The organism is Brachyspira hampsonii 30446 (genome assembly GCF_000316195.1).
GTDB classification, from domain to species: domain Bacteria; phylum Spirochaetota; class Brachyspiria; order Brachyspirales; family Brachyspiraceae; genus Brachyspira; species Brachyspira hampsonii_C.
Genome location: NZ_JH994111.1, coordinates 303,276 through 360,946 on the forward strand (window position 1 = coordinate 303,276; position 57,671 = coordinate 360,946).

The 57,671-nt window shown below is 28.3% G+C and carries 53 protein-coding genes, 1 tRNA gene and 1 other RNA gene (1 of these 55 only partly in view); 31 read left to right on the plus strand and 24 right to left on the minus strand.

Annotated features, from left to right (window positions below):
• Window positions 1-34 precede the first annotated feature (34 nt).
• Window positions 35-373 (plus strand): hypothetical protein, encoded by a 339-nt coding sequence (locus A966_RS06215; protein WP_008723679.1) that lies wholly within the window; start codon window positions 35-37, stop codon window positions 371-373.
• 110 nt (window positions 374-483) lie between these two features.
• Here A966_RS06215 and A966_RS06220 read toward each other — a convergent pair whose 3' ends face one another.
• Both A966_RS06220 and A966_RS13435 read right to left on the minus strand, forming a co-directional pair.
• Window positions 484-927: a hypothetical protein gene (locus A966_RS06220; protein WP_008723681.1), complete on the minus strand. Its 444-nt coding sequence runs from the start codon at window positions 925-927 to the stop codon at window positions 484-486.
• A 166-nt stretch (window positions 928-1,093) separates the two neighbouring features.
• Window positions 1,094-1,243 (minus strand): hypothetical protein, encoded by a 150-nt coding sequence (locus A966_RS13435; RefSeq protein WP_008723683.1) that lies wholly within the window; start codon window positions 1,241-1,243, stop codon window positions 1,094-1,096.
• A 492-nt stretch (window positions 1,244-1,735) separates the two neighbouring features.
• On the opposite strand from A966_RS13435, the gene A966_RS06230 reads away from it, so the two are divergent.
• Both A966_RS06230 and A966_RS06235 read left to right on the plus strand, forming a co-directional pair.
• Window positions 1,736-2,422, plus strand: a complete 687-nt coding sequence (locus A966_RS06230; protein WP_008723685.1) for a potassium channel family protein — start codon at window positions 1,736-1,738, stop codon at window positions 2,420-2,422.
• A gap of 3 nt (window positions 2,423-2,425) precedes the next feature.
• The gene (locus A966_RS06235) at window positions 2,426-2,641 is read left to right on the plus strand and encodes a DUF2905 domain-containing protein (protein WP_008723687.1); all 216 of its coding nucleotides are present in this window, start codon (window positions 2,426-2,428) and stop codon (window positions 2,639-2,641) included.
• A 66-nt stretch (window positions 2,642-2,707) separates the two neighbouring features.
• On the opposite strand, the gene A966_RS06240 is transcribed toward A966_RS06235, so the two are convergent.
• Window positions 2,708-6,667, minus strand: coding sequence for an Eco57I restriction-modification methylase domain-containing protein (locus A966_RS06240; protein ID WP_008723689.1), 3,960 nt, complete (start codon window positions 6,665-6,667; stop codon window positions 2,708-2,710).
• Window positions 6,668-6,740: 73 nt separating this feature from the next.
• On the minus strand, window positions 6,741-8,156 hold the full coding sequence (gene nhaC, locus A966_RS06245; protein ID WP_008723692.1) for a Na+/H+ antiporter NhaC: 1,416 nt from the start codon (window positions 8,154-8,156) through the stop codon (window positions 6,741-6,743).
• A gap of 955 nt (window positions 8,157-9,111) precedes the next feature.
• Between nhaC and A966_RS06250 the strand changes: the two genes are divergently transcribed.
• Window positions 9,112-9,624 carry a chemotaxis protein CheW gene (locus A966_RS06250; protein WP_008723693.1) on the plus strand — a complete coding sequence of 171 codons (513 nt, stop codon included), beginning with the start codon at window positions 9,112-9,114 and terminating at the stop codon, window positions 9,622-9,624.
• Here A966_RS06250 and A966_RS06255 read toward each other — a convergent pair.
• Complete coding sequence (locus A966_RS06255; protein WP_008723695.1) at window positions 9,621-10,223, minus strand: 5-formyltetrahydrofolate cyclo-ligase; 603 nt, start codon at window positions 10,221-10,223, stop codon at window positions 9,621-9,623. The two genes, A966_RS06250 and A966_RS06255, sit on opposite strands and share 4 nt — an antisense overlap.
• A complete protein-coding gene (locus tag A966_RS06260; protein WP_008723697.1) occupies window positions 10,207-10,962 on the minus strand; it encodes a PilZ domain-containing protein in 756 nt (251 codons plus the stop codon). Before A966_RS06260 ends, A966_RS06255 begins: the two co-directional genes overlap by 17 nt.
• 637 nt (window positions 10,963-11,599) lie before the next feature.
• Between A966_RS06260 and A966_RS06265 the strand changes: the two genes are divergently transcribed.
• From A966_RS06265 to A966_RS06275, 3 genes are all read left to right on the plus strand, one after another.
• Entirely contained in the window at window positions 11,600-12,046 is a 447-nt protein-coding gene (locus A966_RS06265; RefSeq protein WP_008723699.1) for a YkvA family protein, read from the plus strand.
• Window positions 12,047-12,057: 11 nt separating this feature from the next.
• A complete protein-coding gene (gene recG, locus A966_RS06270; protein WP_008723700.1) occupies window positions 12,058-14,148 on the plus strand; it encodes an ATP-dependent DNA helicase RecG in 2,091 nt (696 codons plus the stop codon).
• 195 nt (window positions 14,149-14,343) lie between these two features.
• On the plus strand, window positions 14,344-15,234 hold the full coding sequence (locus A966_RS06275; protein ID WP_008723703.1) for an Abi family protein: 891 nt from the start codon (window positions 14,344-14,346) through the stop codon (window positions 15,232-15,234).
• A 432-nt stretch (window positions 15,235-15,666) separates the two neighbouring features.
• Here A966_RS06275 and A966_RS06280 read toward each other — a convergent pair whose 3' ends face one another.
• From A966_RS06280 to A966_RS06330, 11 genes are all read right to left on the minus strand, one after another.
• Window positions 15,667-16,341, minus strand: a complete 675-nt coding sequence (locus tag A966_RS06280) for a hypothetical protein (RefSeq protein WP_008723705.1) — start codon at window positions 16,339-16,341, stop codon at window positions 15,667-15,669.
• 464 nt (window positions 16,342-16,805) lie between these two features.
• On the minus strand, window positions 16,806-18,497 hold the full coding sequence (locus tag A966_RS06285; RefSeq protein ID WP_008723707.1) for a phospho-sugar mutase: 1,692 nt from the start codon (window positions 18,495-18,497) through the stop codon (window positions 16,806-16,808).
• A gap of 114 nt (window positions 18,498-18,611) precedes the next feature.
• Entirely contained in the window at window positions 18,612-19,307 is a 696-nt protein-coding gene (locus A966_RS06290; RefSeq protein ID WP_008723709.1) for a leucine-rich repeat protein, read from the minus strand.
• A gap of 28 nt (window positions 19,308-19,335) precedes the next feature.
• Window positions 19,336-20,337: a leucine-rich repeat domain-containing protein gene (locus A966_RS06295; protein WP_008723711.1), complete on the minus strand. Its 1,002-nt coding sequence runs from the start codon at window positions 20,335-20,337 to the stop codon at window positions 19,336-19,338.
• Between the two features lie 339 nt (window positions 20,338-20,676).
• Window positions 20,677-21,666, minus strand: coding sequence for a leucine-rich repeat domain-containing protein (locus A966_RS06300; protein WP_008723713.1), 990 nt, complete (start codon window positions 21,664-21,666; stop codon window positions 20,677-20,679).
• Between the two features lie 107 nt (window positions 21,667-21,773).
• On the minus strand, window positions 21,774-22,691 hold the full coding sequence (locus tag A966_RS06305) for a leucine-rich repeat domain-containing protein (RefSeq protein ID WP_008723715.1): 918 nt from the start codon (window positions 22,689-22,691) through the stop codon (window positions 21,774-21,776).
• A gap of 27 nt (window positions 22,692-22,718) precedes the next feature.
• Entirely contained in the window at window positions 22,719-23,357 is a 639-nt protein-coding gene (locus tag A966_RS06310; RefSeq protein ID WP_008723717.1) for an invasin, read from the minus strand.
• Window positions 23,358-23,368: 11 nt separating this feature from the next.
• Window positions 23,369-24,034: an outer membrane protein gene (locus A966_RS06315; protein WP_008723721.1), complete on the minus strand. Its 666-nt coding sequence runs from the start codon at window positions 24,032-24,034 to the stop codon at window positions 23,369-23,371.
• Between the two features lie 19 nt (window positions 24,035-24,053).
• Window positions 24,054-24,764: a hypothetical protein gene (locus A966_RS06320; RefSeq protein ID WP_008723723.1), complete on the minus strand. Its 711-nt coding sequence runs from the start codon at window positions 24,762-24,764 to the stop codon at window positions 24,054-24,056.
• A gap of 15 nt (window positions 24,765-24,779) precedes the next feature.
• Complete coding sequence (locus tag A966_RS06325; protein ID WP_008723726.1) at window positions 24,780-25,709, minus strand: hypothetical protein; 930 nt, start codon at window positions 25,707-25,709, stop codon at window positions 24,780-24,782.
• Window positions 25,710-25,729: 20 nt separating this feature from the next.
• Window positions 25,730-26,272, minus strand: coding sequence for a hypothetical protein (locus A966_RS06330; RefSeq protein ID WP_008723728.1), 543 nt, complete (start codon window positions 26,270-26,272; stop codon window positions 25,730-25,732).
• A gap of 455 nt (window positions 26,273-26,727) precedes the next feature.
• Between A966_RS06330 and A966_RS06335 the strand changes: the two genes are divergently transcribed.
• From A966_RS06335 to A966_RS06360, 6 genes are all read left to right on the plus strand, one after another.
• The gene (locus A966_RS06335; protein ID WP_008723730.1) at window positions 26,728-27,150 is read left to right on the plus strand and encodes an HIRAN domain-containing protein; all 423 of its coding nucleotides are present in this window, start codon (window positions 26,728-26,730) and stop codon (window positions 27,148-27,150) included.
• A 47-nt stretch (window positions 27,151-27,197) separates the two neighbouring features.
• Window positions 27,198-28,214, plus strand: a complete 1,017-nt coding sequence (gene holA, locus A966_RS06340; RefSeq protein ID WP_008723732.1) for a DNA polymerase III subunit delta — start codon at window positions 27,198-27,200, stop codon at window positions 28,212-28,214.
• Between the two features lie 394 nt (window positions 28,215-28,608).
• Entirely contained in the window at window positions 28,609-29,283 is a 675-nt protein-coding gene (locus tag A966_RS06345; protein WP_008723734.1) for a late competence development ComFB family protein, read from the plus strand.
• Window positions 29,284-29,343: 60 nt separating this feature from the next.
• On the plus strand, window positions 29,344-29,895 hold the full coding sequence (locus tag A966_RS06350) for a hypothetical protein (protein WP_008723737.1): 552 nt from the start codon (window positions 29,344-29,346) through the stop codon (window positions 29,893-29,895).
• 115 nt (window positions 29,896-30,010) lie between these two features.
• The gene (locus A966_RS06355) at window positions 30,011-30,397 is read left to right on the plus strand and encodes a Fur family transcriptional regulator (RefSeq protein WP_008723740.1); all 387 of its coding nucleotides are present in this window, start codon (window positions 30,011-30,013) and stop codon (window positions 30,395-30,397) included.
• Window positions 30,398-30,531: 134 nt separating this feature from the next.
• Entirely contained in the window at window positions 30,532-32,118 is a 1,587-nt protein-coding gene (locus tag A966_RS06360) for a glycoside hydrolase family 57 protein (protein ID WP_008723742.1), read from the plus strand.
• Between the two features lie 612 nt (window positions 32,119-32,730).
• Here the strand turns inward: A966_RS06360 and A966_RS06365 are convergent.
• The 4 genes from A966_RS06365 to A966_RS06375 form a co-directional block, all read right to left on the minus strand.
• A complete protein-coding gene (locus A966_RS06365; protein WP_008723744.1) occupies window positions 32,731-33,132 on the minus strand; it encodes a hypothetical protein in 402 nt (133 codons plus the stop codon).
• A 22-nt stretch (window positions 33,133-33,154) separates the two neighbouring features.
• Window positions 33,155-33,506, minus strand: a transfer-messenger RNA (tmRNA) gene (gene ssrA, locus A966_RS13275).
• A gap of 84 nt (window positions 33,507-33,590) precedes the next feature.
• On the minus strand, window positions 33,591-35,405 hold the full coding sequence (locus A966_RS06370; protein ID WP_008723746.1) for a LysM peptidoglycan-binding domain-containing protein: 1,815 nt from the start codon (window positions 35,403-35,405) through the stop codon (window positions 33,591-33,593).
• Window positions 35,406-35,435: 30 nt separating this feature from the next.
• Window positions 35,436-35,714, minus strand: coding sequence for an acylphosphatase (locus A966_RS06375; RefSeq protein ID WP_008723748.1), 279 nt, complete (start codon window positions 35,712-35,714; stop codon window positions 35,436-35,438).
• Between the two features lie 87 nt (window positions 35,715-35,801).
• Here A966_RS06375 and A966_RS06380 point away from each other — a divergent pair, with 87 nt between their 5' ends.
• Window positions 35,802-36,437: a class I SAM-dependent methyltransferase gene (locus A966_RS06380; protein WP_008723750.1), complete on the plus strand. Its 636-nt coding sequence runs from the start codon at window positions 35,802-35,804 to the stop codon at window positions 36,435-36,437.
• On the opposite strand, the gene A966_RS06385 is transcribed toward A966_RS06380, so the two are convergent.
• Window positions 36,428-37,105 (minus strand): phosphatase PAP2 family protein, encoded by a 678-nt coding sequence (locus A966_RS06385; RefSeq protein ID WP_008723752.1) that lies wholly within the window; start codon window positions 37,103-37,105, stop codon window positions 36,428-36,430. The two genes, A966_RS06380 and A966_RS06385, sit on opposite strands and share 10 nt — an antisense overlap.
• Before the next feature lie 169 nt (window positions 37,106-37,274).
• On the opposite strand from A966_RS06385, the gene A966_RS06390 reads away from it, so the two are divergent.
• The 6 genes from A966_RS06390 to A966_RS06415 all read left to right on the plus strand — a co-directional run bounded on the left by A966_RS06390 (window position 37,275) and on the right by A966_RS06415 (window position 44,106).
• Window positions 37,275-38,027: a hypothetical protein gene (locus A966_RS06390; protein ID WP_008723754.1), complete on the plus strand. Its 753-nt coding sequence runs from the start codon at window positions 37,275-37,277 to the stop codon at window positions 38,025-38,027.
• Entirely contained in the window at window positions 38,015-39,058 is a 1,044-nt protein-coding gene (locus tag A966_RS06395; RefSeq protein WP_008723756.1) for a hypothetical protein, read from the plus strand. The genes A966_RS06390 and A966_RS06395 overlap by 13 nt, the downstream gene beginning before the upstream one ends.
• 206 nt (window positions 39,059-39,264) lie before the next feature.
• A complete protein-coding gene (locus A966_RS06400) occupies window positions 39,265-42,405 on the plus strand; it encodes an efflux RND transporter permease subunit (RefSeq protein WP_008723759.1) in 3,141 nt (1,046 codons plus the stop codon).
• 25 nt (window positions 42,406-42,430) lie between these two features.
• Entirely contained in the window at window positions 42,431-43,303 is an 873-nt protein-coding gene (locus A966_RS06405; protein ID WP_008723761.1) for a ribokinase, read from the plus strand.
• 126 nt (window positions 43,304-43,429) lie between these two features.
• Window positions 43,430-43,657, plus strand: coding sequence for a hypothetical protein (locus A966_RS06410; protein ID WP_008723763.1), 228 nt, complete (start codon window positions 43,430-43,432; stop codon window positions 43,655-43,657).
• Between the two features lie 35 nt (window positions 43,658-43,692).
• Entirely contained in the window at window positions 43,693-44,106 is a 414-nt protein-coding gene (locus A966_RS06415; protein ID WP_008723765.1) for a hypothetical protein, read from the plus strand.
• Window positions 44,107-44,350: 244 nt separating this feature from the next.
• Here the strand turns inward: A966_RS06415 and A966_RS06420 are convergent, their stop codons facing one another.
• The gene (locus A966_RS06420; protein ID WP_008723766.1) at window positions 44,351-45,061 is read right to left on the minus strand and encodes an LrgB family protein; all 711 of its coding nucleotides are present in this window, start codon (window positions 45,059-45,061) and stop codon (window positions 44,351-44,353) included.
• A complete protein-coding gene (locus A966_RS06425; protein WP_008723768.1) occupies window positions 45,058-45,423 on the minus strand; it encodes a CidA/LrgA family protein in 366 nt (121 codons plus the stop codon). The genes A966_RS06420 and A966_RS06425 overlap by 4 nt, the downstream gene beginning before the upstream one ends.
• 214 nt (window positions 45,424-45,637) lie before the next feature.
• Here A966_RS06425 and rpmG point away from each other — a divergent pair, with 214 nt between their 5' ends.
• The 11 genes from rpmG to A966_RS06480 all read left to right on the plus strand — a co-directional run.
• Entirely contained in the window at window positions 45,638-45,814 is a 177-nt protein-coding gene (gene rpmG / locus A966_RS06430; protein WP_008723772.1) for a 50S ribosomal protein L33, read from the plus strand.
• A 32-nt stretch (window positions 45,815-45,846) separates the two neighbouring features.
• Window positions 45,847-45,919, plus strand: a tRNA-Trp gene (locus tag A966_RS06435).
• Window positions 45,920-45,960: 41 nt separating this feature from the next.
• The gene (gene secE / locus A966_RS06440; RefSeq protein ID WP_008723773.1) at window positions 45,961-46,281 is read left to right on the plus strand and encodes a preprotein translocase subunit SecE; all 321 of its coding nucleotides are present in this window, start codon (window positions 45,961-45,963) and stop codon (window positions 46,279-46,281) included.
• A gap of 5 nt (window positions 46,282-46,286) precedes the next feature.
• On the plus strand, window positions 46,287-46,874 hold the full coding sequence (gene nusG / locus A966_RS06445) for a transcription termination/antitermination protein NusG (protein ID WP_008723776.1): 588 nt from the start codon (window positions 46,287-46,289) through the stop codon (window positions 46,872-46,874).
• Window positions 46,875-46,919: 45 nt separating this feature from the next.
• Entirely contained in the window at window positions 46,920-47,342 is a 423-nt protein-coding gene (gene rplK / locus A966_RS06450; RefSeq protein ID WP_008723779.1) for a 50S ribosomal protein L11, read from the plus strand.
• Between the two features lie 74 nt (window positions 47,343-47,416).
• Entirely contained in the window at window positions 47,417-48,118 is a 702-nt protein-coding gene (gene rplA / locus A966_RS06455) for a 50S ribosomal protein L1 (RefSeq protein WP_008723781.1), read from the plus strand.
• Between the two features lie 105 nt (window positions 48,119-48,223).
• Window positions 48,224-48,748 (plus strand): 50S ribosomal protein L10, encoded by a 525-nt coding sequence (gene rplJ / locus A966_RS06460; RefSeq protein WP_008723783.1) that lies wholly within the window; start codon window positions 48,224-48,226, stop codon window positions 48,746-48,748.
• 60 nt (window positions 48,749-48,808) lie between these two features.
• Window positions 48,809-49,195 carry a 50S ribosomal protein L7/L12 gene (gene rplL / locus A966_RS06465; protein WP_008723784.1) on the plus strand — a complete coding sequence of 129 codons (387 nt, stop codon included), beginning with the start codon at window positions 48,809-48,811 and terminating at the stop codon, window positions 49,193-49,195.
• Window positions 49,196-49,327: 132 nt separating this feature from the next.
• A complete protein-coding gene (gene rpoB / locus A966_RS06470) occupies window positions 49,328-52,852 on the plus strand; it encodes a DNA-directed RNA polymerase subunit beta (RefSeq protein WP_008723787.1) in 3,525 nt (1,174 codons plus the stop codon).
• Window positions 52,853-52,871: 19 nt separating this feature from the next.
• Window positions 52,872-57,074, plus strand: a complete 4,203-nt coding sequence (rpoC, locus tag A966_RS06475) for a DNA-directed RNA polymerase subunit beta' (protein WP_008723789.1) — start codon at window positions 52,872-52,874, stop codon at window positions 57,072-57,074.
• A gap of 91 nt (window positions 57,075-57,165) precedes the next feature.
• Window positions 57,166-57,671: the 5' portion of a TDT family transporter gene (locus A966_RS06480; protein WP_008723790.1), read on the plus strand. 436 nt of this gene lie beyond the right edge of the window; only the first 506 of its 942 coding nucleotides appear in the window; it begins with the start codon at window positions 57,166-57,168; its stop codon lies beyond the right edge, outside the window.

Genomic DNA, 57,671 nt, shown 5'->3' on the forward strand with positions numbered 1-57,671 from the left:
AAAAATATATATATATTTTATTTGGAGTTTTATAATGTTTGATAACAATGTCCACTATATAAGAAAAGAGCTAGAATCTATTTATAAAATTATAGTAGAGAATTTAGGAAAAGAGTTATTAAATACTGAGATTAAGCGTCTTGAGTATGAACCTAAAATGGATAGAATTAATATTAATAATTTTATATTTATAAGGCTTACTTTTGAAAATGAATATGATCACAAAGAACTTTATTATGATATATACATTGAAGATGAAGACGGACATGATGTTGAAAGAGCTTTAATTAGTGTGGAAAAACCTTTTACTAAAGTTGTTGATAAAATAGATTATTTGGTTAAATTGAACTATCAAGCTAATAGAGATGATTAATAATTTTTTTATTAATTTTATCTATATGTATTTTATGCAATAAAAAACAAGGATTTTTTAATATCCTTGTTTTTTTATATTGCTTTAAAGTTAATTTAAATGTTTAAAAGTTAATTTAAATGTTTAGTAGAAAGTACAAATTTGTCTTCTGCATATCTTTGAGTATTTCCAGATATTATATCATTTAATTTTTCTTTTACTTCTGCTTCATCATCTCCATCAACTATATATAAAGTATCTCTATCAACTAAATAATATCCTTCATATTCCATATCTGTTTCATATTTTCCAAACTCCGTATTTCTTACTATACAAGCATTTTTGCTTTTTTTATTGTCTTGAACATTGAGAGTAATATCTTCAATCCATGTTAATGCAGCATAATCATCTCTTCCATCTACTATACCATTTTCATATTCTCTTTTTACCATTTCTGATTTGTCATTGAAAAACAAAAACTCTTCTTCTGTTTCTAATAGACTTGTTTCAAAACTAAATTTATAAATTTTTAATTTAATATTTTTAAATTTAGTTGGGGCTTTGCTGCGAAGCACACAGTCGTGCCAAACCCCAGTTCTTTTATTGGTATAAAAGAACCAAAAGAACTGCATTTTGTAGCTCAAATATACAATTTACACAACAAGTAAAACATTTAATTAAACTATAATTAATATTATTTAATTTAGCATAAAATAATAAACTTATTAAATTATTTGTCAACTACTTTTGAAACAAGTCTAATCTTCCGTCATCGTAATCTTCTTCAGACTGATACCAAGTAGTAGAATATAATCTTTGCAATAAGTAATATTCTTGAGCTGTAGTTCCTGCAGCAGCATTATTAACAGATACAGATGCATTTATCTTCATAACCTGAGAACTTCCATTCCAACTTGCTAATGGAGTACCGTCTCTAACTGTTTTATCATCACTTGGTCATTAGTTGTTAATGTTTTATTTCCTGATGAAGGAGCTGTTGTATCTTTATTACTGCATGTAGCTACTAATACTGATAGAATACTTAATATTATTTTTTTATAATGTAAATACCTTAACTTTAATTATTTATTATAAATAATAACATAAATTTTTATTTTAAGGTAAAAAAAATTTATATATAGTTATTTTTTTATATTACTCTATATATATTAAAATATAATTACATATTTTAATAAGATTTTATATTTTATATTACAAATAAAACATAATACATAGGAACTAATTTTATTAACAATATTTACCCTAACAAAGATATAAAAATAATTGAGTTTTAATTTTTTATGTAAAAATTGTATATAATATTTTTGACAATTTTTTATATTATTCTATAATAAAATCATTAAATAAGAATAGGGGATTAATATGCTTCAATATGCTGTTATAGGAGTTGGTACTTTAGGAAAGGCATTAATTAATAGGCTTATGACAAAACCTTCCATAGAAGTATTTGCTATAGATAATGATATAAATGAAATAGAGGCTATAAAAAATAGTGTTACTCAGGCTATGCGTTTAGACTCTACTCAAAAAGAGGCATTAGAAGCTATTGAGATTAATAAATTTGATGCGGTAATACTCACAATAGGCGAAGATATGATGACAAGTATATTAACTGCATTGCTTTTAAAAGAGCTTAATGTAAAAAATATTATAGCAAGATACTCTAATGAAAAGCATAAGGCAATACTTAGTATGATAGGAATAACACATTTAGTAAGCCCTGAGGAATCTATGGGAATACATATTGCTGAACAGCTTGAGGTGGGCGATACTGTTTTGCTTTATGATTTGACTGAATATCACTCTATAGTAGAATTTCCTGTTCATGGAGGACTTGCAGGTAAGAACTTCAAAGAGCTTGATTTGAGAAAGAAATACAAAATAAATGTTGTCGCTGTAAAGAAAGAAACGGTTGGAATATTAGGGGAGAAAAAAGTTATTGTAGATTGTACGCCTGATCCTGACGAGCCTATGGTTGAAGGGGATATACTTATCATTGCGGGTCATGACAAAGATATAGAAAAAATGTATAAAAAAATGGCTGAATAATAAATGAATATTCAATTTGCAAAAATTTTTATAGTTATTGGTATTATTTTAATAATTATAGGGATATTATTTTTATTTAATATTAAACTGCCTTTTGGAAAACTTCCCGGAGATATAGTCATAAAAAAAGAGAATTTTACTTTTGCTTTTCCTCTTATGAGCAGCATTATAGTTAGTATTGTACTTTCTATTATTATGTGGTTAATTTCTAAATTTTAATAATGTTACAACTATTAAAACATAATCTTTTTATGATATAAATAAAAAAAGAAAAATTTTATGCCGTCATTTTTTTAAAACATTTTCTGCTTTATGCAGTAAAGTTTTCACATAATGCGGTTTTTTATCATTAAGCACCTTAAAAGTTTTTAGCATATTACTTAGTTCATTAAATGTGATGCTGTAAAGTTTGGCAATTAAAATGTCATTTTGAATTTGGAGCATATCATAATCCTTACTATTTTGAGGCAAATCGAAACTATCAGGCAGAGAATAGAAGGCGGCAAGTTCTTTGTTGTTGTAAAGAGATAGAGCAAAGGCATTATTACAAATAGTCTTGTAAGTCTCAGTATCTAGCTCTTCATCGGAAGCATGTATTAAAGGTAATCTCATCAAATAAGTTTTATTAACATTCATATCTACTAAAAACCTCAAAACATAATCAAGAACTATACTATTGAATAAAGCATTAACCCATAAAAGCCTTTTGAATGAAATAGCTTTTATTTTTATATTTTTATCTTCCAAATAATATTTTTTTGAATATGATAAATACAAAGAATTTCCAGCAGTAGAATTTGAAGGTATAATTGAACTTATTAGTGTCCTTTCATTCGTATTACTTGCTATTCCTCTAAATGCAAGCCTTGGAAAAGTATAATCATAAACTATATATTTGATGAAGTCTTCTTTTTTTCCTATATTTATAAATCTCATTACTTTATTTTCTTTACTTGTTTTGTCATAACTGTTTTTATTTTTTATTTTTGTACTTTTCATCTTTTCTTCTGCTTCTTTTATACTAATATCATTATACAAATTATCCACCATTCTGTACACTTCTTTTGAAAAAAGCCTTTCTTTTAATTTCTCTTCATCTACAAAATACTGAGCTTCTTCAAATTTTGAATTAAATTGCCATACCATTTTCCCTTCATAAAGAGGCATTTCATCATTATTTCTTTTTTCCAAAAATATATCTTTATCATTAGTCATATGAAGTTCATTATAAAAATCTATATATTCTCTGTCTATTCTTTTTCCTATAGAATACATTTTTTCTAATATGTTTATATCAGAATTGCTTTCTATTTCAGGTATCATATAAGTATCTTCAAAGTATTTTCTTGAAAAATCAAGAGGATATAATATTTTATTTTTATTTTCTTCTTTATAAAGCCTTTCAGCATCATGCTCCATAAAAAAGCAAGGTACTTTATAATCTTTATTTATTATTTTTTCTTTTTTTAGAGACCATACAGCAAATTTATAGCTTCTATGCACATCATGAAATATAGCTTTTTTATTTTCAAATTGATAAAAATATCTGAAGTATAAATTATCAAATATATGTTTTCTTAAAATGATAGAACCTTCTTCATAGCTCCAAGCCGAAGGAGTAACATATATTAAAGAGCCGTTCATAGAAATTAAACTTATATTTCTTTCAATAAATAATCTGAATAAATTTGTGTCTCCTGCACCTTCATTTAAAGGATAATAATTACCATAATATGATAATATAGTATTTATTCTTTTATTAGTATCTTCATATTCTTCTTTTATCTCTTTATAATATTTAAGCAAATTATCCTGTGTCTGCTTTTTCTCATTATTTTTCATTGTTCTGTAATTGCTTCTGTACTGTGAGAAAAAGTCTTTATCGTCCAATTTTACTTTATCCCAAGGAGGATTTCCTATTATTATATCAAAGCCGTAATTATAGCTTTCTGGAAACTCTATATCATAATTAAAAAATTTATATTTTCTAGCAACTCTCGAAACTTCTTTAAAATCTTCAGAACCGCTGTTATAATGCTCTATATCTCTTAAATTAGTATAAGGATCTATACTCAAAACTTCGGCATCTTTTTTCTTCTTCAAACTCTCTTTTAATTTTTTATATGTAACCAAATCCAATATAGAAGATAATTTTCTCTGTTTAGGAAGTATTTCATTAATATATATTTCTTTTGATTTTTCTATCTCTTCGGTTGTGCTGTCTGGAAGAGATGATAACTGCTCGGATACATTTTTTAAATCTGCAAATACATCTCTGAAATCCTGAGAAAACAAATCTCTCTGATTATGTTCATTTTCATAATATTCGCTTAATGCCTTTTGTCCCTCTTCTATAGTGCTTCCTATTAATGAATTGCCCTCTTTTATATGATGTTCTATAAAACTTAAAGGTGTGCCGAATATAAAAGTTTTAAGCCATAAACTCAGTCTTGTAAGTTCTACAGAAAAGTAATTTATATCAACACCGTATATAACTTTTTTTAATAATATTCTTTTTAATATTTGAAGCTCATCAATTTCCATATCTTCAAGATTATAATTGCTTAAATTATCTTTTATTTTTTCTTTTTCGCTCATTATATAATCATACAAATAATAAAAATCACCGTTCTCATTTTCACTTTTAAATATTCTTGAATAAATATTTTCTGTAAGGGCATCTAAAAAATCAACCAAAAAATGTCCGCTTCCGCATGCATTATCAAGAACTTTTAAAGATAGTATATTATTTTTATATTTTTCATTTTGAAGTATTATATTAACCGCATCATGAACCATAAAATTTGATAATGATGCAGGAGTGTAGTAGCTTGCACTCATTTTTCTGCTGTTAGAACTATTAACTAAATATATGCTGTTAGGCTTTATCTCTCTTTCAACATCTACTGTTATATTTTTATTTTTCTTTATCTCTTCATAATCATATATTTCAAAGTAGCCTGATTTTTTTTCTTTATTTTCTCTGTACTCTAAATAATATTTTTTCTCTGCAGCATGTCTGAATGTGTATTGAAGAAGTCCCTCATAAATATTGCCTATATGTGTTACAGACATTATTGAAAAGTTTCTTATATTAATTTTATTTTTATCATCTCTTATCTGAAGAAGTTCTTTTAAGATATCATATACCTCATCATTACTGAATAAGGTTTTATTTCTTTTATATTCAAATAAAGGTGCTTTATTTACATCAAAAAGCCCGCCATTTAAAAGCGGTATATGAAAAGGTATGCTTCCTTTATCTAGTATATCAAATAATTCGCATAATTCCTGATATGCTTTTAATTTACTTTCTTTTTTTTCTGTGCTGTAATGCTCTTCTAATTTTTTATATAATGTAAATAATGCTTTTGATTTATAATGTTCATGCTCTGCGAATAATTGGCTTTCATATTTAGTTTCAAAGTATGCAATAAATAATAATCTATAAGCCATCATAATAGAATGATTAAACAGATTATCCAAACTTTCATCACTATATGATTTATATAATACCTGTCCTATTTTTTCTATTATAGAATTATCTCCGTAAATAACATTTTTTAAATCTTCTTCTATTTCATTAATAGTTTCTTCATTTAAAGCAGCTATTTTTTGTGCATTGCTTTGTTTTTCTTTATCTTCCAAAACAAAGAATTTTTTTCTGAATATATAATAAAAATATTCAAAAGCTTCATAATTATCATCATTAATAATATTTTCTAAATTTATTTCAAAAAATATTTTTTCAGATTTCTTATCTTTTAAATCATAAAGTCTCCATTCTTTACCATTTGATAATATTCCATATCTTATACCTAAAAATAAATTATATCTTACAAGCTGCCTGTGAGGAGATTCTTTTATTTTTTTACTGTCTAAACTTAATCCCCAGCTTTTAGCTTCAAATACAAGAAGTATATCATCTATATTTTCATTGTTAATATAATTATTCTTTATATCATCATCAGAAAATAATATATAATCAGGCTTCATTTCTTCGCCATGTATTATTATTACTTTTTGATTTATGTATTTATATTCAAATGCATTTGTTAATATAGGTTTTATAAATTCATCTTCCAATTGACTTTCATTTAACTTTTTTAAGTCATATTTTTTATATAATGATTTTATATAATCAAATGCTTTTTTGCAGTTATCATCATCATTAAAATATTTTTTTATATCAGAATTCAAAACTCTATCAGAAAAATAGTTATTTTTTATATAATCATATATCATAAATAAAAACCTATATTTAATTTAATATCTTTGTAAATACAATATAAATGAAATATATAAAAATGCAATTATTTTAATTCTTATTTATCTTTACAGCAAATTTAGGCAAAGTAAGCATGTATATAAAAGAAATACCTATACTAATAAGATTAAAAAATGAGTAAGGCATGTACTGTAAAGTATGCACCCCAAGTATAGAAGTCATATAAACTCCCGTAACAGTCCAAGGAAGCAGAACTTCTGTGAGTGTTCCTCCTTCTTCCATAGTTCTTGAGAGTACGCCTCTGTTTACATTATATTTATCATATACAGTTTTTAATACAGACCCCAATGTTAAAAATGTAAACTGCAAACTGCTTAATGCTGAATTAATAGTGAATGTTGTAAGCCAAGTTGTAAATATTAAACTTCTTGCCCCTTTTGTGATTTTTATCAATAGTTCTATTAGAGTATTGAAAGTGCCTATAAGTTCAAGCATAGCTCCGTAAGTAAGAGCAAGTATTAAAAATAATACGCTAGGCATAGTGCTTATCATACCACCTCTATTAAGTAAAAAATGTAAACTTTCTGGTATATTATCAGGATTAACTGTAGGAGACATTGATATATTAAATCCTGTTACAAAAGATTTCATAGAGTTTATTAGGCCGAAATCTTGAATTACAGCTCCAATTATTATAGCAATTAAACTTCCTATAAACATAGTAATTACAGGATTAACTCCTTTAACGCTTGCAATAAGTACGAATACAGGAGGCACTAATAAAAGTATATTAAAATTAAATATTTGTTCTAGAGAAGTCAATATCTCCTGAGCTTCTTTCAAATTTGATATATTAACATTTGGATCTGCGGCATTCAATCCCAATACTGTAAAAACTAAAGCGGCTAATATTGCAGCAGGTATAGTATTTGCGAGCATAGTTTTTATATGATTAGAAAGCGTAGTACCTGCCCCCATAGCAGCTAGAACTGTAGTATCTGATATAGGAGAGTTTTTATCTCCAAGGTAAGCACCGCTTATAACGGCACCTGCAACTAAAGGCAAAGGTGTATTTGTAGCCTGAGCAATACCTATGAATGCAACGCCTGCAGTAGAAGCAGATCCCCAAGAAGTTCCTGTAAATACAGAAAGAAATGAAGTTACAATAAAAGCCATTACAGGTATAAATGACGGATGTATTAATTTTATTCCATAGTATATAAGCATAGGTACTGTTCCAGAATATACCCAAGCTCCAACTACCACACCTATCAGTATAAATATCAATACTCCAATCCAAGTATCAACTACTTTTTTTATGAATGCATTTTCCATATCCTTCCATTTATATCCTGCAAAGTATGCTATTATACATGCGGATAAAGTTCCTAGTGTAAGTAAAAATTCTATAGGAACGCCGTATTGTACAGTAAATATTAAAACGGTTATAAGTATGAAGAGCAGCGGAAATAGTTTCCAGAAAGTATTAATTTTTTTTGTTTTCATAAAGATACCTCTATGCATTGTATACTATATTAGGGTATTATATATTCATACTCATAATAAATCAATCCTATTTAATTTTAATTATTAATTAGTATGTTTGTTTTAAAGTAAATTAATAAGTATTTGTAGTATTCTTTATAATAGTGATTACTAAGCACGCGTTAGATTCGCTGTAAAAATAAGTACAGTTAATAACTTCATATTTACCATATATTTAAATTCATTTACCGCGTGTTATTAAAGCTCTAAAATTTAAAAAACATTTGGGCGGGCATGCTTTTTCTTGATGAAGTAACAATGATTAATAAAATTTTTATTATAGTGTTAAGTTATAAATTTTATAGGGTGGGGATTAAAGTAAATTTTGTAATCTTAATTTGTTTTAATACTACAATAAGTAAAATATATACTATTTTATAAATGTTTTTTGAATAGTTATAATATTTATTAGACTTGTTTCAAAACTACTTGACAATATTAATTATAAAAATTATTTAATTTTAAAATTACAGAGATGATGTTTTACATGTTGTACAAATTATTATTTTAGTATATAAATATACATCCTTTCACCTGCCGTAGGCACACAAAGTGAGGCGTACTTCGTATGCTTCTCACCGCAGGCGGGCTGCCTGGGTCACCACCGAGTAGGTGCCTTGCAGAGCGGGCAGCAAAAGAAGTGGGGGGCCGAAGGCACGCAGAGCGTGGCAACGCAGTGTACTTCGTAGGGCTAGTCCCCACAAATTATAAATAAAATTACTTTTGAAACAAGTCTATTATAGGCTTTTTATTAAGTATATTAAATTAATATTAAACTATTTATATTATTGACTTTTAGCCAAAAATATAATAGAATAGTCTCTATAAATTTTATATACAATGTGTTTATATATATAAAATATAAGAAATCATTTCCGATAATATATTAACCTTTAAAATTATGGAGGCATAATAAATGGCAGAGCAGACAGAGCAACAACCTATTGAAAGTACTGAAAATAGAGTTGACCTCGAAGATAGTACCAACCTTGTTACTTTTAGATTAGGCAGCGGTGAGTATGCTATAGATATCATGCAGGCTAAAGAGATAATTAAAATGGAAAAGATTACACTTATTCCTAATGCCCCAGATTTTGTAGAAGGTGTAATAAATTTAAGAGGTAATATTATACCTATAATTGATTTAAAAAAGAGATTCAATTTAGAAGAAACCGAAGGCGATAAAAATACAGGTATTATCATAGTAAAAATAGAAGATGTTGATATGGGTATAATTATCGACTCTATTTCTAAGGTAGTATCCATTTCAAATTCTGATATTCAGCCTCCTCCTCCAATGCTTTCAGGTATAGGTCAGAAATATATTAAGGGTGTAGGTAAATTAGAAGATAAATTATTAGTTGTTTTAGACCTAGAAAAATTATTTACTACAGACGAAGAAGATGAAGAAGCATCAGCTGATAGTTAAAAAGTAGCAGTTATTACTTTACTTTCACTGATAATAATATCTAATATCTCATCATTATCATCTTTTGGTATTGACGGAAGTATCTGATAATCATAAGCCAATCCTATTCTTAAGGCACTTTTATTAATTCTTAATATATTGTCATAATATCCTCTTCCAAATCCTAGTCTATTACATTTTTCATCAAAAACCAAAGCAGGAATAATGAACATAGATACTTCATTTATATCACAGTCTTTACAATATTCAAAAGGTTCTCCGCATCCGAATTTTGTATTTCTGTTGATATCTTTATCATAATCATTTATATATTTTAATTTCATATTATGATTATCTATAAGGAACGGTACAGATACTTTAATATTATTTTTTAAAGCATATTTGATTATTTCTTCAGTTGGTACTTCATTATTGAAGTCTGCATATACACATATAGAATTGAATTTATTAATATTTACTATATTTCTAAATTTTTTAGAAATTATAGAACTTTTATCCTTAATAAAATTAGAATCTAAATTGTTTCTTATGAGTTTAAAGGATTCTCTTATTAATTTTTTTTCTTTTTTAATATTATCTTCATTAGGAGAAATTTTCATCATTTAATTCTACTAATAATTCCTGTAATAATTTATCTCTAATAATTTGATCAATAATTTTTTGAGATGCCATACCTATATCAATAAACTGTACAGCAAAACCTTTAGGTAAGTCAGGTTTTTGATTATCATTATTAATCCAAACTACTTTAGCTTCAGTGAATAACTTGAAATCTTTAAAAGATATAGTAAGTCCAAGCATATCACCCTTATCAGGAATATTAGTATCAGATGATATATAAGCACCATTTCCGCTTATAGAAAGTATATTTCTATCTATAGTTCCTCTAATCTTATCTTTATATGCTATGACAACATTTAAAGGCCAATTAACTCTTGAATACTGCCTTCTTTTAGTATTTCCATCTTCTAATATCTTTGAAACTTCATTTTGTATGGATTGTACTATTACACTTACATCTGTATTTCTATGGAATATTAAAGCATAAGGATATGCCGTTTCATCAAAACCATCTGAAACATCAGTCATAACCAATTTTATTTGAGGATTAATTTTTTTTACTTTATCTACAAATAAACTGATAGCATCTTTTTCACTTTCATTGTATCTTACAATATAAAAATATATACTTAAATTATTTTCTATGATATATCCTAAAGAGGAATTAATATCATTGAAAGTGCTTATATCGAATATATTATTAAAAGCATTTTTATATTTAGTTAAAATAGAAGGATTATTTTCTATGATTACACCTTTTACTTGTTCTTTATCCATTATTGCTTCTCCTGATAATACTTGCTTATTAAGTATAACATAATTTATTATTTATGCAATATTTTGAACGAAAAAATAAAAGTATAAAGTTATTATACTTGTTTCAAAACTACTTGACAAGATTACATATGAAAATTTCGTAATTTTATAATTTATAAAATAATGTTTGACATGTTTTATAAATTATTGTTATAGTATATAAATATGCAGTCTTTTTGCTTCTTTGTGCCAACAAAAGAAGTGGGGTTGGCACGACTGTGTGCTTCGCAGCAAAGCCCCAACTATAATTTAAAAATATTAAATTAAAAATTTATAAATTTAGTTTTGAAACAAGTCTATTGATATTTTCTATTAGATTTGTTTCAAAACTACTTGACAAGATTATATATTAAAATTTTGTAATTTATCAATTATAAGATAATGCTTTATATGTTGCATAAACTATTATTATAGTATATAAATATTTAGTCTTTTACGAAAGCGTAGCCGGGCTTATATAGTATATAGTATATAGTTTCTTACGATTGTATGCTTCGTAGAGATAGCCCCATCAAAATTATAAAAAATTAGTTTTGAAACAAGTCTATTTATATGTTATAATAAAACATGAATTAATAAAAGTATTAAGAGAGTGCTTATGGGAATAAGAGAAAAATCAAAAGAATTATGGGATAAAATTTCATTAGCAACTACATTTGATAAGTTAACATCTATTATTGATAAAACAAAAGATATACTGAATCTTTCATCATCAAGACATCTTTCTAAGTTTTTAGATAAAATACAATTAATGGTTGATATGATAGGGGATTATGTTAATGGTAACTATAAAGATGTTCCTTGGAAAAGTTTATCTGCTATAGCTGGAGCATTAATATATTTAATACTTCCTTTAGATGTTCTTCCTGATTTATTTCCAATTATAGGATTATTAGATGATGCATTTATAATAGGATTATGCATAAAATATTTTTCTGAAGATTTAAATAAATACAAAGCTTGGAAGTATGGAGAATCAGAAGCCGAAGAAGCAGAATATGAAATAGTAAATGAAAAAAGAGAAGAAACAGAAGATGATGAATAGGGTATATAGATTTGTTAAATAATGATTATAGTAAAGATATATTTACTAAGAGTATAAAATATTCAAAAGGCGTAGGTCCAAAATACGCAGAAATACTAGCTAAAAAGGGTATAATTACTCTGTATGATTTAATAGCTTTTTTTCCTAGAACCTATGATGACAGAAGAAAAACTCTAAAACTTCATGAAGCATTAGAAAATAAAGAAAAAACTTCTGTTGTATATGTAGAAGTTATAGATATTTCTAGTTTTACTTTTCAATATAGGAGTAAACCTCTAGTTATAGTTACTGACGGTACTGCAATATGCGAAGTTCCTATTTACGGAGGAAGGCTTCCTGCAGGAGTGAGTAAAGGAGCTAAACTTTATCTTACAGGAAAATTTGTTAGAGGAAGCAGAGGAAAACTTCAATGCAGAATGACTGAGTTTGAAAAACCTTCTTCAAATGCATTGTCTTATGGAAAAATAGTACCAATATATCCTCTTACAGAAGGACTTTCTCAAAAAAAGTTAAGAACATTAATTGTAGATGAGCTTGAAGTATTTGAAAAGAATATGAAATACGATATACCTAGTGTCATTAAAAAAAAATACAGGCTTAAAAGTTTTGTTCCATCTATTATGGAGATGCATTTTCCTACATCATTTGAGGCTCTTGATGAGGCTAGGGAGAGCTTAATTTTTGAGGAGTTTCTAACCTTTCAATATATACATCTAAGTGAGAGAAGACCTAATATTTTAATAAAAGATGAAAGATACAATTCTTCAAATTTACTTGAAAAAGTAAAAACTACTATTCCTTTTGAACTTACTAAAGATCAATTAAATGCTATAGAAGAAATAAAAAATGATTTATTTTCAAAAAAGCAAATGTTTAGACTTCTTCAGGGAGATGTTGGAGCTGGTAAAACTATAGTGGCATTTTTAACTTCATTGATACCTGCAGAATCTGGATTTCAAACAGCATTTTTAGCCCCTACAGAAATACTAGCATTGCAGCATTATAATACTTTTAAGAAACTTATTAAATCGGCTGGGCTAGAAGATATTATAAAAATAGATATACTTACATCTTCTGTAAACCAAAGTGAAAGAGGGTATTTATTGAAAAGGCTTAGGGAGGGTAAAAGCAGTATATTAGTAGGTACGCATTCTATTATATATGATGAAGTAGTATTTAAAAATCTTTCTTATGCAATAGTAGATGAACAACAGAGATTTGGGGTCGCTCAAAGAAATAAATTATTATCAAAAGGAAAAAATGTTGATTATCTTCTTATGACAGCCACTCCAATTCCTCAGTCATTAGCATTAACATTATTTGGAGAATTGGATTTGTCTATTATAAAAACTCTTCCAAGCTCAAGAAAAGGAGTGCTTACAAAATATAAAGAGCTTTATGAAAGGGATCATTGTTATAAATTCTTAAAAAATAGAATATTAAAAGGTGAACAGGGATATGTCGTATTTCCTCTAATAGAAAATAATGATTCTAGTTTTATTACTCTTTCAAGCGAGTTTCAGAGAGCTAAAGAAACATACTTCTCAGACACTCAAATAGAAATAATACATGGCAAAATGAAAGATGAAGAAAAAGAATATATAATGAACAGATTTGCAAATGGAGATATAAAAGTATTATTTTCAACTACTGTAATAGAAGTAGGTATTGATAATCCCAATGCCACAACTATATTAATTGAAGGAGCTGAGCGTTTTGGTTTATCGCAGCTTCATCAGCTTAGGGGTAGGGTAGGCAGAGGAGACAAATTAGGTTACTGCTATCTTATACTTCACAGTGAGCTTAATGACATTATAAAAGAAAGAATTAATATAATATGCGAAACTACTGACGGATTTAAAATATCAGAAAAAGATTTGGAATTAAGAGGTGCTGGGGAGTTTTTAGGAGATAAGCAAAGCGGTATTCCAGACTTTAAACTTGGAAATATCATAAAAGATAAAGAGATAATGCGTAAGGCTAAAGATGAAATGCGTTCTTTACTTAAAGATGAAAACTCAAAAGAAATTTTTTATAAAGAAAATGAAGCATTTATATTAAAGGCTAATTATCTAAAATCAAGAATAGTTAAAGATGAATAGTTTTTTATATATTTTAATATTTTTATATAAATAAAAAATCACACTATAGTAAAATATTTTATAATAAATAATAAAATATTTTAATTTAATATTGACAAAAACATCATATAAATATATAGTTATATTAACAGTACCCCATGCACGTCACTTGATGATGTGGACCATTTGGGGACATTTTTTATTTATGGTCATTTTATGGATATAAAACATCCTTATAAATATGAAGAACAGCTTCAAAAATTAAAAGATAGAGGCTGTATTATTAATGATGATAAAAAATGTATATCTATACTTGAATCAGTAAATTATTATAATTTTAGTGCTTATTTTTTACCTTTCAAACAAAGTAACGGAAGTTATATTAATGGTACTTCATTTGAAAAAGTTTTTAATATTTATGAGTTTGATAGAAAACTGCATACTATATTATTTAATGCATTAGAAGAGATATATATTTTTATTCGTGCTAAAATATCATATTATCATGTTCATAAATATGGAGCATTAGGATATTTAGATGAAACAAATTTTTATAATAAAAATGATGATTTAAAAGATATAAATAAAAAGATAGAGTATCATAAAAAATTTATAGAAAACTTTAAAAGAGAAGTAAATAATAATAAAGTATTATTCGTTAAACATTATATAGATAAATATAATTCTAATTTTCCAATATGGGCAGCAACAAAAATATTTACTTTTGGTATGTTATCAATTTTTTTTGCTAATTTGAAATTAGAGGATCAGAAAATATTAGCAAAGGATATGTATAACATTACGGCTTATAAATTAGAAAGTTGGCTTCGTTGCTGTACGGACTTAAGAAATATTTGTGCTCATCATGGAAGACTTTATTATAGAATTTTTCCATCTATTCCAAAACAAATGAATAATTTAGATAATAATTCAGAGAGAAAGTTATGGGGAGCTATATTATCAGTTAAAGAATTATATCCTTTTAAAGAAAAGTGGAATGATGAAATATTACACAATTTTATTAATCTTATTGATGAATATAAAAATGATATAGATTTTGTTCACATAGGATTTCCAGAAAAATGGAAAGATTATTTAAAAAAGTAGTTATTATATTATGTAATTTTATTTAAATAACCCACCCTTTATATTTTATTGTTTTATTTATAAATTTTAATTTTTATTATTTTTATAGCCTATTTAAAAATTAAGGCACCCACCCAAGCGTATATTAAATTTAAAAATCTTTCTCCACGCACGGTTAGCTGAATTTTATATATAATTAAAATTAGAATTTAAAATTAATTTACATTTTTAATTTTACTCTGCGTGCGTTATGAAGATTATGAGTTTAAATAAAACTAGGGCGGGCGTTATAATAGCAGTAAAAGTAAATAAAGAAAAATAATACAATAATAACAAATAAAAATTTTAAATTATAATGGGCGGGGAGTTAGAATAAAGTTAAAAATATAAAAACCCCATTAAATAATGAGGCTTTTATATTTAAAGTAAATAATTATTACACTATTATAATCTCTATCTATGTTCATCAAAAAAATTAATAACTAATTTTATAATAAAAAATAAAATAGGATAATAAATAAAAGGTAATATAAGAGCAAGAAAAAATCCGCTGCTGGTTCTTATTGGATATATAAACATAGAAGCAAGCAATATAAATGGAAAAAATAAAATTCCTAATATTACTATAAATATCCATTTTATTATGGTTAATAATAGAGAAGTTTTTGTCATTTTAGCTTGCACATTGACATCGTATAATATTTCTTTGTTTTCTATATTTTTATTTGTGAATGTAGTTTTTAATTTAAAATATAAATTAAAAGCATTAGTATGCATATTTGTTATTTTATAAAAAGAGTTTGATCTTAAGTTTATTTTAACTCCTTTTTCATAAAAAGTTTCATTCTTTTCTAATGTAAAATCTGAAATATTAAAATTTAAATTTTGATTATTTGATACACTTACTAATTGAGTTTTATCAATTTCTAATTTTTGATTTAAGTAAATAATGATTTTAGGCATTTTACTTTTTGAAAAATTATTTGTGTATATAGTCATTTCTGAAGCAGTAATTTTTCCCACAGATATATCTGTACCTGTTTCTTCATTGCTTACACTTACATAATTACCTGAACAGCTTATTATTAATGTTAGTAAAAAAATTAATACTATAATAATTTTTTTCATATAATCTCCTTAATATTATTAGATCTGTTGCAATTTTGTACGTACATATAGTGATATTATTATATAATAAATTTAAAAATAATATTTATAGTTTTAATAATTGGGGCTTTGCCTACGAAGTACACAGTCGTGCCAAACCCCACTTCTTTTGTGACGCTGTCCGCCTTCGGTGTGGCACAAAGAAGCAAAAAGACTGCATTTTTATATCTTATTTGGATAAAATTATATTACATTTAAAACAAAAAATAATATATAAAACTACTATAAATAAAACTTATATTATATATTTTTAATCATAACTGTATAAAAATACAAAATTGCAACAGGTCTATTATCTATATTATACTTTCTCACTATGACAAAAAATGTCGTATAAAAAAGAAGCCCCATTAAAAAATAGGACTTCTTTTATTTTATTATTACTAATGCAAATTATAAAGTTTATAGCTAGCAATAATAAAAAATTATTCTTTAATAAACTTTTTGAAATTAGCTACTTTTTCTTTGGCTACAGTAAGTCTCTTATCTTTACTTTCTTTTACGCAAACCTCAAAATAGAATTTTATCTTAGGCTCAGTACCAGAAGGTCTTATAGTAATTTTTGTTTTATCAGCAAGTATGTATTGAAGTACATTAGATTTTGGAAGAGTGATATCTTTTATTTTTTTACCTGTATTATCATAAACTTCTTTTTTCTCATAGTCGCTTATAGTTTCTACTTGCACTCCTGAAATCTCTTTAGGTAAATTGTTTCTGTAATAAGTCATCAAATCAGATATAGCCTTAGCTCCGTCAGCACCTTTTTTTGTAATTGATATAGTCTCTTCATAGAAGTATCCATATTTTTCATAGATGCTTTCTAAATAATCAGCTAAAGTGATGTTGTTATCTTTACAGTAAGCAAGCACTTCAGCAAGCATCAAACAAGAACTAACACCGTCTTTATCGCGTACATTTGAATTAATACAGTATCCGAAACTCTCTTCAAATCCGAATAAATATGTACCTTCTTTATCTCTTTCTATAACATCAGCAATCCATTTAAAACCTGTAAGTACATCGTAAATCTTAACATTATTAGCATCAGCAATAGCCCTAGCTAGTTCAGTTGTTACTATTGTTTTTACTATGTACGGATTTTTAATATTTTTTTTGTTTGTGATGAGATAGTATGCCATTATGGATCCTATCTGATTACCTGTAAGATACATATAGCTTCCATCTTTAGTAAGCAAAGCACATCCCATTCTGTCGCAGTCTGGGTCGGTACCCATAACAAGTTCTGCACCTATCTCTTTAGCTTTATTAACGGCTATCTGCAATGCTTCAGGATTTTCTGGGTTAGGAGATTCTACAGTAGGAAAATTTCCGTCTGGAGGCTGAGCACCTTCTAATGTTGTTAAATTTGTAAAACCAGCCTTTCTTAAAGCCATAGGAACCATTTTGTATCCAGAACCATGAATTGGGGTATAAACTATTTTTATATCATGATGTTTTTTAATGATGTCTGGATTAACTAAATATACCATCAAATCATTCATGTATTTATCTTCAATATCTTTTCCTATTATAGTAATTTTTGAAGAGTCGCCCATTTTTACTTCTTCAGGCTTAACTTTTAATACTTCATCTATGATATTTTTGTCATGAGGCGGTATAACCTGAGCTCCGTCAGTCCAATAAACTTTATATCCATTATATTCCTTAGGGTTATGACTAGCAGTAACAACTATTCCTGCAATACAGCCTAAACTTCTAACAGCATAAGAAAGAAGTGAAATAGGGTGAATATCATCATATAAATAAACTTTTATTCCGTTTGAAGAAAGTATCTCAGCAGCAGCTTTTGAAAATACATCAGAATTATTTCTTGAATCATATCCTATAGCAACTTTATAATCACTTCCGCCTTGTTTTAATATATAATTAGCTAAACCTTGAGTGGCAACTCCAACAGTGTATTTATTCATTCTGTTAGTACCAACTCCCATTATACCTCTAAGTCCGCCTGTACCAAACTCCAAATCTCTGTAAAATGCATCTGTTAATTCTTTTTCATTACCTGCATCTAATAATGCTTTAATTTCTTTTTTTGTTTCTTCATCATAAGGACCGTTAAGCCATGAATCTATTCTTGCTTTTACTTCTTGTTCCATTATACACACCTCTATTTAATAATTATTTTAAATAAATTTAATAAAAAATTTAATAATGTATATATAAATTATAGTATACAAAAAGTATATAATCAAGTAAAATATTTAATTATATTATTGCGGCATAGAAGCAGCATAATGTATTGCAGTCCAAGCTACTCCCATAAAATTATCCCATCTTCCATCTTGAGAATCAGTTTTAACATTTGGAAGATATAAGTCTGTAGGTTTAATAGAAGCAAAAGCTGAAGTTGTAAGAGCAGTTGGGGAAGTTCCTAAATATTCAACATTTTTAAGAGAAGTACAGTTTTCAAAGCTAGTATCATTTATTTTTATTGTACTGCTTGATATTTGAATATTAACTAAAGCTTTGCAGTCTTTAAAAAAGTTTGCAGTTATTTGTTCAGCTGTAGCCATTATTACTGTTTTTAATGCGGAAGCTCCTTCAAGTGTAAAATTATATGATGTCTCAAAAGAAGCGGCTGATAAATCTAATATAATATCTTTTTCATTTTGTGTAACATTTTTTATTTTATCAAAAATATCAGAGGAACTATCTATATATCCTCTAACAGTTATAAGATTTTGTCCTGTTTCTTTTTTATTATTTTCTAAAGCATTTTTTATTTCTTCTTCTGTGGATTCATTTCCTATTATATATATTTTTTCATTCACTTGATTATTATTTACTTGATTATTATTAGTAGTATTATATGCTTGATTATTATTGCTGTCATCGTATGGAGAAATGAGTTTATAATTACATGAATATATTATAAAAGAAAGCAGTATTATAACTAATATTTTCAATTTATTTCTCCAAAGTTATTTTTTATTATTAGGGCATATTTTTACCATAAAATATTTTATCCTTTTCCCAAGTATAGTTAAAAAAACTTTCCCAACTAGAATCGCTTGATGCATTAGGCAGATATAAATCTTTAGGCTTAGAATTTTCAACATATCCGTCAAATACATTTCCATTTTTTATTTGTATATTATTAACATTATCACCAAGATACTCTACATCACTTAAAGAAGAGCAGTCTCCAAATGAATATCCGTATATATATTTCAAACTACTAGGCAAACTTATTTTTGTTAATGATTTACAGCTAATAAAAGCTGATGGTAGTATGTATGTTAATTTAGATGTAAAGTTAATGTCATAAAGAGAATAGCAGTAAGCAAATGATTCAATATTTATTATTGTCAAAGTATCAGGCAATACAACAGAAGTAAGGCTTATACAGTTATAAAATACTTTATTTGCTATTGCAGTTATTTTTGTTTTGCTTAAATCGGCTTTTGTTAATTTTATACATTTATTAAAAGATGATGTTTTTATTGTTTCTATTGATGAAGGAAAATTAATTTCACTAAGCGTAGAACAATTCTCAAATGCACTTTCTCCTATTGTTTTTATAGTTTCAGGTAATTTTATTGCAGCTATATTGTTATTATCTTTGAAAGCATTGTCTTTTATTTCTGTAACTGTAGTTCTGCTTATATCAAGTGCAACACCATATTTGCTGTATTCTGTTTTTTCTATTATTTTATTTATTGTTTCTATTGTGCTGTTTTTATCTATATTATCTCCTGTGTCTTGCAAAAATATTGCATAATATCCGTATTTATCAAAATATTCCTGCATTTTATTTTCTATTTCTGTTTCCTGAGTATCAGATTTAATAATATAATATTCATCTATATTTTCTGGAATTGATGAGGATATATTTTGATTATTATTATAATCTATATTAAGAGGAGATGTAGCCTTATAATTACTGCATGAGATTAAAAATAAAATATATATAAAAAAGAGTTTTATTTTAAACATTCTTAAAATATTTATCCTTATAATTTCCATGCATTTTATTTCATATGTAAAAAAAATCAATAACAAAAATAAAAAAAATTGATTTATGAATATAATAATTTTGATAATATTTAAGTATAGATAAAACAAAATATACAAATTTTTAAGTTCGTAAATTTTTTATTGTTTTTTACATAGCATACCTACAAATGCATATATATAATTTGTGTACTTTCAGATATTAAAAAAACTATATTTACAAATTATAGTTATATATGTTTGTATATGTATAAAATAGCCGAATCTGATTTTTATACTTGTTTAATAATATATAAATACCGCTGCGATATTATTTCATTATTATTCAGACATACTTTGCCCATAATGAATTTTATCAGCCCCCCAAGTAATACCTAAAAAGTTATCCCAACTATTACTGCTAGGTGCTTCAGGCACATTAGGAAGATATAAATCAGTAGGTACTGCGGAACTAGTAAATGGAGTATCTGTTATAGTAGGAGTATCTCCTAAATATTCTACATTTTTTAAATTAGTGCATGATGCAAATGATGAAGCATCAATAGATGTTAAACTAGAAGGTAATGATATATTTACAAGACTGCTGCAGTTTTGAAATACATTAGCACCTATTTTTTCTAATTTGTCATTTAGTTTAATTGAAGTAAGTGAAATACAATTATCAAATGTTGATGTTTCTAATGATGTGATATTTGGAGGAAGTACTACATTGTTTAATTTCTTACAATTATAAAATGCTTTATTTGCTATAGTTTTAAGATTATCATTAAAAATTACTGTCTGAAGTTCACTGCATCCTGCAAATGAATGATGTCTTAATACTGATAAATTAGAAGGAAGAGTTACATTAGTTAATGAAGTACATCCCTGAAATGCTGATATTGCTATTTCTTCTAATGTATCCGGAAAAACTACGGCACTTAATGTGGCTGAACTCATAAATGCTTCTTGAGGTATACTAGCAAGTGTAGTTCTGCTTAAATCAACTTCTATTTTTTGCTCTTTGTAGTACTCTTTATTTATAATTTGTTTTATATATTCTAATGTTTTTGAGCTATTTATATCACCTTTTACTATTATTTTATATTTATTAAATTCTTTATAATATTCTCTCATATTATATTCTATATCAAAATCAGTGGCATCAGGTCCTACTGCATATAAATCATCATTAATATTAATAGTATTATCATTGTTATTAATATTATTATTACTATTACTGTTATAAGGTGATGTTGCCTTATAGTTACTGCATGAAATGAATAATGATGATATAAATATTGATAATAGTAAAATAATTCTTATAAACATTTTTTAGACTCCTTAAATAATAATTAATAAAATAACAAATCAATATTTTTTATTTTATTAATATTATTTATACCCACATATTACTATTATAAATATAACATTTTTTATTATTTTGGTATACTGCTTCCGTAATTTATTTGTGTCCAAGTAATGCCCAAGAAATTATCCCAACTATTATCTCCAGGGTCTGATGCAACATTTGGAAGATATAAATTCTTTAGTTGATCTACTCCATTTAATGTTACAGCAGCTATAGTACCTGTTTTTGTTCCAGCATATTCCAAATTAGCAAGTTTACTACAGCCGTTAAAACTGTCCGCATCTAAAGTGGTTAATGATTCAGGAAAAGATATAGAGGTCAATGCAGTACATCCGCTAAAGGCATTAGCCCCAATCGTAGTTAATTTATTATTTAAAGTAACTGTAGAAAGAGCAGTACATCCGTTAAAAGCATTATCTCCGATTGTAGTTAATTCACTATTTAAAGTAACTGCAGAAAGAGCAGTACAGCCATCAAAAGCATTGGCTTCAATTGTAGTTAACTTACTATTAAAACTAACTGTAGAAAGAGCAGTACATCCGCTGAAAGCAGATGCCTTTATAGAAGCAGCATCACTAGGCAGATATATTGCTTTTAAAGTTGTACTATCTTTAAAAGTATCAGCTGTTATTTCTGTTAAAGTTGTTTTAGTCAAATCTACTTCTATTTCAGCATTAGCAGTTTTGTAGTAGTCTTTATTCATTATTGTTTTTACATAAGTTAATGTACTAGTTTTTGATATGTCTCCTGATATAATTATCTTGTATATGCCGAATTTTTCTTTATACATTCTCATATTATATTCTATATCAAAATCGGTTGCATCAGGTCCTGATATAAAATTATCTTCGCTAATATCAGTAGTAGTAGTAGAATCAGTAGCGGTATTAGAATCAGAACCAAAAGGATTAATAACTTTATAATTACTGCATGAAATAGTAAATAGTAAAAATGCGATTAAAAAATATTTAATGTTGTTTTTCATAAAAATAACCCCTGTATTATAATGTATTTATAATTTAGGCACTTTGAATCTCACCCCAAGCAGTGCCTCATGATATCCGTCTGCTCTTGTATCTATTAAATATCTGTACCCTAAGTCTATAGACATATATGGAAGTACATTGAAAGCAAAACCTCCGCTGAACCCAAAAACCATAGTAGTTAAAGAACTTCTTAATTCTATATTATTTATTTTTGAATTAAAAGTATCATTTATTCTCCCTCCTATAGAAATTCCTAAATATATTGTGAATGGAGGATATTTTTCTAATAATGTTTGTTTATAACTTTCATCTGTTAGTTCTTCTTTTATGAGGAAAAAATTGATATCAAAATATACTGAACCTAAAAGAGTATGCATAGCTATATCATTAGTCATTCCTATTACTTTTCTTGCCATATATTCAAATTCAAATCTTACAGGGGAGGACTTGTTTATAGTTGGTATACTGTATCCCAAAGCAAAACCGCCGCCTAAATAATTGAAATATCCTTTATCTCCATTTTCTTTTACATACATATAATTTCCATCATGCGAGAATATAAATTTAGGAGTGATATATAAACCTTCAGGAATGAATGAAAATAATTTTTGAGTATTTCCTAATATTAATAAAAACATAAATACTATTAAATAATATCTTTTCATCTAATCTGCTCCTAAAAATTAAACCTTACCGAAGCTACTATATCATGATTAGACTGTGTTTTAGTATTTAATATAATCCTATACCCTAAATCCACACTGACTAATGGAGTTATATGAAATCCCAAACCTCCGCCAAATCCATAAACAAATTGAAATTCATTAAAATAAGTGCTTGTTTTAATAAGTCCATTATATTCAAAATTGTTATTTATAATATAAGTATCCAATTCGCCTCCGATTAAAAAACCAGCATAAACGGACATAACAGGTCTTTTTCCATTATGAAATGTGCTTATTGCAGAATCAGGGTTATTATAATCTATATACAAAAAATAAAAATCATAATAAGCAGCTGCCAAAAAACTATGAGCCTGCATAGTGTTGATAGGAGATACATACACATTTTCCGGTAATGGATTTCTGTATAAATACTCAAATTCAACTCTTACTGTTGAATATTTATGAAGTACATTAAAATTATAACCTATAGCAAGCCCGCCTCCAATATATAAATTTTGTATATTCTTACTGCTATTTTCTTTTTCTATTCCGGAATCCTCTATTTCAAATAAAAATTTAGGTGCTAAATAAGCTCCTATATCCATAGACATAAGCATATTAGTAAAACATGCTGTAAATATAGAGATAATCAAAAATTTTCTTATTAAAAACTTCATAAAATGTTATCCTTAAACATCAAAACAATATGCCTATAGCAAATCTTGGCAGAGGAACAATCCTTATTATACTTTTATATGAAAATCCTATATCTATTATTGATATATCAAAGAAAGGACGAACTCCACTATTAATACCTAAGCCTCTTGAAATATCTATCCTAAATCCCATCTCTCCTGATACATAAAAATCCCATATATTACTATTTCTATTAGTATATGTTGATGTTGATTTTTGTAATTGTTTTCCTTGAGTGATAAATAATGTTGTTCCTACTTTAGGCATTAAGAAAAAACCTGAAGCACGGTCTTTACTATTGAAATAAAATCTGCCGCCTACAGAAAGCCCAAGTCCGTATACATTTCCATTATATTCGGATGTTGAATTATTATAATATGTTTTCATAGCATAAAAGCCTGTATCTACATTAATGTCTATTTTTTCTGATGCTCTGAAAGTATATGTAAGATCTAATCCGAAAGTACCTTGAAGTCTCAGATTTTCACTGTCATTTGATGGTAGTAGCAGATTTACAAGAGATGGGGCAAGAAGCATATAAAAAATTGTAGTTCCAAAATTAACGCCTATAGAGTTTCTATGCGAATTTATACCGTTTTCATTACTGCTATTATTTTGGTATTTTTCAAATGCAATATTTGTAACATCATCAGCAAATGTGATATCAGCAAGTATAAATAAAAATAAAATTATTAATATATTCTTTCTCATGCTATTTATACCTCACTAAAACCTTAAACTGAAACCTATTCTAGGGAATATAGAAAATCTTATTGCCGAAACATAATTTATCCAAGAAGGAAAAGAACTCCAAGCAGGTATGCTGGCACTTAAATCTATTAATCCTCCTCCGAAGAAATTTATTCCTTCTCTAGTATCTTCATATATCCCAGAAAGTCCTGAGCGTACATAATATCCTATTTCAAATAATGATATATCTATATAAGGTTTTACAGGCCATTCTTTAGTAGGAAATAATTCTATACTCCAGCCAAGCTCATAGGAAATGTACATTCCTGTATCAATAGTATGCCTTTTAGTTTTTAATCCTGTAATACCATTTTCTGTTTCTATATCAGATATCAATGTTTCTACACCGAATCTAAAAGTGTTGATAACTTGTCTGTTTTTTCCCCCATAAAATGTTATACCAAAAGTTACAGGAATAAATATTAATGATGCTTTTAATACTGTATCAGAGGATATTAATCCTCCTATATTTCCGAAATCTCCCGCAGAAACCACAGAATCAATTAATCCGCTAGCTTTATCTTTTGGTATATTTAAATTAAATGACATAGATTGAGCACCTACACCAACTTCTATTCCTACTCTTGGATGAACCAATAATGTATATGATACTGTAGGTACATACCAAAAACTGCCTTTTATATCTATAGCATCAATAAATTTTTGATTTTCTCCTAAATCAAATCCAATTAATCCGCTGAATGTCTCAAAATTATCAAACAGAGTATTAATCATAGGCGGAAATAATCCTGCATATCCCGGATTAAGATTTACACTTATCATTTGTCTGCCCTTAATCCAGCTATAAGTATTTGTATCCGATTGCGTAGACAAAGGTATACCATTAGCATATAGATTAATAAATGATATATTAAATACTATAATAGCCATAAGGATTTTTTTCATAATTTTAAGCCTTTTTTATTTTATGATTTACTGCTGTCAGGTTTTATTACTTCAGGATTTCCAAAATGGCTTCCTCCGCTCAAGCCGCTAAGTATATCTTCTATTCTTTTTTTATCTTCTTCACTAACATTACTATTACCTATAACAGTATTTACATCTACATTGTTTGGATCTTTACTTTGCATTATTCCATTAATAGCACCTAATGCATTTTCAGATCCTACTATATTAATTATTTCATCAACAGCTTCTTTTGCTTCTTTATCCATGCTAATTGTACCTAAACTATCTCCTGCAGGTACTGTTACAAGATATCCTCCGTTTCCGTCATTATACACTCCGCCTACTCCCAATATAGGTTCTTCAAATGTATACTCTCCCTTGTTTTCTCCTGAACTAATTGTTAATTTATTTCCATCTACTGTAACTCCAGGCCAATTACCATTTTGCATTTTTCCCAAGAAGAAATCAGGTCCGGGTTCTGTTATTGTAAGTTCTGTTTTTCTGCATGAAAATATGGCTAACAAAATAAAAATTATGGATATATATTTATTAAATTTCATTGTATATTCCTTTGGAAAATAAAAATTATATTCTAATTATATAATTTTTATCAATAAAAACAACTAAAATAAAAATACATCCATTAAACTCGGATATATATACATTAAAATTTAATATTTATGTATCAGAATCGTTTTAAAAATACTTAACAAAATTAAGTATAAAATTATTTAATTTAAAAATTATGAATACAATGTTTTTTATGTTGTATAATTAGCTATTCCGATATATAAATATGCAGTATTTTATAAAGCTGAAATTATAATTAGAAAAATATTCAAATTGAAAAACTATAAGTATTAACCAAATTTGGTTTTGGAATAATTTTATAGTATAATATGAATATGCATTATAAATATTTTTATGAATTGTATTATAAATGCTTGACAGAAAATTTGAATTGAAGTAAAATTCTTTAATACGCATTAAAGAATTAGGGTAAATTTCTTGTCTTATGGAAAAAAATACAGAACATATAACTTGTTTAATTAATCATGAAGAGAGTTTTAAAAGGGTTATTATAAATAGGAATTACAAAACAAAAAGATATTATATAGATTTTTTTGTTGCAGGATATAAATACAATAATGGAAAAGATGTTATAGATTTATTACTTAAAAATGAGCCTATAAATTTGCTTCGTGATATAACTAATCCTTATGATAGATTTGCTATAGCTATTTATGACAGAAGTTTTGATTTTAGACTAGGATATGTTCCAAGTATTATCTCTCCTTTAATATCATATAAACTAGAGGACAAAAGAAATAAAGTATATGCCAGAATAAAGAATGTAAAATTAGATGCTATAGATGAGTGTAAAATAGAAATAAGAGTATTTATAGATATAGATAAAAATAAGAAGAAAGCTGTATGAGATATTATATTGATTATAAAAAAAATATATGATATCATATATTCATTATGAATAAAGTTTCAGTAAAGACAGAGATAGAATTTCAAAAAATTAAAGATAATTATATAAAAGAACCATTCAAACATCGTGTTTATATACTTACAGGTAAAGAAAGACTTTTTAAAAAAGCATTCATAGCAGCTATGCATTCAAGTATGTTTCCAGATGAAGGAGACAGCGAAATGAATTACAGTGTATTTTATGATAAAAATGATGCTGTAGGTTTTACTCCATTAGAGGTAGCAGATACTCCTCCATTTGGCTCTAAATTAAGACTCATTGTAATTTATAAATATAATAATTTTCAGGAAGATTTTTTAGATTATTGCTCAAATCCTTCAAAAACTTCTGTAGTTATACTTGAAACAGAAAGTTCATTAGATGAAGATCCTATATATAAATATTTTTCTAAAAAGAAAGATTCTAATAATATATATTTTATAGATTTTCCTCTTCCTGATGAAAGAGATTTCAGAGGATTAATAAATGCTTATATTATTAAACAAGGTAAAAAAATATCTTCTGAAGCTATAGAATATCTTATTAATAATATAAATTTGGATTATGATTCTCTTTACTCAGAGCTTGGGAAAATATGCAGCTATAATGATAAAGAATATTTAAATGTTGAAGATATAGCGGATTTTACTTATATATCAAAAAATAGGAATATATTTGATTTTTTAGATGCTGTATTTGAAAGAGATAGAAAAAAATGCTTTAGTATAATGCATAGATTGGATCAAGATGCTTCAAATTCTTTAACTTTAATGATGAATAATTTTTTGGCTGTATATTATATGAAGATATTTCCGCCTCAAACTACACTAGGTGAGATAAGTAAATTAACTAAGATTCCTGAGTTTATATTAAAAAAGAAAAAAACTTCATTAAAACTGTTTTCATTGGAGGAGATAGTAAAAATAATATCCAAAATCTCATATTTAAATACTTTAAGTGTTACAACACCTGTTAATATTTTTAAGGCTCATTTTGAATTATTCTTGTTTACAATAACGAAATAATTTTATAATGTATTTTATTTTTAGAATAAAAATTTAATTATAAACTTTATTAATTAATTTTAAAATCATATAGTTATAATTCTTTTATAAAAAATTTAAATGGCTATTTATTATATTTGAAAAAAATTCTGTTCTAGTTTATGATAATTTATATAGTTGTTAATTAATAAAGATTTAAAAAAATATATATATATTTGATTATTTTTATTATTTTATGAAGTTTATAATAGCATAACTATATTTTTTAATTTTTTAAATAAGCAAATATCTTTAATATAAAGATTATATAAATAAATAGATTTTAATTACAAATTTATTTTATATTAATAGAATTTTCTTTGACAAATAATCTTTTATTTTGTATAATATTATATATATTTGGAGGGCGGTTTTTATGTATTTAGTAAATCTTATGGAACAAAAAGTTTCAAAACTAGCAGACTCATACTTAAAAGAAAAAAATATCCCCGTTAATACTAATATGCGTATGGATATAATAGCTTATACTTTGAATAGAGTTCAGCCTCAGTATGTTACAAGTGCCAGAGGAGTTCTTCATAGTTATAATAAAGATACTATACAAAGCAATACAGAAATATTGAGTATTATAGCAGATGCTTGTGAAATAGTTACTAGAAGAAAGGAAAATACATTACTTGAGTCGGTTCCTTCTATTGATGAGAGCGGATATTATTTAACTTATCCTAGTATAATGGGCAATATTACAGCTTCTAATAATTTTGGTAAAATAGAAAATGCTTTAGTTTATATATTTTCTGAAGGCAAAATACTTCAAGGTTATGGGGTTAATTTTCCCAATCCTGCTATAGTATCAAGCAATGTTCCAGGTAAATTTATGTTCTGCTTTATGCCGAAAAAAGTTGATTCTAACGCTGAGGTTGAAGTTAAGCTTAATATTGTTATAGAATCAGAAAAGTTTATGCAATATGAAAATGTATTAACTTACAAGTTGAAACCTTCATACTACAATGCAGGAGATATGCCTCTATTTTGTATAGAAGAGGTTAATGATATACTGCTTATAGAAAATCATAATATAGCTAAGTAACTATAATTATTTACCACTGTCAAATATATGCTGTTTGTTTAGAGATTTGAAGAGAAGTTGATGAAAGTAATTAGATTTATAGTATTTGCATGTTTTTTGGTTATTTTTATAGTTATAGCAAACATAATTCATAAGAATATTAATTCGTATGAAGCTGCAGACATAAAAAATCCTTTTACTTATTATAATTTGATAACATATAGTAATAATGAAATTAAGTCATTAGCTTCTTTATCATTTAAAGATTCATTTGAAAGTTTAGCTGAAATGTTTGATATAGATGTTTCCTTTGCAGTAAATAATATACTAAAAAAAGATATAAAGATTAGAGAAGATGATGCTCAATTAGTTGTATTTACCGGCGGTAATTATATAATGCAGATAACTATTAATAGCAGCTATAATGTTGATACTTTATTTGAGAATATATTGAATAGTTTGTATTCCAATAATATACAATTAGAAAAGTATTCTTTAGATGATGAAGAGGGTAATATTTTAGCTGAAATCTATACTCATAAAACTGATAATTATAAAATAGTCATAACGAAGAGTTATATATCAAATTCTAGTAATTTATCCATAGATTATGTTAATTTATTGGAATTATGATATTTTTTCTGTATTATTTGTATAAAAAATTATTTTTTTCTTGACAAATAATTTACTTGATATAATATTACTAAATAAGATTAATTATTAATTGCTTTAGTAAGGAAATTAGGTTATGAATAATACAAGAAATACAATACAAAAGCAGGTGATTTTAAATGCTGTAAGAGAGCTAAAAAATCACCCAACTTCAGAAGAAGTTTATAATTATATAAAACCAAACTTTCCATCTATAAGTTTGGGTACAGTGTATAGAAATCTAAATTTGCTGTCAGAAACTAAAGAGATTCAAAAATTATCTATAATAGATGATGCTGTTCGCTTTGATCATATAACTAACGATCATTATCATTTTCAGTGTGGTAAATGTAAGAAATTGATGGATATACCTATGGAATATCAGAAAAAACTAGATGAATTAGTTTCCAAAGAATATGATGTAGATGTATTTAAACATGATATTGTATTTACAGGTACTTGCAAAAATTGTAAAGATTGTTAATTAATTTGTGAATGTTCATAGCATAAATTTATTATGATTTTTATTTTTTGATGATTAAGTATATTGAAAGTCTTGATTTTAATATTTATATTTTATATACTATTTATATAACATTTTAAATTTAAGGAATAATTATGTCAAAAGGCTATTTAGCTTTAGTGCTGCATGCTCACTTACCTTATGTGAGACACCCTGAACATGAAAATTTTTTGGAGGAAGAATGGCTATATGAAGCTATCACAGAAACTTATATACCTCTACTAGATGCTTATGACAGAATGGTTAATGACGGCGTTAACTTCAAGATAACTATGAGCGTAACTCCTCCTCTTATGAATATGCTTGCTAATGAATTGCTTCAAAATAGATATGTTAATTATATAGAGAAGTTGATAAAATTATCAGAATTGGAATGTGAAAGAACTTCATTAGATCCTAGTTTTCATCATACTGCTGAGTTTTATAAAAATAAGTTTAAAAAGATAAGAGATATTTTTGTTTATAAATATAATAAAAATTTATTGAATGGTTTCAGATACTTTTTAGAGAGAGGGAATTTAGAGATAATTACCTGCGGTGCAACACATGGATTTTTCCCATTTATGCAGGAATATCCTAAAGCGATAGAAGCCCAATTAAAAATGGCTGTAAAAACCCATGAAAAACATTTAGGCAGAAAGCCTACAGGAATATGGTTAGGCGAATGCGGTTTCTTTCCCGGACTTGAAAAGCATCTTGCCAATAATGGCATTAAATATTTCTTTGTTGATACACATGGTATAATGTATGCTGATAAAGTACCTAAATACGGAGTTTATGCTCCTTTATACTGTTCAAGAGAGAGTAGGGTAGCAGCTTTCGGAAGAGATATAGAGAGTTCAAGAAGCGTGTGGAGTGCCGAAGTAGGTTATCCGGGAGATTTCAGATACAGAGAATTTTATAGAGATATAGGTTATGATTTGCCTTTCGAGTATATTAAAGATTTTATACAGAGCAACGGACTTAGAAAAAATACAGGAATAAAATACTATAGAATTACAGGAAAAGACTGTCCAAAAGAGCCTTATAATCCAGAGTGGGCTATGGAGGCAGCTGGAGAGCATGCCGGAAACTTTATGTTCAACAGAGAAAAACAAATTGAGTATTTAGATTCTGTTATGGACAGACCTCCTATAGTTGTATCTCCTTATGATGCTGAACTTTTTGGGCATTGGTGGTATGAAGGTCCTATGTTCATAGAGTTTTTAATGAGAAAGATACATTATGATCAAAATACTATAGAAACCATTACTCCTAAAGAATATTTAGAAAGACACCCTGTAAATCAAATATCAATGCCTTCAATGTCAAGCTGGGGAGCTAACGGATACGGAGAAGTTTGGCTTAATGGTACTAATGGCTGGATATACAGACATTTACATAAAGCTGCTGAGAGAATGATAGAATTAGCACATGATTATTATAATGAAACAGGTCTTTATGAAAGAGCATTGAATCAGGCAGCAAGAGAGTTGTTGCTTGCTCAAAGCAGCGATTGGGCTTTCATTATGCATACAGGCACTATGGTTGAATATGCTGTTAATATGACAAAATTATATATAAAGAGATTCACAGACCTCTATTATGCTATTAAAAACAGAGATTTAAATGAAGAATGGCTAAGAAAAATAGAGTGGCGTGATGATATATTCCCAGAGATGGATTTCAGAATATACAATTAAAATAATTTGATTAGAATAATAAAAGAGTATGTATATTTATAATATGCATACTCTTTTTTAGCTATATAATAGACTTGTTTCAAAACTACTTGACAAATAATTTTATGAGTTTCTTATTTTATGCTAAATTATATAATATTAATTATTAAATAAATCACATGTTTTATATATTGTATAATTTGTTATTTTAATATATAAATATGCAGTCTTTCGCCTGCCGTAGGCACACACAGTGAGGCGTACTTCGTATGCTTCTCGCCTGCCGACACCAAAGGTGGACTTCGTCGGCACGCACGGCGAGGCGTACTTCGTATGTGCCACACCTGCCAAAGGCACGCACAGCGAGGCGGACAGGCGTCACAAAAGAAGTGGGGTTTTGCGTAAGCACGCAGAGCGGTGCACGACTGTGTGCTTCGCAGCAAAGCCCCAACTATAATCAAAAAATATTAAATTAAAAAACTATAAATGTTAATAAATTTAGTTTTGAAACAAGTCTAATAGAATTATTTAAAAGTTACTTGACAATATTAGTTTTGAAACAAGTTTATTTATAAAGATTAAATAATTTTTTAGCATTATAAAAATAACAAATAAAAATTATTCAGCTATAAACTACAATAATTTACTTCTATATTTTTTAATTATGATTGATATTGGTATATTTTTATTTATTTCTTCTTCAAGGTTATAATTGTTTAGTATGTATAGCAACTCATAACCATTGGGCATTATTCTTATATAGGCATCTGATAAATCTTCAATACTTACTGGGTAATAAGGTATTCCTAAGCATTTATTATCATATAAAAGCTGTATATGATTTATAAAATTATTTCTTTTATTTTGATAATCATTTTCTAGTTTTTCATTTGATTCATTTAACTCGTTTTCTGATATTTTATTTTCATTGTATACATCGAATTGTTTTGATAAACTGCTTCCGATTATTTGATAAGAAGAACTATTATATATAAACTCAAAAATATCTTTAATAAGATTAAAATCTATTTTCATGATTGTAATATTATTATAAAAAAATTGGAGATGGCGGGACTCGAACCCGCGTCCTACGAAGCGTACCACATTCGTCTACATAGCATATCTTATCTTTAAGATTTCGCCTTATAGGTAGAAGATAAGCAGAAAAACTACAAGACTAGCATGAATATACTTAATATCAGGCTCATACGGCACCCAATACAAGTTCTATGTGTTTTGGCACCGAAAAAGTAACCCATAGACAAACTACTTAATCAGCGGCAGCTTCAATTAAGCTGCAAGTGCGTATTCGTCTGCACTTATTGTTCAGTATGATATTAACGTGCATACACCTAGCACGACTATGCAAAATATGTTCCAACCATCGCAGTCGAAGCCGGAGCATCCCCTTTCAAAGATCAAATATGTATTTATGATATCATTTATACAAAAATTGTCAATACATTTTTAACATATATTTTTTATAAATTTTATTAGCTTTTTGGAAGAAGTTTTACAGGATCTATAGATCTTCCCTGATAAGAAATTTTGAAATATAATTCACTTCTGTCTATCATACCTGTATTTCCTATATCTCCTATATAATCGCCTTTTTTCACAATATCCCCAAGTTTAACATTTATTTTAGAAAGATGGGCATAAGAAGTATTATATCCGTTTTTATGTTTAAGTATGATAACAGTACCGAATCCTCTTATATTGTCAGCATATTCTACTATTCCGTCATCAGAAGCTACAACTTTATCTCCCACATCTCCTAATATATTTACACCTCTGTTTGCAAGCTTATCAGAAGCTACTCCATATCCTGAAATTATTATTCCTTTATAAGGCCATATAAAAGAACTTTCAGGCAATATACTATCATCATTAAAAGAGTATGGGACCATTTTTGCCATTTTTATTTTTATATTTGCTCCTGCATATAATTTATATTCATTTGCATTTTTTATATTATTAAGCTGCATCAAATCTCTTAAATCCATTTTATGTTTCTGAGCTATTGAATATAAAGTATCTCCGCTTTGTACTTTATAATTTGATATTACTAAAGCAGTTGTTTTTTTAGGATTAGCATATACTTTAAGAGTATCTCCGACTTTCAAAATATATTTGTCATTTATATTATTTATAGAATATAATTCTACTAAATCCATTCCCCTTGCTAATGCTATTTCGCTTAAAGTATCTCCATTTTTAACTTTATAATTTTCTAAAGTTCTATATGAAGATTGTTTTGAAGAACTGCTTATATTGATATTATCATATATTTTTAAAGTATCTCCGATTTTTAGTACATAATTATTATTAAGATTATTTAACTCAAGCAGATCTTTTAAAGACATAGAATTTTTTAATGCTATTTCTCCAAGAGTATCTCCGTTTTTTACTTTATATGTTTTTATAGTTTTGCTTTGTGCATTAGATGTATTAGCCCTTGCATATATTTTTAATTTTTCGCCTGTTCTTAATTTATATTTTAAAGGATCATCTATATTATTAATTTTTAGAAAATCATTTACGCTGATATCATTTTGGAATGCTATTCCATATAATGTATCGCCGCTTTTAACTGTATAATATTCTATTTCTTTTTCTGTATCTTTTTCATTATTTGTATTATTTTCTTTTTTAGATGATTTCACATACATAGTTTTACCTACATATAGTTTATATTTATCAGGATCATCTATATTATTTATCTTTAAAAATTCGCTTGCTGTCATTCCATGAGAGAAAGCTATTCCATATAAAGTGTCTCCGCTTTTCACTTTATAAGTATCATAACTTTCTGTATTATTATTATTATTGATATTATTATTATTTGAAGCATTACTTTCTTTTTGATTGTTTGCTACTTTAAGAGTTTCTCCCACTCTAAGATTATATTTATTGGCATCTTTAATATTATTTATAGCTAGAAATTCATTAGCAGTCATTCCATGTGCAAATGCTATACCAAATAGAGTATCTCCATTTTTTACTTTATAATCTTTATATGAGTTTCCTTCTTCTCCTTTCAAGCCGAAAACTTTATTATCAGAATCATATACAAGGGTATAGCCTTTTTCTTTAACTTTTAAAATTTCTCCAACTTTAAGTTTATATTTATCAGGATCTTTAATATTATTTATTTTTAAAAATTCATTTGCACTCATGTCATGGGCGAATGCTATTCCAAATAAAGTATCTCCATTTTTTACTTTATAATCTGTATAATCAGCAGCAAAATTTAGAGAAGCGAAAGTGCATCCTATAATAGAAGCATATTTAAAAATATTTTTCATAGTTATTGTTTTCAGTTCAATTCTGAGGTTTTAATTTGCTATTTCAAAAACATCATCCATAGGCGGATCAGAAGGCATAACTGTAACAGTTACCTCTTTAACACTAGACATCTGAGGTCCTATCTTGATTTTTTCTACAAACTCATCAATATCATTTTTAGTCTGTAAATATCCAATGACTTCTACAGAACCGTCATAATTATTCCATACTTTTCCGCTGACTTTCATTTCATCAGCTACCTGTTTGGCATAGTACCTGAAACCTACGCCTTGAACTCTTCCTTTTAATATAATATCTACTTTAAACATATATAGATTATCGGAAATATATTTTATCGAATTTATATGAATAAATAAAAATTGACAATTTATACAAAGGGTTATAAAATATTTAAAATGTATAATATAGAAATTACTATAAAAAATATTGATTTAAAATTTATTTCAAATGACAAGTTATTTTCGCCTAAAAATATAGATATAGGAACATTATCTATGATTGATGAGGTAAATTTTGAAAATGAAAATAAAATTTTAGATTTAGGATGCGGATACGGAGTTGTTGGAATATTAGCAGCAAAGATAATAGGTGATAATAAAGCAGTTATGTGCGATATAGATTCTGAAGCCGTAGAAGCATCAAAGAATAATGCTGTTTTAAATAATGTTTCAAATATCAGTATTGTTCAAAGCGACGGATTAAAAAACATAATTGATAAAGATTTTTCTATGATACTTTCTAATCCGCCTTATCATACGGACTTTTCTGTGGCAAAACATTTTATAGAATCAGGTTTTTACAAACTAGCATTGAATGGTAAATTTATTATGGTAACTAAAAGGCTTGATTGGTATAGAAATAAACTCTCATCTGTTTTCGGCGGTGTAAAGGTGAAAGAGAAAAATGGATATTATATTTTTATATCCGAAAAGAGAAATATGCTTGACTCAAATAAGTTAAAAAAAAGATTAAAAAAAGAGAATAGAGATACTCTTAAAAGTATGACATCCAATAAAAAGAATTATAAATGACCTATTATAGGAAGTCCTGTTATATAAAAAAATAATACATTAGCCAAAAATCCTATTATAGTACCGAAAATTATACCGAATATTACATCAAAAGGATAATGAAGTCCTACATATACACGGCTGAAAGCTATAAGAGATGCTATAGGGTAAAACAGCAAAGCAGAATATAAACTATAGCTTCCCATAGAAAATGATACCGAAAAAGCTACCATTGTATGACCCGATGGAAATGAATGTTTATCAGGCGGATACATAAATGGTATTTTTTTATGCTTTTGATAAGGACGCGTTCTGCTGAAGAAACTTTTTATATATAAAAATAAAAATATGCAGATAAATATTCCTGTTACTGCTCTTGAGAAGTATAAAGGAGCATAATCTATTCTAAACATATAAAATATCAAATAAATTATCATCCATATATATCCGTCTCCCATTCTGCTCATAAATTTCATAAATGTTTTTACAGGACCTTTTCTATTATCTTTAAATATTGTTAAGAATAATTTACTGTCTATATTGGACATAAATCTTATCAATGGAAGATTGTTTATATAGCTGAGCCTTTTCTGCTTTCTTCTCTTTTTGAGAATCTTTTTAATTTTTTTTCTGATTTTTTTATGATTTTTGGGGCTATCATCATTAATATTATTTTGTTTGTTTTCCATAAAAAGAAGTCCGATTTAATGATCTATAATAAAATAACATAAAATATAAATAAATCAACTATTAAAAAATATTACAATATATATTAATTTTAAAATATTTAGTGAATTTTGTAAAGTTTCCGAAAATAAAATAAACATATAAAAAAATTCATTTTTAGGATATGAAAAGGTGCTTGTAGGAAATGATGCTTATGAAAAGTTTATCGATTATATAGAAAATATTATAAACTTTAATTTTTTATCTCATATACCCGGTTCTGATGATACTGTAGAAAGGCAAAGAGAATCTATTATTAATATAGTGAAAAGATCCAATACTAATGAATCTTTTTTAGAATATATATCATATACATATACAATATTTGAAAATGATATAATAAGGCAGATATTATCTATTTCTTGGATTAAAGGAAATGGGGAAGAAGATAAAATGATCAATGATGATAAGTTTGAACTAAATAGTGAAGAATTAGTTAATTATGTATCTATACTTCTAGTTTTAAAAGATATAATGCATACAAGTTATATAGCATCTCTTCCTTTATATTATGAATATAAATATGAGCAGAAAGAGTTTATTGACAAAGCAAGAGAAATGATAGAGCATTCTGTATCTAATATATCCACTTTAGAGAATATTAATCCTATATTTATATCAATAGCGGCAAAAAGTGTTCTTCCTTATTCTATGACAAATGATGAGCTTTCCTCCTCATCTAAGCTTATAGCAATACTTTTTAATTTGTCAAGAATAATGGCTTCATATCCTTATACTGATAAGATTATTGAAAATACTCAGCCTATATTCTCAAGTGCTTTATATAACTTGGTGAATAATGCTTCTTTCTTGGGATTGGATTATAAGATGATAAGAGTGATATACGATAAAGCAAAGATAGGAGAAATAAATTGGAAAAATTAAGTAAATATAATATAAACTTTATAGTATCTGCTATATCCTCTTTAGTTATAATATCAATGTGTGCTTATATGATTTTAAATATACCGTCATATATCATGAAAATATTGATGTTTATAGAATTTTTATGTTCTTTTTATTTTGTATGTGTTTTATTTTACAAAATGAATAAATATTCAAGAATTGAGACTTTTTTTTATTTAATTATATATTTAGTTCCTTTTATACTGTCTATACTTGGACTTTTTTACATAACTAACTTCTTTTCTTTAAACAGAGTATTTTTAAGAGAAAATATTATATCTTCTTTTCTTACTAGAGGGTATCATGTTCTTTTTATTTTTTATATATCGCATATAATATACTTTTTTTATTTGTTTAGTATTGAGAATAAGAATACTTTTTACGCTTTGATATCTTCAAATTTTATTATAGTTATTTCTGTGATAATGGCTGTTATATTTATAGTATTATATGGAATAATAAATTGGGTTTTTGACAATAAGATAATAACTTCGTATGAAGATAAAAAAAATGAAATAATATATGAAGCTGGACTTGCATTTTCTCAGAATGCTGACAGTGATGAACTTGAGTATGAGGGATTTGCTAAAAGTTATGATATGGTTCTTGTATATTATGATAATGAGTTGAAATACAGATCAGAAGATTGGGATAATTTTGAAAGAAGTAATTTGCTTTTTGAAGTTTCTATTATGCAGGGAAACGGATTTTTATTTATGGGAAGCGGAAAGGAATTTATTTATCCATATTACATGTTTATATTAATATATGTGATAATAAATTCTATCATACTAACATGTTCTATAATGTTCTTTAAATTATTCTTAGACAGAAAATTTAATGGCTATGTTAATATTATGATAAAAGGTTTTAAAGAAGATAGTTATATATATGCAATAGATACTGATAAAATGGACGATACAGAAATAAAGAAATTGTCAGAATTATATAATAAAAAACTGCTTACATACAAGTATAGAGAAAGATTTATAAAGATGTTTACAAGATAAAATTTATTCTCTATATAAAAATTTTAGCATCAATAATCAGTTATTATCTATAGTATATAACAATTATTATATCATTTAATATCAGTCTGTTTAATATTTTTTTATTCTATTTAATTAGAAATTACCTGAAACTTTTTTTACATTTTATCGTCTAATATGCTATAATATTAAGATGATGTAAAAATATAAAATTAAGAAAACAATTTATGAAAACAATAATAGAAACAGTTGTAAAAAGACCTGTAACTATACTTATGGTTATTCTATCAGTGATTATTTTAGGTATTGTAAGCCTGTCAAAACTTTCAATAGATTTCATGCCTAGCGTAGAAGTTCCTTATGTAAGTATATATACAAGTTATAAAAATGCCGGTCCTGAAGAGATAGAAAAATCGGTTACCAAAATTATTGAAGGAGCTGTAGCTACTGTAAATGATATAAAAGAAATTACTTCTACATCAAGAGAAAATGCATCGGATGTAACAATAGAGTTTAATTGGGGAACAGATTTAAATGATGCTTCAGAAGATATAAGAGAAGCATTGGAACAGGTTGTAGATTTGCTTCCGGATAATGCAGATAAGCCTGTAATAAGGAAATTCAGTACAGATGATATTTCATTAATGGAAGTTGCTATTTACGGCATAAATGATCAGGCGGCTTTATATAATATAGCGGATAATCAAATAGCACCGCAAATAAAGCAGGCTAAAGGTGTAGCTCAGGCTGAAGTTTTAGGCGGCTTAAAAAATGAAATAAAAATAGATGTCAATTTAAATAGATTAAAAGCATATAATATTAATATAAATGATATAGCTTCTGTACTTTCAAGGGATAATAACAACTTAGTAGGAGGACAGGCGAATCAGGGTTTTTACAGATATACAATAAGAACAATGGGAGAAATAAAAAGTGTTGATGATATAAAAAATACTATTATTGATTTGAAAACAGATGATTCGGGTAATTCTTCTATAGTAAAAATACAGGATTTAGCTGAGGTTTATGAAGGATATGATGATGATGTTAATATAATAAAGATTAACGGTGAAAATTCTATATCTATATCTGTAAGCAAAGAGTCAGGAGCTAATACTGCCGAAGTTTCAAAAAATGTGATAAAGCAATTAGAAGAATATAATTTTCCTCAAGGCATAAAATACGAAATAATGTTTAATACAGCAGACAGCATAAATGAGTCTATAGCAGGTGTTCTTGATGCTGCTTGGCAGGGCGGACTTTTTGCTATTATTGTTCTTATGATATATATGTGGAATATTAGAACTGTATCTATAATAGCTATATCAATACCTCTTTCTATAATAGTAACTTTTACTCTTATGTATTTTATGAATGTAACTTTAAATGTGATATCTCTTTCAGGACTTGTACTTGGAATAGGTATGATGGTTGATAATTCCATTGTAGTACTTGAAAATATATTTTATTACAGACATCATGGCTATGGAAAATATTCATCAGCTATTAACGGAGCTTACAAAGTATCGCTTGCTATTTCAGCTTCTACTTTCACTACTATTGCTGTATTTCTTCCTTTTTTATATATTGAGGGAATGGTTAGTCAAATTTTCAGAGATTTATGTATTACAGTTACAATATCAATGATAGCTTCATTGCTGGTTGCTATTTTAATAGTACCTATGTTCGGAGCAAGACTCATAACAAATAAAAAATTAAAAGTTTTTGCAAAGTTAGAATCTTTAAGCAATAAATATATACATGATAATATGAAAAATATTTATGATAAAATTCTAAGTTTTGCAATAAGACGAAAAAAAACAGTATTAATACCATCTATGGCACTAGTATTTGCAGTAATATTTTTAGGCGTTAAGTTTATTGGTAAAGAGGGTTTTCCTAAAACAGATGAAGGTCAGTTTATGGTTCGCGTAACTATGCCTATAGGTACTAAATATGAACAGACAGAGTCATTTGTTGTGCTTATGGAAAATGATATAAGAGAAATAGTTAAAGATGATTTAATCAAAATTCAGTCAAGGATAAGAAAAGGAGATGAGGCAAATAGTGCCAACATGAGGATAGAATTAAAATCTAAAAGTGATGGAAGAAAAGGAAGTATTGAAGATTATATAGAATTGATAAGAGAAAAACTGCAAATATATCCGGCAAAAATAAATGTTATGGCATTAGGTTCTAGTTCAGGAGGATCATCAGAAGAAGCCATAAAGATAGAGATGCTTGGAGATGATGTTGTACAGTCAAAAGAACTTGGAGATAGAATAGTAAGTGCTATATCAAATATAGAAGGCATAAGAGGGGCTATGGTTGATATTGATGAATCAAATAGAGAGCTTCAAATATATGTTAATAGAGATATTGCCGCTAAAATGGGGCTTAAAGTTAATGATGTTGCAAGAATAATAAATACAAGTTTTGCAGGAAGAACAGCAACTACAATAACTCCTGAAAATTCTGACTTTACAGATGTAGATGTTAATGTTCAGCTTGAAAATATTGATAAGGTTACAATAGATGATGTAAAAAAAATAAGCATACCTGTAAAAGGAGTATTGATACCATTATCATCAATAGCTGACATAGTAAAAAGTTACGGTCCAAATAGAATATACAGAAAGGAGCGAAAGAGGTATACAACTGTAATTGCCAATATTTATGGAAGACCTTTAAATGAAGTTATTACTGAAGTAAGAAATAATATAGATAATAATGTTTTTATACCTAATGGAATATATGTAAATTACGGCGGAGATTTTGAAGATATGAATGAAGCATTCGGACAGTTAATACAGGCTTTGATTTTGGCTTTAGTTTTAGTTTATGCGATAATGGCTAGTCAGTTTGAATCTTTAATAGCTCCTTTTGTAATAGCATTTGCAATTCCTTTTGGATTTGCAGGTTCTCTTATTGCCTTGTTTATAACGAATACAACACTCAATGCTTATAGTGCTATAGGTTTTATAGTTTTAATTGGAATAGTAGTTAATAATGGTATAGTATTAATAGATTATATGAATCAGATAATGCATGAACAGCATATAAAAGGAGATGAAGCTGCATTGCTTGCAGGAAAAAGGAGATTAAGACCTGTACTTATGACAACACTAACAACTATATTAGGTATATTGCCTATGACTTTGGGTATAGGAAGCGGAAATGAAATGTATAAGCCTTTAGCTACAGCTTTATTGGGAGGGCTTGTAGTTTCTACTATGTTTACATTAATTATAGTACCAACAATTTATGCAGCTATTAGAAATAAAATACCGCTTAAAGATTATGATAAAAAGGATAAGGAAAGTGCTAATGATTTTGCGGTTAATAATGCTTTAAATTCAAAATCATGAATATTTTAATTATTAGAGTTTATATATGAGCAAAAAAATTTTAATTATAGGAAGTATAAATAAAGATCTTGTTATAACATCTCCTCGTTTTCCTAAGGAGGGAGAAACTATATTAGGCAGCAGTTTTTATACAGGTAATGGCGGAAAGGGAGCAAATCAGGCTTGTGCTATAGCTAAATTGGGCGGCTGTGTTAGTATACTAGGAGCTGTTGGAGATGATAGTTTTGGAAAAGATTTATTTTATGCTTTGCAGTCTAATAATGTTAATACGGATAATTTAATAATAAAAAGGAATGTTTCTACAGGTATTGCTGTTATTACAGTTACTGATTATGGTGCAAATAATATTATTGTGGCACAAGGAGCTAATGCTTTAATTACAAAAGATGATATAAAAGAAGATCTGATATCTTTATATGATATTATAGTGCTTCAGCTTGAAATACCTTTAGAAATAGCTGAATATTCTGCATATATTGCTAAGAAACTAGGAAAAACGGTTGTTCTTAATCCTTCTCCGGCTGTAAAACTAAATAAAAATTTTTTAAGTTATGTTGATATATTGATACCTAATGAAACGGAGATAGATATTATAGGCGGTGTAGATTATGCTTTTGAGTGCGGAGTAAAAAACATAATACTTACTTTGGGGGCTAACGGCTGCGATTTAATTAATAAAAAAGGAATAAAACATTTTGATGCTTATCATGTTGATGTTGCCGACACTACTGCTGCGGGAGATAGTTTTTTGGGCGGAGTTGTGAGAATGATGGCAGATGATAAAACTATTGAAGAAGCTATTTCTTTTGCTATGAAAGTATCTAACATAACAGTTACAAGAAAAGGGGCAATAGATTCCATACCAACTTATGATGAAGTTATTTCTCAAAAGTGGTAATCTTTTTATTTTAGAAATATATTGTTTTTATATGTAATAAATTCATATTTTTATTAAGTATTGACATATTGACTTTTTTTACTATACTAAAAATTATATATAGTAAAACTAAAAGAGATTTTATTTATGAAAAAATATTTATTTATATTATCATTTATGCTGCTTGTTATGTTTTCAGAAAAAGAATGCAAAGGACCAGACGGAGACAGCAAACCAACACCTTTTAGAAAAGAAAGAGAAATGATTTATAATAAAAGATATAATTTAAATTTAAACGATGTTTTTTATAGTGTAATGATATTTGCAGTAATTACTTTGCCTTCATTATATATTATAAATAAAAAAATAAATTAAAGACTATTTGTAAAACTATAATTATGGAGAATATCATGATAAATGTAGAAGATTTAATAGATGTAGAAGGTGCAAATATAAATGAAGATGATTGGAAATTGTATAAAGTATTTAAACCTATGAAAATTTTTGGTAAAGAATTAGAAAGTTTATTTGATATAGGTGTTCATAAAGTTTTGAAATTAGAAGATATTATAAACAATTTGAAATCTCATATTAAATTATTGTCAGATTCAAGGGAAGAGTTAAAGAATGCTTATGGCGATTTTATGTTTATAGATGTAGATGATAATTGGTATGATAATTTAGAAATATATAAAATACTAATAAAAGTAAATGATGACGGCAGTATAGATTCCAAAGTAGATTGCGGAGACGATGAAAATATATTTAGTGTATACTTTAAGAATAATGATATAGTTGATATAATGGAATCTAAAATAAGATAAATATTATACTTGTTTTGTAACTAATTTTGTTTATAATTGTTTGGACTGCTATGTTTATTTTGCATTCCTTTTGAAGTCCGCATCGCGAAGCGTGATACGATATGTGTAGGCATACTAAAGACTGCATTTTTATGACTAGAAATTGACGCTATATATTATAAAACATTTATATTAGATAATAATTAATATCATAATATATAAAAACTCGCAAAATTTTTTATCAATCACTTTTTAAATAATTCTATTAACTCCATATAATTAATAGCAGTTTATAGAGAATAGGAAGTATTACAACAGTTAAAGCCCCAGCAATACCGATGGCAAGCCCAGACATAGCTCCTTCAGTTTCACCAAGTTCTATAGCCTTACTAGTTCCTACAGCATGTGAACAAGTACCTATTGCAAGCCCCACTGCAAGAGGAGATTTTATTCTAAATATTTTGCATACAAAAGGTGCAGTGATAGCTCCTACTACTCCGGATATAATAACCGATAAAACAGTTATAGATTTCATTCCACCCATATTTGCAGTTATATCTACAGCAATTGCAGTGGTAACCGACTTTGTAAGAAGAGAAGGAAATAATTCCTGAGATATTCCAAGTAATTTTGCCGAAATAAATATTCCTGTAATACCTAATGAACTTCCGATGGCTATACTTATCAATATTACAGCTAGATTAGCTTTTAATATAGGCATATTTCTATATATAGGCAGAGCCAATGCTACAGTTGCAGGTCCTACAAGAGCATTTATAAATTTTCCTCCGCTTTCATTATAAACTGTATAAGGTACTTTCATAAAATATAGAGAAAAGCCAACTAATATTACACTAGTTACTAAAGGCGTAAGTATTGGTAATTTAGTTTTTATATATATAGTATACGATATTATATATGCTATTAAAGTTATTACTATTGGTATTATAGGATTTTGTATAAATAATTCTTTCATTTTGATTTCCTTATTTTAGAGAATATTTTTTCAAAAGATTGAGCTGAGAGACCTGTTATAATCATAATAACTATAGTTAGAAATATACATATAATTGCAAAAGGTATTATTTCTGCTTTTACATACTTGTATTCATCTATAATAGCCAAAGTACCTGGTATAAAAAGCATTGACATATTTGCTATTATTAAATCGCTTGCTTCATCTATATGATTTTCTTTTATTATTCCAAATGCGAGTAATACAAAAAGAAGTATCATACCTATTACATTACCAGGTATAGGAAGTCTCAAAGTTTTACTAAATATATCCGCTATAGAATATATAGAAAAAATAATTGTGAATTGTTTTATTAATTTCATTTTTTTATTTCCAAATTATAATAAAGTTTTATTTTTTTTGATAATAGATTATATAACTAATTTATTGTTTTTCAATAGATTAATACTATTAAAAATAATGTTTTATATAAAAAATATTATTTTTATATTTAGTATTGACATAATTTTTTTTTAGCTATATAATAGCATACCTTGTAAATTATAGGCTATCTAAAAATGTTTTAAGGAGCAAGAAATGGCAGGTGCTAAAGTAAAAACAGAACAAATCCATCTTCAATGTACAGAATGCAAAAGAAAGAATTATATAACAACAAAAAATAAACAAAATGTTCCAGAAAAATTGGAGCTAAAAAAATATTGTCCTCATGATAAAAAACACACAATTCATAAGGAATTAAAAGTATCAAGATAAATAATTCTAAAGTTAAGAATATTTATAAATTTGGGTCAGTAGTTCAATTGGTAGAGCACCGGTCTCCAAAACCGGGTGTTGCAGGTTCGACTCCTGTCTGACCTGATTATTTCTAAATCGTTGTAATATAATTTAAGGTAATATTTATGGCTGATAAAAAGAAAAATAATATAATAGACTCCATCAAAGAGATAAAAAAAGAACTCTTTGAGAGAAGTGTATGGCCTACTCGTCAAGATGTGATAAATCAGACAGTTATTGTTATAATACTTCTTGTTTTAGCATCAGCTTTCTTGGGAGCTGCTGATTATGTGGTAACATTTTTGACAAGGGCTTTATTAGACGGTTCTATTTTGGGTAGCTTAATATCTTCTAAAATTACATTAGTTCTTATTCTTGCCATAGTTGTTTTATTTGTGGTATATTTTGCTATTCGCTACATGAGAAAAAATAGATATAATAGGTGAAAAACATGTCTGAAGAAATATCTGATATAAAAGATTATAAATGGTATATAGTTCATACTCAGCACGGTTATGAAAATAAAGTTCGTGAGCGTATAGAGAAAAGAGCTAAAGAAAATGGTATGACTGACTTAATAGTTGATATATATATACCTTCAGAAACAGTAACTTCTACAAAAAATGGTAAGAAAGTTTCTAAAGAAGAATTTTTTTATCCGGGCTATGTTTTAGTAAAGATGGTAATGAATGATGCAACACAGTCTATGGTTAGAAGGACTCCGGGTGTTGCAGGATTTATAGGAAGTCATGCTACAACTAAAGAAGAAGGTAATATTATTCCTACTCCTTTAAGCGAATCAGATGTTGTCCGTATATTCTCTGACAGAGAAGAAAAATCTAAAACAGGCATCAATGAAATTATTGGAATGGAATTTGATATAGGAGAAAAGGTTCAGGTAATAGACGGACCTTTCAATGGTTTAAATGGTATAATAGAAAATATCAATTCTGATAAGGGTAAAGTAACTGTAAAAATAGAAATATTTGGAAGAAGCACTCCTACAGAATTAGAATTCAATAAAGTAAAAAAGTTATAATTTAAAAGATATTAATAAAAATAAATAAATCAAGAGGTAGTAAAAATGGCTAAAAAAGTGGTTGGTATTGTAAAGGTTCGCATACCAGGCGGAGAGGCAACACCTGCTCCTCCATTAGGACCTGCATTGGGTCAGAAGCAGATACAAATAGCCGCTTTCGTTAAAGATTTTAATGCAAAAACTTCAAAAATGAAAGGGCAGATATTAAATACCTACATAACAGTGTATGAAGATAAAACTTATACATTTGTTACTAAAGGTACATCTACTTCTACACTAATTAAGAAAAAATTGGGCATAGAAAAAGGTTCTGGAGAGCCTAATAAAACTAAAGTTGCTACAATCAATCAAAAGCAGCTTGAAGAAATTGCTCAGGAAAAAATGGCTTATATGTCAGCTAATGATATAGAAGCAGCAAAAAAAATAGTTGCGGGTACAGCTCGTGCTATGGGTATTAAAGTAGAATAATCATTAAGAAGCATACCATTTATTGATTAGAATAAATGGGAGTAAACGTTTGAAAGAAAAGGAAGAAAATAATTATGGCTACAAAAGAGAAAAAAATAGGTGGCAAACGTTACGACGCTATAAGAAAGCAAGTAGAGAAATTAAGACTCTATTCCGTAGATGAAGCTATTGAATTAGCTAAGAAAAACGCTACCTGTAAATTTGATGAAACTATTGAGGTAACAATAAACCTCAATATATTACCAAAACACTCAATAAGAGATACATTATCATTCCCAAATGCCTTTGGTAAAGAAAAAAGAGTAGTAGTATTTGCTCAGGGAGAAAAAGCTGATGAAGCTAAAGCAGCAGGAGCTGTAGAAGTTGGTTTTGAAGATTTAATAGATAAAGTTAAAGGTGGATATACTGACTTTGATGTTGCTATTTCTACTCCAGATTTAATGAAAGAAGTAGGTAAATTGGGACAAATTCTCGGAAGAAAAGGTCTTATGCCTAACCCAAAAACAGGAACAGTTACACTTGATATAGCACAAGCTGTAAAAAGTTTCAAAGCCGGAAGAATGGAATACAGAGCTGATAAAAATGGTATAGTAAGAATGGGTATTGGTAAGGCTTCTATGGATGTTTCTCAATTAAATGAGAATTTCAAAGCATTCTATGATGAAATTTTAAGAAAAAAACCTACAGACTTAAAAGGTGAATATATCAAAGCAGTTGGTGTAACATCTACAATGGGTGTAGGTATAAAAATAGATCATAAAAAAATCAAAATGTAATTAATTTAGCGATAAACCTGTTTTGTTTTTGGCGAAGTCATGTTTTGTGATCCCATTATATGAATAGTTAGGGCAAAATGGTTTAATATAATAGAGGTGGTATTTATGCCTAATAAGAAAAACATTGAAACAGTATCATTGCTTAAAGAAACTATGGGAGCATGTGCTGGCTTGGTATTCTTCGATTACAGAGGAGTAACAGTAGCACAGCTTACAGATTTAAGACGCGAATTAGCAAAGACTTCTTCTTCAATGAAAATATGTAAAAACTCTTTGGTTGATATTGCTTTAAAAGAGTTAGGCAGAGAAGTAAAAGATGAGATGTTCATTAATCCTACAGCTGTAGTATTTGCTAAGGAAGATGTACCTGGTGCAGCTAAAGTGATAAGTGAAGCATCTAAAAAGAATGATAAAATCAAAATCAAAGGCGGCTATATGGGTGAGGATTTACTTGACCCAGCACAAGTACAAGTTGTAGCAAATATTCCGCCAAGAGAAGTTTTACTATCTCATCTTGTTACAGCACTCGAGTCTCCTATATCAAGTTTTGCAAACAGTTTGCAAAGCATTATATCAGAACTTGCTTATGTGCTTGACAGTGTTGAAGAAGAAAAGAAAAAATCAGCTTAATATATTAGCTGACAAATTATTAATTAAAAAATTATTTTTACAATTTTAAGGAGATAAACAATGGCTTTAAGTAAAGAAGAAATATTACAAGCAATAGAAGAAATGAAAGTTATAGAGCTTCATGAATTAGTAGAAGCTATTAAAGAAAAATTCAATGTAACAGCAGCTATGCCTGTAGCAGCAGTAGCAGCAGCTCCAGCAGGCGGTGCATCAGCTCCAGCTGAAGAAGAAAAAAATGAATTTGATATCATTCTTACAGGTTTTGATGCAGCTCAAAAAATTGCTCTTATTAAAGAAGTTAGAGCAGTTAGCGGCTTAGGTTTAAAAGAAGCTAAAGATGCTGTTGAAAAAGGCGGAGAAACTATTAAATCAGGCGTTTCTAAAGAAGAAGCTGCAGCTATTAAGAAACAATTAGAAGCAGCAGGCGGTAAAGTTGAAGTTAAATAATTATTTTTGTAAATATATCATTAACATTTAATGATGCATATATTAAGAAGGGTATGTACTCATGCCCTTCTTATTAGTGCATTTAGTCAATTCAATAAAAATTAAAAAGCGTAAAAGCGGAGATCTTTTAATATGGCCAATAATATTCAGATAGATAATAAAGTATATCCGGAAAGAGGGGTAGAGTTCGCAAAAAAATATAGGATAGAAAACGGTCGTGTGAATTTTTCACATGCTGCCTCTGTTATAGAACCTCCCGATCTCCTAGCTATACAAAAAGAATCTTATGAAAGTTTCCTTCAAAAGGATGTACCTGAAAATAAGAGAAAAAATGAGGGATTACAGGAAGTTTTAACTTCTATATTCCCTATAGTATCGTCTAATGAAAAGATGCAGATAGAGTTTATCTCATATTCTATAGGAGAGCCTAAAATCACAGAAAAAGAGGCTAGAAGAAGAGATAAAACTTATTCTTATCCTTTCAAGATAAAAGTACAATTAACTGTAAGAGACCCTGAAAGAATCATTGAACAGGAAATATTTGTGGGTGATATACCTGCTATGACTGACAGAGGTACATTTATTGTTAATGGTGCTGAACGTGTTATAGTTTCTCAGATTCATAGATCTCCAGGTGTCGTTTTCAACCGCAGCGACAGAGATGCTATGTTCGTAGCTAAAATAATTCCAGACAGGGGTACTTGGTTGGAATTTGAGCTTGATACCAAAAAAGATATAATGTATGTTAGAATAGACAGAAAGAAAAAACTTCCTGTTACTGTATTTTTAAGAGCTATTGGTATCACAACTAATGAAGAAATTTTGAAATTATTTTATGAAGTTGATAATATTTCATTAGAAAAACTTTCAGATGAAAATTCTAAAGAGGCTTTAATAGGCAGAAGATCATATTCAACAGTATATGATACAGAAAATCCAGATGAAATAATATTGAATCCAGGTGAGCTTATTAACCCTAACTTGGCTGAAAGACTTTTAATGAGCGGTATTAAAGAAATATCCGTATTAAATATGGAATCTATAAAAGACAATGTAACCATAATTAATACTTTAGATAAAGATACAACAAAAAATCAAGAGGAAGCATGCACTAAAATTTATAATGTTATAAGACCGGGAGAGCCTGCTTTAATAGAAAATGTTGTGAGGACTTGTAATGATTTGGTATTCGATCCTAAATCTTATGCTTTGGGTGATGTAGGTCGTTATAAATTAAATAAAAGATTAAACTTCCCTGAAAGCGAACAGGATAAAGTTTTAAGACATAAAGACATAATAGAGACTATTCGTTTTTTAATAAAAGTATTTATTAATGAAGAACAGCTAGATGATATTGACCATTTAGGAAACAGACGCGTAAGAAGTGTTGGCGAATTATTATCTATACAAATAAAAGCTGGTTTCACTAGAATGGAGCGTATAGCTAAAGAAAGAATGCAAATGCAGGATATGGAAGCAGTAACTCCTCAGTCTCTTGTAAGCATTAAACTTATACAGGCTGTAATAAAAGAGTTCTTCGGTACAAACCAATTATCTCAGTTTATGGATCAGAATAATCCATTATCAGAGATTACGCATAAAAGAAGATTAAATGCCTTAGGTCAGGGCGGTCTTACAAGAGACAGAGCAGGTTTTGAGGTAAGAGATGTACACCATACTCACTATGGTAAAATATGTCCTATTGAAACTCCTGAAGGACCAAATATCGGACTTATAGTTTCACTTGCCACTTATGCTAAAATTAATAAACATGGTTTCTTAGAGACACCATACAGAAAAGTAATTGACGGAAAAGTAACAGATGAAATAGAATATCTAACAGCTCATGATGAGGAAAAATACCATATTGCTGATGCTAATGCTCCTTTAAATGAAGACGGAACTTTCAAAGATAATCTTATTTCAACAAGATACAGAAGTGAATTCCCATATTCTTCACCAGATCAGGTTCAGTATATGGATGTTTCACCTCAGCAGATCGTATCACTTTCAAGTTCTTTGATACCATTCTTGGAGCATGATGATGCTAACAGGGCTTTAATGGGTTCAAACATGCAGCGTCAAAGTGTGCCTTTGCTTTATCCGGAAGCTCCTATAGTAGGTACAGGTGTAGAAGCTAAAATCTGTCAGCCTGGTACAGGAATAGCAGTTCATGCAAAAAGAGCTGGAAAAGTAATAAAAGTTGTTCATGATGAAATTGTAATTAAGCCTACAAAACAAAACAGCGATGATGATTTAGATGTTTATGAATTAGTAAAATATCAAAGAACTAACCAAGATACTAATTACCATCAAAGACCTGTTGTAAATGTAGGTGATGTTGTTAAAGCTGGAGGACTTTTAGCTGACGGACCTGCAACAGATCATGGTGAGTTAGCACTTGGAAGAAATGTTTTAGCTGCTTTCATGATTTTTGAAGGATACAACTTTGAGGACGCCATACTTTTAAGCAGAAGATTGGTTCAGGAAGATGTGTTTACTTCCATACACATAGAAGAGTTTTCGGTAGAGGCTCGCGAAACAAAATTAGATAAAGAAAATATTACTAGAGATATACCTAATGTATCGGATGCTGCTTTCAAAAATTTAGATGAAAGAGGTATTGTAAGAATAGGTGCTAAGGTAAAAGCAGGGGATATATTAGTAGGTAAGGTAACACCAAAAGGTGAAACAGAAATAACTCCAGAATACAGACTTCTTCACTCAATATTCGGGGAAAAGGCAAGAGATGTAAAAGATACTTCTTTAAGAGTTCCTCATGGTAAAGAAGGTACTGTTATAGATGTAAGAGTATACAGCAGAGAAAATGGTGATGAATTAAAGCCTGGTGTAGAAGAAGTAGTAAAAGTATTTTTAGCTAAGAAGCGTATAATACAGGAAGGCGATAAAATGGCAGGAAGACATGGTAACAAAGGGGTTGTTGCCAGAATCATGCCTATAGAGGATATGCCTTTCTTAGAAGACGGTACTCCTGTAGATATATGTCTTAACCCATTGGGTGTACCTTCTCGTATGAATATAGGTCAGGTAATTGAGATGCTTTTAGGTTGGTCTGGTCATAAAATGGGACTTAAATATGCTTGTCCTGTATTTGAAGGACCTAAAGAAGATGCTTTAAGAGAAGCATTTGTTGCAAGCGGTATGAATGCTAATGGAAAAGTTAGACTTTATGACGGAAGAACAGGAGAGCCTTTCAAAAATGAAGTTGCTGTAGGATACATGTACATGCTTAAACTTAATCACTTAGTAGAAGATAAAGTACATGCTAGAAGTACAGGTCCTTACTCACTTGTTACTCAGCAGCCTTTGGGAGGTAAATCTCAATTCGGAGGTCAGAGATTAGGAGAGATGGAAGTTTGGGCATTAGAGGCTTATGGAGCTGCTAATATGCTTCAGGAGTTCTTAACTGTTAAATCAGATGATATGACAGGACGTGCTAGAATATATGAATCCATTGTTAAAGGTGATGTTATATCCTCTCCGGGTATACCAGAAAGCTTTAATGTATTAGTTCAGGAACTTAGAGGTTTGGGACTTAATATTACTATTCATGATGAAGAAGGCAATCAGCTTCCTTCTACTGAAAAAGAGCTTAGACAGAAAAATAAAAAGAAAGAACCAAAGATTTGGAAATAATTAGGAGAAGTTTAAGTATATGCAATTTTCAAATTTTGACCAAATAAAAATTAGTATAGCAAGCCCTCAGGTTATGAGAGAATGGAGCTATGGCGAGGTAAAAAAACCAGAAACTATTAACTACAGAACTTTAAGACCTGAGAGAGACGGACTTTTTTGTGAGAAAATATTCGGAACTACTAAAGAATATGAATGTTACTGTGGTAAGTTTAAAAGCATTCGTTATAAAGGTGTAGTTTGCGATAAATGCGGTGTTGAAGTTACTCATTTTAAAGTTAGAAGAGAGAGAATGGGGCATATAGAATTAGCCGCTCCTGTTGCTCATATATGGTATTATAGAAACACTCCTTCAAGAATAGGACTTCTTCTAAATATGAATATAGCCCATTTAAGAAGCGTACTTTATTTTGAAAGGTATGTAGTTATTGATTCAGGCGACAGCAGTTATTCTAAGGGTGATTTATTAACTGAAGATGAATATAATGAGGCTTTAGACAGATACGGTGATAATATAAGAATAGGAATAGGTGCTGAGGGCATAAGAGACATGCTTAAAGACCTTGATATGGACGAAGAGATTAGAAAGCTCAGAGAGGAAATGATTAAAAAAGGGGAGAAAAGCGACAGACGATTAAGAAAGCGTCTTGAAATCTTTGAGGACTTTAAGGCAAGCGGAAATGATCCTACTTGGATGATACTTGATGTAGTTCCTGTAATTCCTCCGGATTTAAGACCGATGGTTCAGCTTGACGGCGGACGCTTTGCTACTTCAGATTTGAATGATCTTTATAGAAGAGTTATTAATAGAAATATTCGTTTAAGAAGATTATTGGTTTTAAGAGCTCCTGATATTATTATAAGAAATGAAAAGAGAATGCTTCAGGAGGCTGTTGATGCCTTATTTGATAATAGCAGAAGAAAGAAAGTAGTTAAAGGACCTGGAAACAGACCTTTAAAATCTCTTTCTGATATGCTTAAAGGTAAGCAAGGCCGTTTCAGACAGAATCTTTTAGGTAAACGCGTTGACTATTCAGGTCGTTCGGTTATCGTTGCTGGTCCTAGACTAAAAATGCATCAATGCGGTCTTCCTAAAAAAATGGCTGTTGAATTATTCAAGCCATTTATTATGAAAAAATTAGTTGAAATTAATTCAGCCCATAATATAAAATCTGCTAAAAGATTTGTAGAGGAGGGCAGAGAAGAAGTTTGGGGAGTATTAGAAGATATTGCTAAGGAACACCCTGTACTTTTAAACAGAGCGCCTACACTTCACAGACTTGGTATTCAGGCATTTGAACCTGTATTAGTTGAAGGAAAAGCTATTCAGCTTCACCCATTAGTTTGTCATGCTTACAATGCTGACTTTGATGGAGACCAGATGGCAGTTCATACTCCGCTTTCTGCTGAGGCTCAGATTGAGGCTTGGACTTTGATGCTTGCTCCTCATAATATATTAAACCCTGCAAATGGTGAGCCTATTGTTAACCCTACACAGGATATAGTTCTTGGTATAAGCTATCTTACTAAACTCAGAACAGGAAGTAAAGGTGAAGGAAAGATATTCTCATCTGCTAAAGATGCTCTTCTTGCTTATGATAATAATTTGGTTGAGCTTGAATCCAGAATTAAAGTTTTAATGAAAAATAAAAACGGAGAGGAAGAGTTTGTTGAAACTTCTGTAGGAAGATTAAAATTCAATGAAGTTATTCCTGAAGATTTTAGATATCAAAACAGAGATTTTAACAGTAAAGATTTGGCTAAATTTATTCATGAAGTATATTTGAAACATGGTACAGCAGTAACAGTTAATATGCTTGATGATATTAAAGAACTTGGCTATCAAAGTGCTACAGTATTCGGTTCTACTATTTCTATTGCTGATATACTTATACCTCCGATGAAAAAACATGAGATAGAAGAGGCTACTAAACAGGTAGAGTTCATTGAAAATCAGTATATGAATGGTATTATCACTACAGATGAGAAAAAACAGAAAGTTATGGACCTTTGGACTACTGTTGAAGGTAAAATAACTGAAGCTATGATGGATAATTTAAGACAAGACCAAGACGGATTTAATCCTGTATACATAATGGCAGATTCCGGAGCTAGGGGTTCTAAACAGCAGATAAGACAGCTTGCTAGTATGCGAGGACTTATGGCTAAACCTTCCGGTGAGATTATTGAACTTCCTATTATTTCAAACTTTAAAGAAGGTCTTACTGTACAGGAATACTTTATTTCTACTCACGGTGCTAGAAAAGGTCTTGCCGATACTGCATTAAAAACTTCAAGTGCTGGTTATCTTACTAGAAAATTGGTAGATGTTGCAATAGGTGTTGTTGTTTCTGAGCATGACTGCGGTACTGTTAAAGGTATTGCTATAGAAGCTATAAAAAATGGAGATGAAATTAAAAAATCTCTTAAAGAAAGAGTTGTAGGATTCTTTACAAGTGAGCATATTTATCACCCAATTACAAAAGAGCTTATATGTTCTGCTAATACTGAAATTACAGAAGAACTTGGCGATATAATAGAAAAAGCGGGTATAGAAAAAATCAGTATAAGACATCCTCTTACTTGTGAAAGCAGAATGGGTGTTTGTCAGAAATGTTACGGAAGAAGTTTATCTACTAATAATCTTGCTTCTATTGGTGAGGCTGTTGGTGTTGTTGCTGCTCAAAGTATTGGTCAGCCGGGTACTCAGCTTACAATGAGAACTTTCCACATCGGCGGTGTTGCTACTCAGATGGTTGAAGAAAATGAGATTAAAGTTAACTATCCTATATATATAGAACAATTCTCTAACTATGTTATTCAGCCTAATGGTGTTAAAATCACAGCAAGAAAAGGTGATTTGATTATAAGAAGAGTTTTAGATAAATGGGAAAAATCTTTATTAAAAGATGTTATTGCTGAAAATAATGCAAAAGTTCTTATAGGAGATGTTATAGCCACTCTTAAAGATGGTACTGAAATTAAAGCTACTTATAATGGTACACTTAAAATTACTGATGATGATAAATATTTAATGATTACAGGTTCTAAACATAGCATTGTTATTAAAGTAGGAAGTGAATATAATGTTGATGAGCATGTATTTATAGAGCCTAATACAGTTATTGCCAGCTTTGATAGTTATAATGAACCTATTATAGCTGAAAAATCAGGTATTGTCAGATATCAGGATATCATACCTGGAAGAACTTTGGTTGAGTCTATAGATGATCAAACAGGTAATAAAACTAATATTATTCAGGAATTCAAAGATGCAAGTATGCAGCCTAAGATATTAATTGTAGGTGATAATGATACTTTTGAAACTGATATACCTAATGGTGCTCAGCTTATGGTTGAAAATAATCAGAAAGTTGAAATCGGAGAGGTTATTGCTAAAACTACTCGTATACAGCAGAAAAGTAGAGATATTACAGGAGGTCTTCCAAGAGTACAGGAATTGCTTGAAGCTCAGAAACCTAAAGATACTGCTATTATTGCAGGTATTGACGGAGAAGTTGAAATAGGCGGTTCTCATAAGGGTAAAAAAGTAGTTAAAATCAGAAATGAATTTGATGAAACTAAACACTTAGTACCTCATGGTAAAATGCTTCTTGTTAGAAATGGAGACTATGTAAAAACAGGTACTCAGTTATGTGCTGGTAAGATAAATCCTCATGACATATTGGAAACTCAGGGAGATTTAGCTTTACAAACCTACTTGCTTGAAGAAATTCAAACTGTATACGATCAGCAGGGTGTAGGTATTAATGATAAGCACTTCGCTCTTATAATAAGACAGATGCTTAGAAGACTTGAAATAACTGATCCTGGTGATACTAAATATATTGTTGGGCAGTATGTTGATAAATATGAGTTTGAAGAAGAAAACAGACGCTATGAAGAAGCTGGCGGTTCTCCTGCAAGCGGTAAGCCTGTACTTTTAGGCTTAACTAAAGCTGCTCTTAATACAGAAAGCTTTATATCTTCTGCTTCATTCCAAGAAACTACTAAAGTATTAACTAATGCTGCTATAAAAGGAAAAGTTGATAAACTTCTTGGACTTAAAGAAAATGTTATTATAGGGCATTTAATACCTGCTGGTACTGGTGTTAAACTTTATAATAAACTCCATGTATACAACAAGCAAAGTGGTGATTTAGATAAGAAAGATAATATTGATAATAATACCAAAGAAGAAGAAGTTATGCAGATAACTGTATAAATAAATCTTTTAATAGAGGAGGTTTTCATATCATATATGAGAACCTCCTTTTATAATTCTTAATATATTCAAATAATAAAGTGTAATAAAAATGATAAACAAAATTAATAAAATGCCTTTGGCTCTTACAGGTTTAGCACTTGGTATAGGGGGCATATTTAATGCTTGGACTATATTTACAGGTATTAAATATTTTGCTTATATTGGTGCTGTAATTTCATCTATTTTAATACTTACAATCATAACAAAAATATTTTCATCATTCGGGGCTTTTCTTAATGATTTAGAACATCCTGTTTCTGGAAGCACTATTCCTACTCTTGATATGGCTGTTATGGTGATATCATCTTCGGTGGTTCAGTTTATAAGACCTCTTGGAATAGCTATGTGGTTTATTGCAATTGCTGTGCATATAATATTTGCTTTTACATTTATAGCTCATAGAATTAACTTAAAAGATTTAGAGCATATGGTCCCTAGCTGGTTTGTTCCGCCTGTTGGTATAGTTGTTGCTGCTGTAAGCGGTGCAAATATGGGCTTTCCTCAAGTATCTCAAGTAATAGTTTATATAGGTACTGTTCTCTATATTATACTATT

What these genes read in the sequence shown, in the direction of transcription:
- A966_RS06215 (WP_008723679.1), top strand. Translation starts at nt 35, where the DNA reads ATGTTTGATAACAATGTCCACTATATAAGAAAAGAGCTAGAATCTATT.
- A966_RS13435 (WP_008723683.1), bottom strand. Translation starts at nt 1,243, where the DNA reads ATGAAGATAAATGCATCTGTATCTGTTAATAATGCTGCTGCAGGAACT.
- A966_RS06230 (WP_008723685.1), top strand. Translation starts at nt 1,736, where the DNA reads ATGCTTCAATATGCTGTTATAGGAGTTGGTACTTTAGGAAAGGCATTA.
- A966_RS06235 (WP_008723687.1), top strand. Translation starts at nt 2,426, where the DNA reads ATGAATATTCAATTTGCAAAAATTTTTATAGTTATTGGTATTATTTTA.
- A966_RS06240 (WP_008723689.1), bottom strand. Translation starts at nt 6,667, where the DNA reads ATGATATATGATTATATAAAAAATAACTATTTTTCTGATAGAGTTTTG.
- nhaC (WP_008723692.1), bottom strand. Translation starts at nt 8,156, where the DNA reads ATGAAAACAAAAAAAATTAATACTTTCTGGAAACTATTTCCGCTGCTC.
- A966_RS06250 (WP_008723693.1), top strand. Translation starts at nt 9,112, where the DNA reads ATGGCAGAGCAGACAGAGCAACAACCTATTGAAAGTACTGAAAATAGA.
- A966_RS06255 (WP_008723695.1), bottom strand. Translation starts at nt 10,223, where the DNA reads ATGAAAATTTCTCCTAATGAAGATAATATTAAAAAAGAAAAAAAATTA.
- A966_RS06260 (WP_008723697.1), bottom strand. Translation starts at nt 10,962, where the DNA reads ATGGATAAAGAACAAGTAAAAGGTGTAATCATAGAAAATAATCCTTCT.
- A966_RS06265 (WP_008723699.1), top strand. Translation starts at nt 11,600, where the DNA reads ATGGGAATAAGAGAAAAATCAAAAGAATTATGGGATAAAATTTCATTA.
- A966_RS06275 (WP_008723703.1), top strand. Translation starts at nt 14,344, where the DNA reads ATGGATATAAAACATCCTTATAAATATGAAGAACAGCTTCAAAAATTA.
- A966_RS06280 (WP_008723705.1), bottom strand. Translation starts at nt 16,341, where the DNA reads ATGAAAAAAATTATTATAGTATTAATTTTTTTACTAACATTAATAATA.
- A966_RS06285 (WP_008723707.1), bottom strand. Translation starts at nt 18,497, where the DNA reads ATGGAACAAGAAGTAAAAGCAAGAATAGATTCATGGCTTAACGGTCCT.
- A966_RS06295 (WP_008723711.1), bottom strand. Translation starts at nt 20,337, where the DNA reads ATGTTTAAAATAAAACTCTTTTTTATATATATTTTATTTTTAATCTCA.
- A966_RS06300 (WP_008723713.1), bottom strand. Translation starts at nt 21,666, where the DNA reads ATGTTTATAAGAATTATTTTACTATTATCAATATTTATATCATCATTA.
- A966_RS06305 (WP_008723715.1), bottom strand. Translation starts at nt 22,691, where the DNA reads ATGAAAAACAACATTAAATATTTTTTAATCGCATTTTTACTATTTACT.
- A966_RS06310 (WP_008723717.1), bottom strand. Translation starts at nt 23,357, where the DNA reads ATGAAAAGATATTATTTAATAGTATTTATGTTTTTATTAATATTAGGA.
- A966_RS06315 (WP_008723721.1), bottom strand. Translation starts at nt 24,034, where the DNA reads ATGAAGTTTTTAATAAGAAAATTTTTGATTATCTCTATATTTACAGCA.
- A966_RS06320 (WP_008723723.1), bottom strand. Translation starts at nt 24,764, where the DNA reads ATGAGAAAGAATATATTAATAATTTTATTTTTATTTATACTTGCTGAT.
- A966_RS06325 (WP_008723726.1), bottom strand. Translation starts at nt 25,709, where the DNA reads ATGAAAAAAATCCTTATGGCTATTATAGTATTTAATATATCATTTATT.
- A966_RS06330 (WP_008723728.1), bottom strand. Translation starts at nt 26,272, where the DNA reads ATGAAATTTAATAAATATATATCCATAATTTTTATTTTGTTAGCCATA.
- A966_RS06335 (WP_008723730.1), top strand. Translation starts at nt 26,728, where the DNA reads ATGGAAAAAAATACAGAACATATAACTTGTTTAATTAATCATGAAGAG.
- holA (WP_008723732.1), top strand. Translation starts at nt 27,198, where the DNA reads ATGAATAAAGTTTCAGTAAAGACAGAGATAGAATTTCAAAAAATTAAA.
- A966_RS06345 (WP_008723734.1), top strand. Translation starts at nt 28,609, where the DNA reads ATGTATTTAGTAAATCTTATGGAACAAAAAGTTTCAAAACTAGCAGAC.
- A966_RS06350 (WP_008723737.1), top strand. Translation starts at nt 29,344, where the DNA reads ATGAAAGTAATTAGATTTATAGTATTTGCATGTTTTTTGGTTATTTTT.
- A966_RS06355 (WP_008723740.1), top strand. Translation starts at nt 30,011, where the DNA reads ATGAATAATACAAGAAATACAATACAAAAGCAGGTGATTTTAAATGCT.
- A966_RS06360 (WP_008723742.1), top strand. Translation starts at nt 30,532, where the DNA reads ATGTCAAAAGGCTATTTAGCTTTAGTGCTGCATGCTCACTTACCTTAT.
- A966_RS06365 (WP_008723744.1), bottom strand. Translation starts at nt 33,132, where the DNA reads ATGAAAATAGATTTTAATCTTATTAAAGATATTTTTGAGTTTATATAT.
- A966_RS06370 (WP_008723746.1), bottom strand. Translation starts at nt 35,405, where the DNA reads ATGAAAAATATTTTTAAATATGCTTCTATTATAGGATGCACTTTCGCT.
- A966_RS06375 (WP_008723748.1), bottom strand. Translation starts at nt 35,714, where the DNA reads ATGTTTAAAGTAGATATTATATTAAAAGGAAGAGTTCAAGGCGTAGGT.
- A966_RS06380 (WP_008723750.1), top strand. Translation starts at nt 35,802, where the DNA reads ATGTATAATATAGAAATTACTATAAAAAATATTGATTTAAAATTTATT.
- A966_RS06385 (WP_008723752.1), bottom strand. Translation starts at nt 37,105, where the DNA reads ATGGAAAACAAACAAAATAATATTAATGATGATAGCCCCAAAAATCAT.
- A966_RS06400 (WP_008723759.1), top strand. Translation starts at nt 39,265, where the DNA reads ATGAAAACAATAATAGAAACAGTTGTAAAAAGACCTGTAACTATACTT.
- A966_RS06405 (WP_008723761.1), top strand. Translation starts at nt 42,431, where the DNA reads ATGAGCAAAAAAATTTTAATTATAGGAAGTATAAATAAAGATCTTGTT.
- A966_RS06410 (WP_008723763.1), top strand. Translation starts at nt 43,430, where the DNA reads ATGAAAAAATATTTATTTATATTATCATTTATGCTGCTTGTTATGTTT.
- A966_RS06415 (WP_008723765.1), top strand. Translation starts at nt 43,693, where the DNA reads ATGATAAATGTAGAAGATTTAATAGATGTAGAAGGTGCAAATATAAAT.
- A966_RS06420 (WP_008723766.1), bottom strand. Translation starts at nt 45,061, where the DNA reads ATGAAAGAATTATTTATACAAAATCCTATAATACCAATAGTAATAACT.
- A966_RS06425 (WP_008723768.1), bottom strand. Translation starts at nt 45,423, where the DNA reads ATGAAATTAATAAAACAATTCACAATTATTTTTTCTATATATTCTATA.
- rpmG (WP_008723772.1), top strand. Translation starts at nt 45,638, where the DNA reads ATGGCAGGTGCTAAAGTAAAAACAGAACAAATCCATCTTCAATGTACA.
- secE (WP_008723773.1), top strand. Translation starts at nt 45,961, where the DNA reads ATGGCTGATAAAAAGAAAAATAATATAATAGACTCCATCAAAGAGATA.
- nusG (WP_008723776.1), top strand. Translation starts at nt 46,287, where the DNA reads ATGTCTGAAGAAATATCTGATATAAAAGATTATAAATGGTATATAGTT.
- rplK (WP_008723779.1), top strand. Translation starts at nt 46,920, where the DNA reads ATGGCTAAAAAAGTGGTTGGTATTGTAAAGGTTCGCATACCAGGCGGA.
- rplA (WP_008723781.1), top strand. Translation starts at nt 47,417, where the DNA reads ATGGCTACAAAAGAGAAAAAAATAGGTGGCAAACGTTACGACGCTATA.
- rplJ (WP_008723783.1), top strand. Translation starts at nt 48,224, where the DNA reads ATGCCTAATAAGAAAAACATTGAAACAGTATCATTGCTTAAAGAAACT.
- rplL (WP_008723784.1), top strand. Translation starts at nt 48,809, where the DNA reads ATGGCTTTAAGTAAAGAAGAAATATTACAAGCAATAGAAGAAATGAAA.
- rpoB (WP_008723787.1), top strand. Translation starts at nt 49,328, where the DNA reads ATGGCCAATAATATTCAGATAGATAATAAAGTATATCCGGAAAGAGGG.
- rpoC (WP_008723789.1), top strand. Translation starts at nt 52,872, where the DNA reads ATGCAATTTTCAAATTTTGACCAAATAAAAATTAGTATAGCAAGCCCT.